Origin of the sequence: Amycolatopsis sp. NPDC051372 (genome assembly GCF_040682095.1) — a bacterium.
Lineage (GTDB): Bacteria > Actinomycetota > Actinomycetes > Mycobacteriales > Pseudonocardiaceae > Amycolatopsis.
In genome coordinates, this window is sequence record NZ_JBFBAF010000049.1 from 1 (window position 1) to 56,608 (window position 56,608).

At 70.9% G+C, this 56,608-nt stretch carries 54 protein-coding genes, 3 pseudogenes and 1 riboswitch (1 of these 58 cut by a window edge); of the genes and pseudogenes, 17 read left to right on the plus strand and 40 right to left on the minus strand.

The genetic code is table 11. The annotated features are described in order from the left end of the window. The 10 genes and pseudogenes from AB0M56_RS45875 to AB0M56_RS45920 all read right to left on the minus strand — a co-directional run. Positions 1-113, minus strand: a pseudogene (locus AB0M56_RS45875) (lipoyl synthase); the annotation flags it as partial. Further along, entirely contained in the window at positions 110-1,384 is a 1,275-nt protein-coding gene (gene glyA / locus AB0M56_RS45880) for a serine hydroxymethyltransferase (RefSeq protein WP_364188569.1), read from the minus strand. The pseudogene AB0M56_RS45875 and the gene glyA, both read right to left, overlap by 4 nt. After that, a complete protein-coding gene (gene gcvH / locus AB0M56_RS45885; protein ID WP_220237686.1) occupies positions 1,385-1,762 on the minus strand; it encodes a glycine cleavage system protein GcvH in 378 nt (125 codons plus the stop codon). A 14-nt stretch (positions 1,763-1,776) separates the two neighbouring features. Then, the gene (gene gcvT / locus AB0M56_RS45890) at positions 1,777-2,883 is read right to left on the minus strand and encodes a glycine cleavage system aminomethyltransferase GcvT (protein WP_364188572.1); all 1,107 of its coding nucleotides are present in this window, start codon (positions 2,881-2,883) and stop codon (positions 1,777-1,779) included. Positions 2,884-2,889: 6 nt separating this feature from the next. Next, positions 2,890-5,781, minus strand: coding sequence for an aminomethyl-transferring glycine dehydrogenase (gene gcvP / locus AB0M56_RS45895; RefSeq protein WP_364188575.1), 2,892 nt, complete (start codon positions 5,779-5,781; stop codon positions 2,890-2,892). A gap of 78 nt (positions 5,782-5,859) precedes the next feature. Continuing rightward, a riboswitch (glycine riboswitch) is annotated at positions 5,860-5,953 on the minus strand. A gap of 76 nt (positions 5,954-6,029) precedes the next feature. Continuing rightward, on the minus strand, positions 6,030-6,491 hold the full coding sequence (locus AB0M56_RS45900; protein ID WP_364188578.1) for a hypothetical protein: 462 nt from the start codon (positions 6,489-6,491) through the stop codon (positions 6,030-6,032). 136 nt (positions 6,492-6,627) lie between these two features. Next, positions 6,628-7,395, minus strand: a complete 768-nt coding sequence (locus tag AB0M56_RS45905) for a 3-oxoacyl-ACP reductase (RefSeq protein WP_364188581.1) — start codon at positions 7,393-7,395, stop codon at positions 6,628-6,630. Positions 7,396-7,400: 5 nt separating this feature from the next. Continuing rightward, positions 7,401-8,759 (minus strand): aldehyde dehydrogenase family protein, encoded by a 1,359-nt coding sequence (locus AB0M56_RS45910; protein WP_364188711.1) that lies wholly within the window; start codon positions 8,757-8,759, stop codon positions 7,401-7,403. Positions 8,760-8,764: 5 nt separating this feature from the next. Further along, positions 8,765-9,517 (minus strand): gamma-glutamyl-gamma-aminobutyrate hydrolase family protein, encoded by a 753-nt coding sequence (locus AB0M56_RS45915; protein WP_364188584.1) that lies wholly within the window; start codon positions 9,515-9,517, stop codon positions 8,765-8,767. Further along, positions 9,498-10,865, minus strand: coding sequence for a glutamine synthetase family protein (locus AB0M56_RS45920; RefSeq protein ID WP_364188587.1), 1,368 nt, complete (start codon positions 10,863-10,865; stop codon positions 9,498-9,500). Before AB0M56_RS45920 ends, AB0M56_RS45915 begins: the two co-directional genes overlap by 20 nt. A gap of 213 nt (positions 10,866-11,078) precedes the next feature. On the opposite strand from AB0M56_RS45920, the gene AB0M56_RS45925 reads away from it, so the two are divergent. Continuing rightward, positions 11,079-11,600 (plus strand): general stress protein, encoded by a 522-nt coding sequence (locus tag AB0M56_RS45925; RefSeq protein WP_364188590.1) that lies wholly within the window; start codon positions 11,079-11,081, stop codon positions 11,598-11,600. A 307-nt stretch (positions 11,601-11,907) separates the two neighbouring features. Here the strand turns inward: AB0M56_RS45925 and AB0M56_RS45930 are convergent, their stop codons facing one another. The 13 genes from AB0M56_RS45930 to rsmD all read right to left on the minus strand — a co-directional run bounded on the left by AB0M56_RS45930 (position 11,908) and on the right by rsmD (position 21,377). Next, positions 11,908-13,176 (minus strand): hypothetical protein, encoded by a 1,269-nt coding sequence (locus tag AB0M56_RS45930; RefSeq protein ID WP_364188593.1) that lies wholly within the window; start codon positions 13,174-13,176, stop codon positions 11,908-11,910. After that, entirely contained in the window at positions 13,173-13,496 is a 324-nt protein-coding gene (locus AB0M56_RS45935) for a PadR family transcriptional regulator (protein WP_220237677.1), read from the minus strand. Before AB0M56_RS45935 ends, AB0M56_RS45930 begins: the two co-directional genes overlap by 4 nt. A 102-nt stretch (positions 13,497-13,598) precedes the next feature. Continuing rightward, positions 13,599-14,795, minus strand: a complete 1,197-nt coding sequence (locus tag AB0M56_RS45940; RefSeq protein WP_364188596.1) for an MAB_1171c family putative transporter — start codon at positions 14,793-14,795, stop codon at positions 13,599-13,601. After that, on the minus strand, positions 14,792-15,334 hold the full coding sequence (locus AB0M56_RS45945; protein ID WP_364188599.1) for a hypothetical protein: 543 nt from the start codon (positions 15,332-15,334) through the stop codon (positions 14,792-14,794). The genes AB0M56_RS45940 and AB0M56_RS45945 overlap by 4 nt, the downstream gene beginning before the upstream one ends. Before the next feature lie 3 nt (positions 15,335-15,337). After that, positions 15,338-15,769, minus strand: a complete 432-nt coding sequence (locus AB0M56_RS45950) for a helix-turn-helix domain-containing protein (protein ID WP_220237674.1) — start codon at positions 15,767-15,769, stop codon at positions 15,338-15,340. A gap of 51 nt (positions 15,770-15,820) precedes the next feature. Then, positions 15,821-16,684, minus strand: a complete 864-nt coding sequence (mutM, locus tag AB0M56_RS45955) for a bifunctional DNA-formamidopyrimidine glycosylase/DNA-(apurinic or apyrimidinic site) lyase (RefSeq protein ID WP_364188602.1) — start codon at positions 16,682-16,684, stop codon at positions 15,821-15,823. Between the two features lie 47 nt (positions 16,685-16,731). Continuing rightward, positions 16,732-17,487 (minus strand): ribonuclease III, encoded by a 756-nt coding sequence (gene rnc / locus AB0M56_RS45960; RefSeq protein ID WP_354882244.1) that lies wholly within the window; start codon positions 17,485-17,487, stop codon positions 16,732-16,734. A 14-nt stretch (positions 17,488-17,501) separates the two neighbouring features. After that, complete coding sequence (rpmF, locus tag AB0M56_RS45965) at positions 17,502-17,684, minus strand: 50S ribosomal protein L32 (protein WP_220237671.1); 183 nt, start codon at positions 17,682-17,684, stop codon at positions 17,502-17,504. A 75-nt stretch (positions 17,685-17,759) separates the two neighbouring features. Continuing rightward, entirely contained in the window at positions 17,760-18,377 is a 618-nt protein-coding gene (locus tag AB0M56_RS45970) for a YceD family protein (RefSeq protein ID WP_364188605.1), read from the minus strand. Positions 18,378-18,445: 68 nt separating this feature from the next. Next, complete coding sequence (locus AB0M56_RS45975) at positions 18,446-19,174, minus strand: DivIVA domain-containing protein (RefSeq protein WP_220237669.1); 729 nt, start codon at positions 19,172-19,174, stop codon at positions 18,446-18,448. A gap of 171 nt (positions 19,175-19,345) precedes the next feature. Further along, complete coding sequence (locus tag AB0M56_RS45980; protein ID WP_364188608.1) at positions 19,346-20,059, minus strand: ribonuclease domain-containing protein; 714 nt, start codon at positions 20,057-20,059, stop codon at positions 19,346-19,348. A gap of 216 nt (positions 20,060-20,275) precedes the next feature. Further along, on the minus strand, positions 20,276-20,758 hold the full coding sequence (gene coaD, locus AB0M56_RS45985; protein WP_364188611.1) for a pantetheine-phosphate adenylyltransferase: 483 nt from the start codon (positions 20,756-20,758) through the stop codon (positions 20,276-20,278). A 52-nt stretch (positions 20,759-20,810) separates the two neighbouring features. Continuing rightward, complete coding sequence (gene rsmD, locus AB0M56_RS45990) at positions 20,811-21,377, minus strand: 16S rRNA (guanine(966)-N(2))-methyltransferase RsmD (protein WP_364188614.1); 567 nt, start codon at positions 21,375-21,377, stop codon at positions 20,811-20,813. 121 nt (positions 21,378-21,498) lie between these two features. Between rsmD and AB0M56_RS45995 the strand changes: the two genes are divergently transcribed. The 5 genes from AB0M56_RS45995 to AB0M56_RS46015 all read left to right on the plus strand — a co-directional run bounded on the left by AB0M56_RS45995 (position 21,499) and on the right by AB0M56_RS46015 (position 26,740). Continuing rightward, positions 21,499-23,622, plus strand: coding sequence for an ATP-binding domain-containing protein (locus AB0M56_RS45995; protein ID WP_364188616.1), 2,124 nt, complete (start codon positions 21,499-21,501; stop codon positions 23,620-23,622). Between the two features lie 716 nt (positions 23,623-24,338). Then, positions 24,339-25,334, plus strand: a complete 996-nt coding sequence (locus tag AB0M56_RS46000) for an LLM class flavin-dependent oxidoreductase (RefSeq protein WP_364188619.1) — start codon at positions 24,339-24,341, stop codon at positions 25,332-25,334. Positions 25,335-25,631: 297 nt separating this feature from the next. Continuing rightward, positions 25,632-26,210, plus strand: a complete 579-nt coding sequence (locus AB0M56_RS46005; protein WP_364188622.1) for a hypothetical protein — start codon at positions 25,632-25,634, stop codon at positions 26,208-26,210. 14 nt (positions 26,211-26,224) lie between these two features. Continuing rightward, positions 26,225-26,353 (plus strand): hypothetical protein, encoded by a 129-nt coding sequence (locus tag AB0M56_RS46010; RefSeq protein ID WP_364188625.1) that lies wholly within the window; start codon positions 26,225-26,227, stop codon positions 26,351-26,353. Further along, the gene (locus tag AB0M56_RS46015; protein ID WP_364188628.1) at positions 26,354-26,740 is read left to right on the plus strand and encodes a GntR family transcriptional regulator; all 387 of its coding nucleotides are present in this window, start codon (positions 26,354-26,356) and stop codon (positions 26,738-26,740) included. Between the two features lie 153 nt (positions 26,741-26,893). Here the strand turns inward: AB0M56_RS46015 and AB0M56_RS46020 are convergent, their stop codons facing one another. The 3 genes from AB0M56_RS46020 to AB0M56_RS46030 form a co-directional block, all read right to left on the minus strand. Further along, positions 26,894-27,691 carry an arginase family protein gene (locus AB0M56_RS46020; protein WP_364188631.1) on the minus strand — a complete coding sequence of 266 codons (798 nt, stop codon included), beginning with the start codon at positions 27,689-27,691 and terminating at the stop codon, positions 26,894-26,896. Between the two features lie 121 nt (positions 27,692-27,812). Beyond that, a complete protein-coding gene (locus AB0M56_RS46025; protein ID WP_364188634.1) occupies positions 27,813-31,190 on the minus strand; it encodes a pyruvate carboxylase in 3,378 nt (1,125 codons plus the stop codon). Positions 31,191-31,332: 142 nt separating this feature from the next. Beyond that, complete coding sequence (locus AB0M56_RS46030) at positions 31,333-32,265, minus strand: S8 family peptidase (protein WP_364188636.1); 933 nt, start codon at positions 32,263-32,265, stop codon at positions 31,333-31,335. A gap of 137 nt (positions 32,266-32,402) precedes the next feature. Between AB0M56_RS46030 and AB0M56_RS46035 the strand changes: the two genes are divergently transcribed. Continuing rightward, a complete protein-coding gene (locus tag AB0M56_RS46035; RefSeq protein ID WP_364188639.1) occupies positions 32,403-32,726 on the plus strand; it encodes a DUF4288 domain-containing protein in 324 nt (107 codons plus the stop codon). Here the strand turns inward: AB0M56_RS46035 and AB0M56_RS46040 are convergent. Further along, a complete protein-coding gene (locus tag AB0M56_RS46040; RefSeq protein ID WP_364188642.1) occupies positions 32,723-33,940 on the minus strand; it encodes an erythromycin esterase family protein in 1,218 nt (405 codons plus the stop codon). The genes AB0M56_RS46035 and AB0M56_RS46040 overlap by 4 nt on opposite strands. Positions 33,941-33,971: 31 nt before the next feature. On the opposite strand from AB0M56_RS46040, the gene AB0M56_RS46045 reads away from it, so the two are divergent. After that, positions 33,972-34,610, plus strand: coding sequence for a TetR/AcrR family transcriptional regulator (locus AB0M56_RS46045; RefSeq protein WP_364188645.1), 639 nt, complete (start codon positions 33,972-33,974; stop codon positions 34,608-34,610). A 276-nt stretch (positions 34,611-34,886) separates the two neighbouring features. On the opposite strand, the gene AB0M56_RS46050 is transcribed toward AB0M56_RS46045, so the two are convergent. The 3 genes from AB0M56_RS46050 to AB0M56_RS46060 all read right to left on the minus strand — a co-directional run bounded on the left by AB0M56_RS46050 (position 34,887) and on the right by AB0M56_RS46060 (position 39,528). Continuing rightward, positions 34,887-35,516 carry a GNAT family N-acetyltransferase gene (locus tag AB0M56_RS46050; RefSeq protein ID WP_364188647.1) on the minus strand — a complete coding sequence of 210 codons (630 nt, stop codon included), beginning with the start codon at positions 35,514-35,516 and terminating at the stop codon, positions 34,887-34,889. A gap of 260 nt (positions 35,517-35,776) precedes the next feature. Then, positions 35,777-37,930: an ATP-dependent DNA helicase RecG gene (recG, locus tag AB0M56_RS46055; RefSeq protein ID WP_364188650.1), complete on the minus strand. Its 2,154-nt coding sequence runs from the start codon at positions 37,928-37,930 to the stop codon at positions 35,777-35,779. A gap of 2 nt (positions 37,931-37,932) precedes the next feature. Further along, positions 37,933-39,528: a DAK2 domain-containing protein gene (locus AB0M56_RS46060; RefSeq protein ID WP_364188714.1), complete on the minus strand. Its 1,596-nt coding sequence runs from the start codon at positions 39,526-39,528 to the stop codon at positions 37,933-37,935. Between the two features lie 222 nt (positions 39,529-39,750). On the opposite strand from AB0M56_RS46060, the gene rpmB reads away from it, so the two are divergent. Beyond that, a complete protein-coding gene (rpmB, locus tag AB0M56_RS46065) occupies positions 39,751-39,942 on the plus strand; it encodes a 50S ribosomal protein L28 (protein ID WP_091623274.1) in 192 nt (63 codons plus the stop codon). Positions 39,943-40,015: 73 nt separating this feature from the next. On the opposite strand, the gene AB0M56_RS46070 is transcribed toward rpmB, so the two are convergent. The 5 genes from AB0M56_RS46070 to AB0M56_RS46090 form a co-directional block, all read right to left on the minus strand. Beyond that, the gene (locus AB0M56_RS46070; RefSeq protein WP_364188653.1) at positions 40,016-40,807 is read right to left on the minus strand and encodes an alpha/beta hydrolase; all 792 of its coding nucleotides are present in this window, start codon (positions 40,805-40,807) and stop codon (positions 40,016-40,018) included. A gap of 64 nt (positions 40,808-40,871) precedes the next feature. Beyond that, positions 40,872-41,549 carry a uracil-DNA glycosylase gene (locus AB0M56_RS46075; RefSeq protein WP_364188656.1) on the minus strand — a complete coding sequence of 226 codons (678 nt, stop codon included), beginning with the start codon at positions 41,547-41,549 and terminating at the stop codon, positions 40,872-40,874. Between the two features lie 31 nt (positions 41,550-41,580). Then, positions 41,581-42,111 (minus strand): gamma carbonic anhydrase family protein, encoded by a 531-nt coding sequence (locus tag AB0M56_RS46080; protein WP_364188659.1) that lies wholly within the window; start codon positions 42,109-42,111, stop codon positions 41,581-41,583. Between the two features lie 16 nt (positions 42,112-42,127). Beyond that, the gene (locus tag AB0M56_RS46085) at positions 42,128-42,601 is read right to left on the minus strand and encodes a GNAT family N-acetyltransferase (RefSeq protein WP_364188662.1); all 474 of its coding nucleotides are present in this window, start codon (positions 42,599-42,601) and stop codon (positions 42,128-42,130) included. 10 nt (positions 42,602-42,611) lie between these two features. Then, positions 42,612-43,574, minus strand: a complete 963-nt coding sequence (locus tag AB0M56_RS46090) for a thiamine-phosphate kinase (protein WP_364188664.1) — start codon at positions 43,572-43,574, stop codon at positions 42,612-42,614. 138 nt (positions 43,575-43,712) lie between these two features. Here AB0M56_RS46090 and AB0M56_RS46095 point away from each other — a divergent pair, with 138 nt between their 5' ends. After that, on the plus strand, positions 43,713-43,946 hold the full coding sequence (locus tag AB0M56_RS46095) for an Lrp/AsnC ligand binding domain-containing protein (RefSeq protein WP_285969653.1): 234 nt from the start codon (positions 43,713-43,715) through the stop codon (positions 43,944-43,946). A 19-nt stretch (positions 43,947-43,965) separates the two neighbouring features. After that, a complete protein-coding gene (locus AB0M56_RS46100; RefSeq protein ID WP_364188666.1) occupies positions 43,966-44,511 on the plus strand; it encodes a DUF3515 domain-containing protein in 546 nt (181 codons plus the stop codon). Here AB0M56_RS46100 and AB0M56_RS46105 read toward each other — a convergent pair. Continuing rightward, positions 44,492-45,841, minus strand: a complete 1,350-nt coding sequence (locus tag AB0M56_RS46105; RefSeq protein ID WP_364188667.1) for an MFS transporter — start codon at positions 45,839-45,841, stop codon at positions 44,492-44,494. The two genes, AB0M56_RS46100 and AB0M56_RS46105, sit on opposite strands and share 20 nt — an antisense overlap. Positions 45,842-46,235: 394 nt before the next feature. Between AB0M56_RS46105 and AB0M56_RS46110 the strand changes: the two genes are divergently transcribed. Beyond that, the gene (locus AB0M56_RS46110) at positions 46,236-46,760 is read left to right on the plus strand and encodes a hypothetical protein (RefSeq protein ID WP_364188669.1); all 525 of its coding nucleotides are present in this window, start codon (positions 46,236-46,238) and stop codon (positions 46,758-46,760) included. A 46-nt stretch (positions 46,761-46,806) separates the two neighbouring features. On the opposite strand, the gene AB0M56_RS46115 is transcribed toward AB0M56_RS46110, so the two are convergent. After that, positions 46,807-47,904 (minus strand): D-alanine--D-alanine ligase family protein, encoded by a 1,098-nt coding sequence (locus AB0M56_RS46115; protein WP_364188671.1) that lies wholly within the window; start codon positions 47,902-47,904, stop codon positions 46,807-46,809. Positions 47,905-49,072: 1,168 nt separating this feature from the next. Beyond that, the gene (locus AB0M56_RS46120; protein ID WP_364188673.1) at positions 49,073-50,443 is read right to left on the minus strand and encodes a PLP-dependent aminotransferase family protein; all 1,371 of its coding nucleotides are present in this window, start codon (positions 50,441-50,443) and stop codon (positions 49,073-49,075) included. A gap of 93 nt (positions 50,444-50,536) precedes the next feature. Here AB0M56_RS46120 and AB0M56_RS46125 point away from each other — a divergent pair, with 93 nt between their 5' ends. Further along, positions 50,537-51,211 carry a pyridoxamine 5'-phosphate oxidase family protein gene (locus AB0M56_RS46125; RefSeq protein ID WP_364188675.1) on the plus strand — a complete coding sequence of 225 codons (675 nt, stop codon included), beginning with the start codon at positions 50,537-50,539 and terminating at the stop codon, positions 51,209-51,211. Here the strand turns inward: AB0M56_RS46125 and AB0M56_RS46130 are convergent. Then, a pseudogene (locus AB0M56_RS46130) lies at positions 51,183-52,620 on the minus strand (HAMP domain-containing sensor histidine kinase). The gene AB0M56_RS46125 and the pseudogene AB0M56_RS46130 sit on opposite strands and share 29 nt — an antisense overlap. A 5-nt stretch (positions 52,621-52,625) precedes the next feature. After that, entirely contained in the window at positions 52,626-53,327 is a 702-nt protein-coding gene (locus AB0M56_RS46135) for a response regulator transcription factor (protein WP_364188677.1), read from the minus strand. A gap of 139 nt (positions 53,328-53,466) precedes the next feature. Between AB0M56_RS46135 and AB0M56_RS46140 the strand changes: the two are divergent. The 4 genes and pseudogenes from AB0M56_RS46140 to AB0M56_RS46155 form a co-directional block, all read left to right on the plus strand. After that, positions 53,467-54,822: pseudogene (locus AB0M56_RS46140) on the plus strand (ferredoxin reductase family protein). Positions 54,823-54,832: 10 nt separating this feature from the next. After that, positions 54,833-55,243, plus strand: coding sequence for an FMN-binding protein (locus AB0M56_RS46145; protein WP_364188679.1), 411 nt, complete (start codon positions 54,833-54,835; stop codon positions 55,241-55,243). Continuing rightward, positions 55,243-55,974: an FAD:protein FMN transferase gene (locus AB0M56_RS46150; RefSeq protein ID WP_364188682.1), complete on the plus strand. Its 732-nt coding sequence runs from the start codon at positions 55,243-55,245 to the stop codon at positions 55,972-55,974. Before AB0M56_RS46145 ends, AB0M56_RS46150 begins: the two co-directional genes overlap by 1 nt. 80 nt (positions 55,975-56,054) lie before the next feature. Further along, on the plus strand, positions 56,055-56,608 hold the 5' portion of the coding sequence (locus AB0M56_RS46155) for a PQQ-binding-like beta-propeller repeat protein (protein ID WP_364188684.1). It continues 1,009 nt past the right edge of the window; only the first 554 of its 1,563 coding nucleotides appear in the window; its start codon is at positions 56,055-56,057; its stop codon lies beyond the right edge, outside the window.

The following is a 56,608-nucleotide window of genomic DNA, read 5'->3' on the forward strand; positions in this document are numbered from 1 at the left end:
TCCGGCCCCATCCGCACCTTCGTCCTGATCCACGACGGCTTCTTCTCAATCGGCGTCTCGCTGTTGCGGACCTCCAGCCGCAGCAACTTCCGCCCCTCGGGCTGCGCGCTCATCGCGACAGGTCCGAGTACAGCGGGTGCTTCTTCGCCAACAGCTCCACACGCCCGCGGAGCGTCTGCGCCACGGAGTCGTCGAAGTCCGGCTTCAGCGCCTCGGCGATCACGTCGGCGACCTCGGCGAAGTCCTCCGCGCCGAACCCGCGCGTGGCCAGCGCCGGCGTGCCGATGCGCAGGCCGGAGGTGACCATCGGCGGCCGCGGGTCGAACGGCACCGCGTTGCGGTTCACCGTGATGCCCACGGAGTGCAGCCGGTCCTCGGCTTGCTGGCCGTCCAAAGCGGACTGGACGAGGTCCACGAGCACGAGGTGGACGTCGGTGCCACCGGTGAGCACGCGCACGCCCGCCTCGGCGCAGTCCGAACGCGACAGCCGGTCGGCCAGGATCCGCGCGCCCTCGAGCGTGTGCTCCTGCCGCTCGCGGAACTCGTCGCTCGCCGCGATCTTCAGCGCCACGGCCTTGGCCGCGATCACGTGCTCCAGCGGCCCACCCTGCTGACCGGGGAACACCGCCGAGTTGATCTTCTTCGCCAGCTCCTCACGGCACAGGATCAGGCCGCCGCGCGGGCCGCCCAGTGTCTTGTGCGTGGTCGTGGTGACGATGTCCGCGTGCGGTACCGGCGACGGGTGCAGCCCCGCGGCCACGAGGCCCGCGAAGTGCGCCATGTCCACCATCAGGCGCGCGTCGACCAGGTCCGCGATCCGGCGGAACTGCGCGAAGTCGAGCTGACGAGGGTAGGCCGACCAGCCCGCGATGATCAGCTTCGGCTTGTGCTCCACGGCCAGCCGCTCGATCTCGGCGACGTCGACAATCCCGGTCTCTTTGTCGACGTGGTAGGCCACGACGTTGTAGAGCTTGCCCGAGAAGTTGATCTTCATCCCGTGCGTCAGGTGGCCGCCGTGCGCCAGGTCGAGTCCGAGGATCGTGTCGCCCGGCTTCAGCACGGCGAACATCGCCGCCGCGTTGGCCTGCGCGCCCGAGTGGGGCTGCACGTTCGCGTGCTCGGCGCCGAACAGCGCCTTCGCCCGGTCGATGGCCAGCTGCTCGACCACGTCGACGTACTCGCAGCCACCGTAGTAGCGGCGGCCGGGGTAGCCCTCCGCGTACTTGTTGGTCAGCACCGAACCCTGCGCCTCGAGCACGCCCACGGGCGCGAAGTTCTCCGACGCGATCATCTCCAGCGTCGACTGCTGGCGGTCCAGCTCCGCCGCCACGGCCGCGGCGACCTCCGGGTCCACATCGGACAGGTGGGCGTCGAACGTCGTCATTCAGTTCTCCTGGGTGAGCGCGGCGTACGCGGTCGCGTCGAGCAGCTCCGGGACGTCGCCCGTGAGCCGCACCTTCAGGAGCCATCCTTCGGTGTAGGGGTCGGAGTTCACGATCTCGGGGGTGTCCGATGTGGTCTCGTTCACCTCCACGACCTCGCCGCTCACGGGCGAGTACAGCTCGCTCACGGACTTCGTCGACTCGACCTCGCCGAACACCTCACCCGCGGTCACCGTGCCGCCCACGGCGGGCAGCTGCACGAACACGATGTCGCCCAGCGACTCGGCGGCGAAGGCGGTGATGCCCACGGTCGCGACGCCGTCCACGACGGACAGCCACTCGTGTTCCTTGGTGTAGGACAGGTTCTGGGGAATGCTCACGGTGAATAATTCCTTCAGGCTCGGGAGTAGAACGGCAGGGCGACGACCTCGACGGGCTCGATCCTGCCCCTGATGTCGACGGAAAGCTTCGTACCAGGCTCGGCGTACGCCCGATCGACGTACGCCATCGCGATCGGGTAACCCAGCGTCGGCGAAAGCGCACCACTGGTCACTTCGCCCACCGAAGCGTCGCCGGAAAGCACGGCGTAACCGTGCCGAGGTGCCCGGCGACCGGTGGCCCGCAGCCCCACCCGCACCCGCGGAACGTCCGCCTTCGCCAGCTCCTCCAGCGCGGCCCGGCCCACGAAGTCACCCGGCTTCTCGAACTTCACCACGCGGCCCAAACCGGCCGCGAACGGATTCAGCTCACGCGAGAGCTCGTTGCCGTACAGCGGCATCCCGGCTTCGAGCCGCAGCGTGTCACGGCACGCCAGCCCGCACGGTACGAGCCCGAATGCCTCACCGGCGTCGGTCAGCGCCCGCCACAACGCCGACGCCTCGGCTGCCGGCACGTACAGCTCGAAACCGTCTTCACCCGTGTATCCGGTGCGGGCCAGGAGCACGTCGTGCCCCTTCACCACGGCGGGCACACTCGCGTAGTACTTCAGCGCGCCCAGGTCCGCGTCGGTCACCGCGGCCAGCACGTCGACCGCACGCGGGCCCTGCACGGCGATCAAGGCCGTGTCCGCCGACCGGTTCTCCACCACGGCGTCGAACCCGGCCACGCGCTCGGCCAGCGCCTCGGCGACCACGTCGGCGTTGCCGGCGTTGGCCACCACCAGGTACTCCTCGTCGGCGAGCCGGTAGACGACCAGGTCGTCGAGCACGCCGCCGTCGGCGTCGCAGATCATCGTGTAGCGGGCGCGGCCCGGCTTCACCCCGGTGAGATTGCCGACCAGCGCGTAGTCGAGCACGTCGGCGGCCTGCGCGCCGCGGACGTGGATCTCGGCCATGTGCGACAGGTCGAACAGCCCGGCCGCCTCGCGCACGGCCTTGTGCTCGGCCAGCTCACTGGCGTAGCGGACCGGCATCGACCAGCCCGCGAAGTCGGTGAACAGCGCACCCAGTCCCTTGTGGACGGCGTGCAGGGAAGTCTCTCGAGCTGCGTTTGATTCAAGCACGGAAACTCAGCCTTCGTACGCGTTGAGGGGCGGGCAGGAGCAGACGAGGTTGCGGTCACCGCGCGCCCCGTCGATCCGGCGCACCGGCGGCCAGTACTTGTTCTTGCGCGACACACCCGCCGGGTACACCGCGAGCTCACGGTCGTAGTCGGCGGTCCACTCACCCACCAGCGTCTCCGCCGTGTGCGGGGCGGCGCGCAGCGGACTCGTCTCCGCGGTCCAGTGCCCGGCCGCGACCTGGTCGATCTCGTGGCGGATGGCGATCATCGCGGCGCAGAAGCGGTCGATCTCGCCGAGGTCCTCGCTCTCGGTCGGCTCCACCATGAGCGTGCCCGCGACCGGGAACGACATCGTCGGCGCGTGGAAGCCGTAGTCGATGAGCCGCTTCGCGACGTCGTCGACCGTCACGCCGGTGTCCTTGGTGATGCCGCGCAGGTCGAGGATGCACTCGTGCGCGACCAGGCCGTCCTGCCCGGTGTAGAGCACCGGGTAGTGCGGCGACAAGCGGGCGGCGACGTAGTTGGCGGCGAGCACCGCGACCTTCGTGGCCGCCGTGAGGCCGGGCGCGCCCATCATGCGCACGTACGCCCACGAGATCGGCAGGATCGACGCCGAGCCGTAGGGCGCGCCGCTGATCGGGCCGACGCCGGTGGCCGGGCCCGCGGCGTCGAGCAGCGGGTGGTTCGGCAGGTACGGCGCGAGGTGCGCGCGCACCGCGACCGGGCCGACGCCGGGGCCGCCACCGCCGTGGGGAATGCAGAACGTCTTGTGCAGGTTCAGGTGCGACACGTCGCCGCCGAACTCGCCCGGCTTCGCCAGGCCCAGCAACGCGTTGAGGTTCGCGCCGTCCACATACACCTGGCCGCCGCCGTCGTGCACGATCTTCGCGAGCCGCTCGATGCCGTGCTCGTACACGCCGTGGGTGGACGGGTAGGTGACCATGATCGCCGCGAGCGTCTCGCGGTTCGCGTCCACCTTGGCCTGCAGGTCTTCGAGATCGACGTTGCCCTCGTCCGTGCACTTCACCACGACCACGCGCATGCCCGCGAGCACCGCCGAAGCCGCGTTGGTTCCGTGCGCGGACGACGGGATCAGGCAGACCTCGCGCTCCGGCTGGCCGTTCGCGTGGTGGTAGCCGCGGATGGCGAGCAGGCCCGCGAGCTCACCCTGGCTGCCGGCGTTGGGCTGCAGGGAAACTTCGTCGTAGCCGGTCACCTCGGCGAGCCAGCCCGACAGCTGCGCCACGAGCCGGTGGTAGCCCTCGGCGTCCTCGGCCGGCGCGAACGGGTGGATGCCCGCGAACTCGCGCCAGCTGATCGGCTCCATCTCGGTGGTGGCGTTGAGCTTCATCGTGCACGAGCCCAGCGGGATCATGCCGCGGTCGAGCGCGTAGTCCAGGTCGGCGAGCTTGCGCAGGTAGCGCAGCATCGAGGTCTCGGAGCGGTGCGTGCTGAACACCTCGTGGGCCATGAAGCCGCTCTCGCGCACGATGCCGCTCGGCAGCGCGGTGGCGGTGGCCCCTTCGGCGTCCACACCGAACGCGCGCAGCACCTGCGCGAGGATGTCCGGCCGGGTGACCTCGTCGCAGGCCACGCGGACGTGGTCGGCGTCGACGTGCCCGAGGTTGATGCCCGCCTCGCGCGCGGCCGCGTGGATCTCGGCGGCGCGGCCCGGAACGTGCGCGACGACCGTGTCGAAGAACGATTCGTGCACGACCTTCACGCCACCGTCGCGCAGGGCCGCGGCGAAGCCCGCCGCCAGCTCGTGCACGCGGGTCGCGATGGCCTTCAGGCCGTCCGGGCCGTGGTACACGCCGTACATCGCGGCCAGCACGGCCGGCAGCACCTGCGCGGTGCAGATGTTCGACGTCGCCTTCTCGCGGCGGATGTGCTGCTCGCGCGTCTGCAGCGCGAGCCGGTACGCCATGTTCCCGTCGGCGTCCACGGACACGCCCACCAGCCGGCCCGGCAGCGAACGCTCGAGCCCGGCGCGCACGGCCAGGTAGCCCGCGTGCGGGCCGCCGTAGCCCAGCGGCACGCCGAAGCGCTGCGTCGAACCCGCGGCAACGTCGGCGCCGAACTCGCCCGGCGAGGTGATCAACGTGAGCGCGAGCAGGTCGGCAGCCACCGTGTACAGGGCGCCCGCGGCCTTCGCAGCTTCGGAAATGGCGTGGTAGAAGCCGCGGCCGCGCAGCACGCCCGAAGCGCCCGGGTACTGCACGACGACGCCGAAGAACTCTTCCGGAAGCCCGGTGAGCAGGTCACACACCTGCACGTCGATGCCGAGCGCGGCGGCGCGCGTGCGCACGACCGCGATCGTCTGCGGCAGACATTCGGCGTCGAGGACGATCACATTGGACTTCGATTTCGACGAGCGCCTCATCAGCGTCATGGCCTCGGCGACGGCGGTCGACTCGTCGAGCATCGACGCGTTGGCGGTGGTCAGGCCCGTGAGGTCGGCGACCATCGTCTGGAAGTTCAGCAGCGCTTCGAGCCGGCCCTGGGAGATCTCCGGCTGGTACGGCGTGTAGGCGGTGTACCACGCGGGGTTCTCGAGCACGTTGCGGCGGATCACGCCCGGTGTGACGGTGTCGGAGTAGCCGAGGCCGATCATCTGCGTCATCGGGCGGTTGAGCGCCGCGAGCGCGCGCAGCTCCGCGGTGGCTTCCTCTTCGGACGCCGCGGCGGGAAGGTCCAGGTCACGGGTGGTACGGATGGCGGACGGGACGGCCGACTCCACGAGGGCGTCCAGGCTTCCGTAACCGCATTCGGCGAGCATCTTGGCCCGCTCGGCCTCGGCGGGGCCGATGTGGCGGGCGTCGAACGGTGTGGAGGTGATGGGAGCTCCTCTTGCCGGGCACCGGGCGCAGCGGTGCGCTGGGAACTCCCCCTCTGTCATGGGCACCTGAGAGTTTCACCGCGCAGTGCGGCTTTCACCTTGGGTGAGGCGCGGGTGCGCCTGCTTTCCAGAGTGGCCTCGCGCGAAGCGGTAGTGGGTACCTGAGAGATTCCGGGGAGTTTGCTCCTTCGGTGCCCCACCGGTCTCATGGGGGCTCTCCCGCTCCTGCTCGAACGGCCCGGTGTTGAGTTTTGTGTGCTCGCGGCAACCGTACCTGCCGCTTTGCGCGCCAGTCTACCTCGGACGGTTCACGCCACACCCGCCGAGCCGCGGCTGAAGGCGCGCAGGTGACGGGTCTGCGCGGGGAACGTCACGGGGACCTTCGTGATCTTCGGCGGACCGGCCAGCAGCGCGCACAGGTCGGCACAGCGCGTGAGCAGTACGGCGAGGTCGCGCAGCTCCTCGTCGTCGGTCCCGAGGCAGGACTGGGCGCACAGCGACAGCAGCCGCGCGGCCTCGCCGCACATCGCCTTCACGGACATGCGCACCATCGCGACGTCGGCGGCCATGCCGGAGCAACGGTCGAGTGTGTCGGCGCACAGGCGCGACATCGACGCCGCCGCGAGCATGACCGGTCCCATCGTGGCCAGCTCGTTGCCGGGCTCGGCCGCCTCGGCGCGCCGCGCGAATGCCCGCTCGCACCGCACCCGGCACAGTTCGCAGAGGTCGGCGACCTCCTGCAGCATCGGAGACGCTTCGCGGATCGGCATGGCACCCTCCCGGACCGGGCGACCGGGCCGGTCGCCACGGTTCCGGTCTACCCACCGCGAAATCGGACAGGGGGCGTCGCCACCGGAACAGGCGGAAGATCAACCCGTCCCGGTGACGTCTGTCCGAAACCTCTGTCTAAAGCGGAGTGACGTACGCGCCCGAAATGCCACCGTCCACGAGGAACTGCGAAGCCGTGATGAAGCTGGCATCGTCGCTGGCCAGGAAGGCCACCGCGGCCGCGATCTCCTCCGGCTCGGCGAACCGGCCGACGGGTACGTGCACCAGCCGCCGCGCGGCGCGTTCCGGGTCCTTCGCGAAGAGCTCCTTCAGCAGCGGCGTGTTCACCGGTCCCGGGCACAACGCGTTGACCCGGATGTTCTCCCGCGCGAACTGCACACCCAGCTCACGGCTCATCGCGAGCACGCCGCCCTTCGACGCGGTGTAGGAGATCTGCGAAGTCGCCGCACCCATCACGGCCACGAACGACGCCGTGTTGATGATCGAGCCCTTGCCCTGGCGCTGCATGTGCGGCAGCGCGGCCTTGCAGCACAAGTACACCGAGGTCAGGTTCACGCGCTGCACGCGCTCCCACGTCTCGAAGTCCGTGGTGAGGATCGAGTCGTCCTCAGGGGGCGAAATGCCGGCGTTGTTGAACGCCACGTCGACCGCGCCGAACTGGTCGACGGCCGTCTGGAACAGGGCCTGGACCTGCTCGGGATCGGTCACGTCGGCCTGCACGAACAGGCCACCGACCTCGTCGGCCGCGGCCTTGCCCTGCTCGGGCGTGAGGTCTCCGATCACGACCTTCGCGCCCTCGCTCGCCAGCCGGCGCGCCGACGCGAGGCCGATGCCGCTGGCCCCGCCCGTGATCACGGCGACGCGGCCCTCGAAACGCTGCACCATCTCTCTCATTCCTCCGTGCTCAGGAAAACGTTCTTCGTCTCGGTGAAGGCCGTCGGCGCGTCGGGGCCCAGCTCACGGCCGAGGCCTGACTGCTTGAACCCGCCGAACGGCGTCCAGTACCGCACCGACGAGTGCGAGTTCACCGAAAGGTTCCCCGACTCCACCCCGCGCGCGACGCGGAAGGCCCGCCCGACGTCGCGCGTCCATATCGACCCGGAGAGGCCGTAGTCGGTGTGGTTGGCCATGCGGATGGCGTCGGCCTCGTCGTCGAACGGCACCACGGCCACGACCGGGCCGAAGATCTCGTCGGCGGCCAGCGGGTCGGCCAGGCTCGCCGGCGTGACGACGGTGGGCGCGAACCAGTAACCCGGCCCTGCGGGCGCGCTACCGCGAAACGCAACAGGTGTCGCGTCAGTGACGTACGACGACACCTTCGCGTGGTGCGCCGCGGAGATCAACGGACCCATCTCCGTGCCGTCGTCGCCGGGATCGCCGACGACCACGCCCTGCACGGCGGGCTCCAGCAGCTCCATGAACCGCTCGTGGACGCTGCGCTGCACGAGGATCAGCGAGCGCGAGCAACAGTCCTGGCCGGCGTTGTCGAACACGCCGTACGGCGCCGTCGCGGCGGCCTTCGCCAGGTCGGCGTCGGCGAACACGACGTTGGCGTTCTTGCCGCCCAGCTCCAGCGTCACGCGCTTCACCTGCGCCGCGCAGCCGGCCATGATCTGCTTGCCGACCTCGGTGGAGCCGGTGAAGACGACCTTGCGGACCAGCGCGTGGTCCACGAACCGCTGCCCCACCACCGAACCCTTGCCCGGCAGGACCTGGAACACGTCCTCGGGGATGCCGGCCTCCCGCGCGAGTTCGCCGAGGCGGATCGCGGTGAGCGGCGTGAGCTCCGCGGGCTTGAGCACCACGGTGTTGCCGGCCGTCAGCGCCGGCGCGAAACCCCAGCCCGCGATGGGCATCGGGAAGTTCCACGGCACGATCACGCCGACCACGCCGAGCGGCTCGTGGAAGGTCACGTTCACCCCGCCGGGCACCGGGATCTGTTGCCCGATCAGGCGTTCCGGAGCCGCTGAGTAGTAGTTCAGGACGTCGCGGACGTTGCCCGCCTCCCACCGCGCGTTGCCGATGGTGTGGCCGGAGTTGGTCACCTCGAGGCGCGCGAGGTTCTCGAGGTCGGCCTCGACGGCGTCGGCGAATCGGCGCAGCAGCCGCGCACGATCACCAGGGGCGACAGCTCGCCAGGCGGGGAAAGCGGCGTGCGCGCGGGCGATCGCCGCGTCGGTCTCTTCGGCGCTCGTGAGCGCGATCGACCGCACCACCTGTTCGGTGGCGGGGTTGATCACCTCGAACATCCTCGTCACTTGCGCTCCTCTGCTGCTTCGGCTGCTGCTTGGGCTGCTGCTTCGACCAGGGCCCGGAACAGGCGGACGTCGCCGGTGTCCTGCTCGGGGTGCCACTGCACGCCGAGCACGAACTCGTCGCCGGGCAGCTCCGCGGCCTCGACGGTGCCGTCGGCGGCGTGCCCGGACGCGACGAGGTCGGCGCCGAGCCGGTCGATGGCCTGGTGGTGGTAGCAGTGGCCCTTCGTCTCGGGCCCGAGCAACGCGGCGGCGCGCGTGCCGTCGACGAGGGTGATGCTGCTGGTGCCGAACGTCGCGGGCGCCGGCTGGTGCGCGGTGTCGCCGAGGGATTCGGGCAGGTGCTGCGTGAGCGTGCCGCCGAGGGCGACGCTGATCACCTGCAGGCCGCGGCACACGCCGAGCACGGGCTTGCGCGCCTCGCGTGCCGCCTCGAACAGGCCGAACTCGAAGGCGTCGCGGTCCGGGCGCGTGTACGTGGCCGGGTGTGGCTCGGCGCCGTACCTTTCCGGCTCGACGTCCGCGCCACCGGTGAGCACGAGCCCGTTCACGCGGTCGACGAGGCTCGCGTACGCGTCCGTCAACGGCGGCAGCAGCACCGGAATCCCACCGGCGGCCACCACGCAGTCGGCGTAAACCCGGTGCAGCAGCGTGGCTTCCGTGTCCCAGGCGAGGAACTTGGCCTGCTCGACGTAGGTGGTCAGCCCGATGACGGGTTTCCGGGCGGCGTGCTCAGAGACGTTCGAAGCCACGGATGAGCTCCCAATCGGTCACGGCCTTCTCGAACGCCTCCCGCTCCACGCGGGCGGCGTTGAGGTAGTGGTCCACCACATCGTCGCCGAAGGCCTCGCGCGCGATGCGGCTGCCCGCCAGCACGTCCGCGGCTTCACCCAAAGTGGTCGGCACGGTCGGCTTGTCGGAGCCGTACGCGTTGCCCGTGAACTCGGGCTCCAGCGGCAGCTCGTTCTCGATGCCGTGCAGGCCGGCGGCGATCAGCGCGGCGACGGCGAGGTATGGGTTCACGTCCCCGCCCGGCACGCGGTTCTCGACCCGCAGTGAATCGCCGTGGCCCACCACGCGCAGCGCGCAGGTGCGGTTGTCGGTGCCCCACGCCACGGCCGTCGGCGCGAAACTTCCGCGTACGAACCGTTTGTAGGAGTTGATGTTCGGCGCGAAGAAGTAGGTCAGCTCGCGCAGCGCGGCCAGCTGTCCGGCGAGGAAGTGCTCCATGAGCTTCGAGAAGCCGTGGTCGCCGTCGCCGGGCAGGACCGCTGACCCGTCCGTGCCGCGCAGGCTGAGGTGGATGTGGCAGGAGTTGCCTTCGCGTTCGTTGTACTTCGCCATGAACGTGAGGCTCTTGCCCTCCTGCGCGGCGATCTCCTTGGCGCCGTTCTTGTAGACGCTGTGGTTGTCGCACGTGGTGAGCGCCTCGGCGTAGCGGAACGCGATCTCCTGCTGCCCGGGGTTGCACTCGCCCTTGGCCGACTCTGGGTACAGGCCGGCGCCCGCCATCTCGTTGCGGATGCGGCGCAGCAGCGGTTCGACGCGCGCGGTGCCGAGCATCGAGTAGTCCACGTTGTACTGGTTCGACGGCTTGATGCCCTGGTAGCGCTTGTCCCACGCGGTTTCGTAGCTGTCGTCGAACACGATGAACTCGAGTTCCGTGCCGACGAACGCCTGCAGTTTCTTGTCGGCCAGCCGATCCAGCTGCCGCCTCAGCACCTGCCGCGGCGACACCGCGACGGGCCCGCCGCCGTCGACGCGCTCGACGTCCGCGAGCACCAGCGCCGTGCCCTCCTGCCACGGGACGAGGCGAAGGGTGGTGAAGTCGGGTCGCAGCACGAAGTCGCCGTAGCCCGCGTCCCACGAGGAGATCGCGTAGCCGTCCACGGTGTTCATGTCGACGTCGACGGCCAGCAGGTAATTGCACGCCTCGGTGGCGTGGCCCACGACCTCTTCCAGGAAGTACTCCGCCGAGCAGCGTTTGCCCTGGAGCCGGCCCTGCATGTCGGTGATCGCGACCAGCACCGTGTCGATCGTTCCGGCCGCCACCTGCTCACGGAGCGCGTCGAGCGTGAGCAACCCTCGCCTGCCAGCCATGGCACCGCCCCAAAGGTTTGGATGGGATCCTTTGCGGGTTCTTCCTACCGGCCGGTGCTCGTGGGGTCAATCCGGTCAAAGGTACTGTTGGATTCCATTGCGTAAGAGCCTCGTATGTCCGGCTTGCCCGGCTGAGAAGAATCTGTGAATCGTGGGGGTGCGGGACCAAACGCGCCGTCTCGGGCGTTGGACGGGACAAGAGAGGTGAGAGGGATGACAGAAGCATTCACGCAGTCCACGATCAGCCGGCAGCAGGCGCGGCCGCAGCTCCCGACCATGCCCACAGGCTGGCCGATCGGCTCCTACGAGTCCTACGAGCAGGCACAGAAGGCGGTCGACCACCTCGCGGGCACCGACTTCCCGATCAGCGACGTCACCATCGTCGGCATCCAGCCGATGCTCGTCGAGCGCATCGCGGGCCGCATGAGCTGGGGCAAGATGCTCAGCAGCGCCGCCATGTCGGGTGCGGTGTTCGGCCTGTTCCTCGGCCTGGTGCTCAGCCTGCTCAACCCCGCCGCGGGCCTGCTGTCCATCATCATCGGCCTCGTCGCGGGCGTCGCCTTCAACCTGCTGTTCGGCGCCCTGGGCTACGCGGCCAACCGCAACAAGCGCGGCTTCGTCTCGCAAAGCCAGCTCGTCGCCCAGCGCTACGACGTCCTGTCGCAGCCCCGCAACGCCGAAAAGGGCCGCGCCCTCCTCGCGGACCTCGCCGCCCGCTCGGCCTTCGGCCACTGACGTAGCTCCCGAAGCTCGGGCGCCTGAGTCTCGAACCCGGGCGCCCGAGTTCTTTTTTTGCCCTGTGTTCCCCAGGTCCGGCGGGGACTGCCCAGGACGCGGACCGCGCGCCTCGCCCGCGCACCGCCTCTTACGCCCACCGGTTCGGCCCACACGAGCCTCAGACACCCCGGGCACCGTTTGTCGGGATCAGCCGATCTTCACACCCCGGCGGCACTGCGCACCCCGGTTCGCGGAACCGGGCCCGGACACGAAACGGAACCGGGGGAGCAGCCCCGACCTCTGCTCCCCCGGCCCCTCGCGCGCTCTACCTCGTCGGCGGAGCAGGACTGGTCGGCGACGTCGTCTTCGCCGGGGCCGACGACGTCGGCTTGGCAGGTGCGCTGGAAGGAGCACTCGGCGCCGAAGTCACCGGCTTCGGGATCGCCGCGGCAAACGGCACGCCCGTCTCCTCGTGGCAATACCCGAGGTAGCCGTTGTAGCCGTCGCGGTTGCCGTTGGCGTCCTGGACACCCTGGACGAGCTGCGGGCGCGGGAAGCGGTTGTCCTCGCCGACCTTCGAGCGGGTGCCGGTGTCCTGCTCGCAGCCGTAGCGGGTGACGGTCAGCGGCCGGCCCTGGTCGTCGTAGAGGTAGACGTCCGTGAGCGGCTTGCCGGCGGCGTCGAAGGCGTAGACGTTGTCGACGTCCTCGTTGCCGTACCGCAGCTGCTGGTTGCCGTAGGTGTCCGTGGACGGCGACGAGTACGACGTCGTGTCCGGGTAGTACGTGCGGTGCGTGATCAGGTCGATCGCCGCGCCGAAGCCGCCGAACGCGCCGCCGATCACGAAGGCCGACACCGGCACCGCGATCCACAGCAGCCGCCGGTCGCTGCCGGTCTTCGGCCCGGCCCAGACCACCGCCGCGGCGGCCGCGATGAGGAACGGCAGCAGCAGCACCGCGTACGAGTGCCGCACCATGAGCAGCAGGCCGAACCCGATCAGGGCCACCGCGCACACCACCCACCACGCGGGCTTCAGCGTACGCAGGTACGCCACAGCCTTGTCGCCCTCACGGTTCGAGCGCCACGACCGCACCGACTCCCGCGTCCGCACGACCTCGGGCAGCTCCAGCACGGCCGAAACCCCGCGGTGAAACAGGAAAATCAGGCTCAACGCGAACACCGGCGCCAGGAGCAGCAGACCCAGCAACCTGTCCGGGTCGAGGCTCACCGCCGCCGCGAACGCGAACAACGCGAGCCCAGCGGCGCAGAACACCAAGCCCCACAAGGCAAATCGCGCCGCGAACAGGCTCGGGGCCTTCGCCGGAGCCAGCACGGCCGTGGCCGCTTCGGCACCCGCGGGCGCCGGCGGATAACCCCCGGACGCACGCAGCTCGGCCGCATAGCTCTCCGGCGAGCCGAGCCGTTCGATGAGCTGCTCGACGCGCGCGTGGGCCCCCAGCTCAGTTTCCATCTCGGCCAGGTGCGGCCGGACGTCCTCCAGGATCTCCTCGATCTCCCCCGCGGGCAGATCGCCGAGCGCGGTGCGGACCCTCGCCAGGTACACGCGCACCGCGGTGGGCTTCTCCGTACTCATGCTGCCTCTCCCAGTAACCCGTTCATCGTCGACGCGAAACTCGCCCACGTCTTCCCCGACTCCTGCAGCCGCGCTCTCCCCGGCTCGTTCAGGCTGTAGTACTTGCGGTGCGGGCCCTCTTCGCTCGGCACGACGTACGACGTCAGCAACCCGGCCTTGTACAGCCGGCGCAACGTGCCGTAGACGGAAGCGTCCCCCACTTCCTCCAGGCCGGCCACGCGAAGTCTTCGGAGCACGTCGTAGCCGTACCCGTCGTCTTCGCGAAGCACGGCCAGCACCGCCAGGTCCAGCACTCCCTTGAGCAGCTGACTGATCTCCACGGCACCCTCCAGTCTTGCGCTTGGAACGGTACCACGCATTGCGCAGTAGTGCGCACGGCGGACGGCCATTCGGCGGAAACCATCCGCGCACAGAGGTGAAGATCAGGGCGGAACGCCCAGCTCACGCCGGGTTTCGCGCCGCACGTCGGCCACCAGAGCCGAGCGCCGCCACGCGCGCGTCACCTCGATGAGCCACGCGGCCTCGGCACTCACGTCGGCAGCCACGGCCCGGCTCACGGGCGCGTCGGCATCGTCGGGCTGGAACCGGTGGTCCGCTTCGCGCGCGACGAGGGCCGCCGCGAGCGTGGCGGCGTCGACGGTCGCGGCCACCCGGCGCGTCGGCACGCCGTCACGCCGCGCGCGGTCCACCACGCGCGCGGGCAGGTCCGGGTCGAAGTACGGCCGCAGCGCGAGATGCCCGTCGCGGATCTCGATCACGCGCCGGTAGAGCGCGAACTCCGCACCGCGCCCGAGCCCGCTCGCCGGATCCAGGGCGATGCCCGGCACGGCGTCGCGCAGCACCGTCCACAGTGGCTCGATCCGGCGGTAGCCGCGGTACGCGCGCGCCCAGCGGAACGGCGCGGCGAGCGACGGCCCCCACACCGACAACGTCGACCCCGCCACCGCGAGCACCACACAAGTGGCCCCCAGCACCGCGGCCGGCAGATCCTCCGTCGCCCCGACGCGGCCATCCGAGATGAGCGCGGCCACGTCGTCGAGATCCCACAACGTCCACGCCACCGCCGCCACCACGCCGGCGAAGATCAACCACAGTCCGGTGCGAAGCGAACCCGCGCGGGCGCGCGTTGCGAAGCGCGCGAAGAACACGGCGACGAGCGTCAGGCTGAGCACGCCGTACACGACGAACACCAGCTCGTACGCGATCAGGAACGGTCGCCCCTCAGCGGCGACGACCGTCTCGTCGCCCGAGCAGTCCGGGCCCGCAAGCGTGAACAGCACGATCTCCACCACGATCACGAACCACGACAGCACCGCGTGCCAGCCCAGGCGCGCGTCGGCGCCGAAGCGCATCGAGCGCGTGAACGCGACCGTGAACCCGATCGCGCCGAACTTGGCGAGGTCGCCGGCGAGCGGCGCGTACTCGGCGTACCAGCGGTGGTGGCCGGCCAGCTGGTCCATCGCCGGCATGCCGTCGGTGATGCCGAGCGCGATGCAGATGCCGAAGCCGGCGAGGAACCACAGCGTGCGCGCCGGCTGGTCGCGCCCGGCCTCGAGCAGCTTCACGCCGAAGCCGGCGAACCCGAGCACGCAGGCCAGGTACGCCAGCGTCTCGATCACGGGTTCCGGCGGCGCGGGCGGCCACCGAACATGTCGTCCATGCGGGCCATGCCGCTGTCCGGTTCCGGCCGCGGCGCCTGCACCTTCGCCACGCGCTGGGCGAGCAACGACGCCACGAGCTCGGCTTCCTGCTCCTCCACGGCCGAATACGTGGTCCGTCCCAGCACGCGGCGGACCAGCTCGGGCGAGAGGTTCGGCATCAACGCGCGGCTCACGGCCGTGTCGATCGCCGCGCCTTCAGCGCCGGCGTCGGACCCGACGTGCCCGCACAGCAGGTGGCCCACCTCGTGCAGCAGGATGTGGCGCCGGTGCAGGGCCGTGGTGTTGGTGGGATAGAGGATGTAGTCGGCGCGCGCGGTGCTCATCAGCAAGCCGCACGGCCCGCCGGACGGCGCGTTCACCGGCATCAGCTCGATGGGCCGGCCGCGACCGGCGGCGATGCCCGCCACGAACTCGGCGGGGTCGAAGGGCTCGGGCAGCGCCGGCGCCTCGGCCAGGCGACGGCACCGTCGCCAGAGCTCGCGCTGCCGGTCCGCCACCGCTCAGTCCTCCTTCTTCACACCGCTTCGCGCGGCCTCCCTCCGGGCGATCGCGTCGATCATGTCGCTGATCGTGTCGAGCCCGTCCGGCGAGAGCGTGATGGCCCGCAGCGCCACGTCGCGGACACCGGCGTCGCGCAAGGCGCCGAGCAACGCCAGCTCTTCCGCGATCTTCACGCTCTGCTCGTCGTCGAAGAAGTATGCCGGAGGAACGCCGAAAAACTGCGCGAGCGCCTCGAGATGACGCTTCGTGGGGTTGTCACGACGCCCGGTGCGCAGCTGCCAGAGGTACGTGGTGGAGAAGCTCTCCCCCGTCGCCTCACGGCACGCGCGGGCGACCTCCTCGTGGCTGTATTGCTCGCGGTCGGGCCGGCGCACGACGTGGAACAGCTGGTCGATCTTGTCGGCCAGCGACGATCTGTCCGGCTCCGTCATGCTGCTCCTCTTCCGCCGCGTTCATTCTAGTTGATCGCCCCGACAGGCGCATCAACGCGAGCTGCGGGGCCGCGGCTGGCACTTCGGGCAGGAGTAGGACGAGCGGTTCATGAACGGTTCCCGCCGGATCGCCGTTCCGCACCGGCGGCACGGTAGTCCCTCCTGGCCGTACGCGTCGAGGGAACGCGAAAAGTACCCGGATTGCCCGTTCACGTTGACGTACAAGGCATCGAAGGACGTGCCGCCCACGGCGAGCGCGGCGTTCATCACCTCGCCGGCGGCGGCCAGCAGTGCGCTCCCCTGGGCGTTGGTGAGCTTGTCGGTGGGCCGGGCGCCGTGCAACTTGGTGCGCCACAAGGCTTCGTCGGCGTAGATGTTGCCGACGCCGGAGACGAGGGTCTGGTCCAGCAGTGCGCGTTTGACCTCGGTGCGCCGCGAGCGCAACGCCTTCACCGCAGCGGCCGGGTCGAACCGCGCGTCCATCGGGTCGCGCGCGATGTGGGCGATGGTGGCGGGCAGCAGGTCGCCTTCGACGTCGGCGAGATCGTCGAGCGCGAGGCCGCCGAACGTGCGCTGGTCCACGAACCGCAGCTCCGGACCGTCGTCGTCGAAGCGGACGCGCACGCGCAGGTGCTTCTCGTCGGGCGTGCCCTCTGGCTGCACCAGCATCTGGCCGCTCATGCCGAGGTGCGCGAGCACGGCCTCACCGTGCGACAGCTCGAGCCACAGGTACTTGCCCCGCCGGCGCGCGGCCTCGACCACGACACCGGCCAGCCGGCCGGTGAAGTCTTCGGCGCCGAGGGCATGCCTGCGGATCGCGCGCGGGTGCAGGACCTCGACCTTGCTGACGGTGCGACCGGCCACGTGGGCCTCAAGGCCGGCGCGCACGACCTCGACCTCGGGAAGTTCGGGCATGGCGTCCATTCTGCCCGTCCGGTACGACAGTTCCGGACCGGCGGGCGTCAGCCTTCGGACTTGGCCGAACCGTCGGAGCCGTGGCCCAGCTCTTCGGAGAGGGCGCGCCACGCCGTTTCGGCGGCCTTCTGCTCGGCTTCCTTCTTCGTGGTGCCGGAACCGTCGCCCAGCGGACGACCCGCGACGAGCACCGTGGCGGTGAACTCCTTGCGGTGGTCCGGACCGGTGTCCTCCACGCGGTACTCGGGCACGCCGAGACCGGAGGAAGCGGTGAGCTCCTGCAAGCTGGTCTTCCAGTCGAGACCGGCCCCGCGCAGGGGCGCCTCGGCCAGCAGGCCGTCGAAGAGGTGGTGCACGAGCTTGCGCGCGACCTCGATGCCGTGAGCCAGGTAGGTGGCACCGATCACGGCTTCGAGACCGTCGGCGAGGATGCTCGCCTTGTCCCGGCCGCCGGTGAGCTCTTCGCCCTTGCCCAGCAACAGGTGCGCCCCGAGCCCGCCCTCACCCAGCCCACGGGCGACACCCGCCAGCGCGTGCATGTTGACGACGCTGGCGCGCAGCTTCGCGAGCTGGCCTTCCGGCAGGTCCGGGTGCGTGGTGTACAGGTGGTCCGTGACGACCAGGCCGAGCACCGCGTCGCCGAGGAACTCCAGCCTCTCGTTGGGCGGGAGCCCACCGTTCTCGTACGCGTACGAACGGTGGGTCAGCGAAAGCCGAAGGAGCTCGGGGTCGAATTCGACCCCGAGCGCCTCGAGCAGTGTGATGGGATCGGCCGCGGGTCCCCCGGCGGACTTACCCCCCATGGTCGGCTGCCCGATCAGGCGGGCTCGACGACCTGGCGGCCGTTGTGCTGGCCGCACGTCGGGCACGCGATGTGCTGGAGCTTCGGCTGACGGCAGGCGCGGTTGGAGCAGGGCACCAGCTGAACCGGAGCCGCCTTCCACTGGCTGCGGCGCGCGCGCGTGTTGGATCGCGACATCTTCCGCTTCGGGACGGCCACGAGTAGATCTCCTTCAGACTGTCTGCCCGCGTTCACGAGCCGAACTGACTTCTCCCGGATCGAGCTGGACGCTCGTCAGGCTTGCTCTCCGGAGCCGTGCGCAGGCTTTTCGCCCGCGTTCTCGTCGAATCGCTCGACCAGCGCGGCCCACCGAGGATCTATCTTCTCATGCCCGTGTCCGGGCTCGAGATCGGCCCACTTGACGCCGCATTCGGTGCACAGCCCGGCGCAGTCCTCCTCGCACAGCGGCACGAGGGGAAGGGCCAGGACCAGGGCGTCGCGGACGATCGGTTCGAGGTCGATCCGGTCGTCGACCAGCCGCGGGATCTCGTCCTCGTCGGTGGTCTCCTCCGTGGCCGTACCGGGGTAGGCGAACAGCTCCGTGAGGTCGACCTCGATCTCCTCGGTGAGGGGGTCGAGACAGCGCGAGCACGTGCCGGTGGCGGTGGCGCTCGCCGTGCCGCTGACCAGCACACCCTCGACCACGGATTCGAGGAGCAGGTCGAGCTCGAGGACGGAGCCGGCCTCGAGCGAGATGACGTCGGGCACACCGAGGGCGGCGTCGAGCGGCACGCTCCGGCGCACCTCGCGGCTCAGGCCGGCGCGGCGGCCGAGCTCACGGGTGTCGACCACCCACGGGCTCTTGTCATCCAGCTGTGCGGGGCGGGTGTTCTGGGCAGGGTTCTCTGACATCGCATACCAGGGTACGCAGGGTGCGCCAGTGGTTTCGCGCTGGTGCCGAGCGTCACTCCCGCAGGGGGTCAGACCTGGTAGTCGTACAGCGTCGGACGGCCGCCGCTGCCGCCCAGGTTCACCGGCGAACGCAGGTGGTTGCGGCCCGAGTCGACGGTCCGCAGCGTGGTCGCGAGCAGCTCCGAGAACTCGGCGAGCTTGCCGTCCACGTACGCGTCGCAGTCGGCGCGCTGGCGGTCGGCCTCGGCGTGGGCCTCGTCGACGATGCGGGCCGACTCGGCGTGCGCGGCCTGGACCACCTCGGTCTGCGAGACCAGCCGCGTCTGCTCGGCGCGGGCGTCCTCGATGGCGCGCTCGTAGGCGTCGCGGCCGGCCTGGATCATGCGCTCGGACTCGGCGCGGGAGCGGTCGGTGAGGTTCTGGTACTCGGCCTGCCCGGCGGCGACCATGCGCTCGGCCTCGTTGTGGGCGTCGCCCATCATCTGCTCGGCGCGGGCGCGCGCGTCGGCGAGGATCCGCTCGGCCTCCGACGCGGCGTCGGACACCGTGCGCTCGGCCTCTTCGTTGGCGCCGGCCACCGTCTCGCCGGCTTCCTTGCGGGCGGCGTGCAGGAGGTCGTCGCGCTTGTCGAGCACGTCCTGAGCGTCGTCGACCTCGCCGGGCAGCGCGTCGCGGACGTCGTCGAGCAGCTCGAGGACGTCGCCGCGCGGCACGACGCAGCTGGACGTCATGGGCACCCCGCGGGCCTCTTCGACGATCGTGACGAGCTCGTCGAGTGCCTCGAAAACCCGGTACACGGCCACTCCCTCAAGCAGTAATCCCCGTTCGCTACCGATCAGTCTGCCCGCTTGCCGGCCTGAAGCGGTGAACGCGCGCCGGACTGGGCGTGTCCTCTTGCGAACGACTCATGACGCAGCGTGCCGCCCCACCCGGCGCGGGTGGGGCGGCACGCAGGCGCGTCGGGGGTTTCAGGAGTTGAGGTCGATGCGCTTGAAAGTGGAGTAACGGTCCGGCGTGTAGGCCAGCTCGCCGCCCTTGCCCTTGATCACGCGGTCGTTGGTGCCCACCGGGAACAGCTGGTAGTAGCCCGCGGCGCAGGCCGGCAGCACGCCCTCGCGGTTCTCGTAGGTCTGGCCGGTCGCGCCGCTGCGCACCTGGTTCACGACCGACTTCGCGGCCGAGGACAGGGTGGAGTAGCCGATCTTCGCCAGGCCCGAGAGGTCGCCGCAGGAGCCGGTGTCGCCGCCACCACCACCGTTGACGTCGATGACCTTGAAGGTCTCGTAGTGGTCGCCGGTGTAGAAGTACTCGCCGCCCTGGCCGGTGATGATCCGGCGCGTGCCGCGGTTGCTCGCACCGGGCGTGGGCACGGTGTACTCGTGGTAGTAGCCGGAGGAGCAGGACGGCAGGATGCCTTCACGGTTGTCGAAGACGACGCCGTCGTTCTTCGGGTACGGGAAGGGCCCGCCCTTCTGGATCAGGTTGTAGGTCGTCGTCGCCTCCGCGGGGAGCGAGGACAGCGACGTGTGCGAGAAGCCCGACAGGTTGCCGCAGGAGTTCTGCAGCACGGACGCCGGCGCCGCCGGGGCAGCGGGCGCCGCGACCGCGGCGGTGCCCAGCCCGAGGAATCCGACCAGCAGCGCGAACAGGACGGTCGCTAAACGCGAACGGTGGTTGGCCATTTTCGGACCGTAACCCGATCGGATGGTCGCGAGGCTGCCGTCAAGTGAACAGCTTCGAGCGTTCCCCGAAGTCCCGACGATGGTCGCAACCCGTTCGGGCGAATGCGCCGGGTGAACGTGCGAAACCGCTCGGCTCTTGTTTGCGAGCAAGCGGATCGTGTTCGGGTACGAAACGGGTCTTGTTCGCGAACGAGCGCTTTTCGTCCGGGACCGCGCTCAGCCCTGGTGCGGGAACACCTTGCGGAGCCGTTCGAACACCACCGGCGGCACGAGCCGCTCGACATCGCCGCCGAGCGCCGCGACCTCCTTCACCAGCGAGCTGGAGACGAAGCCGTAGGCCGGGTTGTTGGCCATCAGCAGCGTCTCGAGGCCGGTGAGCTCGCGGTTCATCTGGGCCATCTGCAGCTCGTAGTCGAAGTCGCTGACCGAGCGCAGGCCCTTGGCGACGGCCGCGATGTCGTTCTCGCGGCAGTAGTCCACGAGCAGGCCATGCCACGAGTCCACGCGCACGTTGGGGAGGCTCGCGGTGATCTCACGCAGCATCTCCAGCCGTTCCTCGACGGTGAAGAGGCCCTTCTTGCTCTTGTTCACCCCCACCGCGACCACTACCTCGTCGAAGAGGACGGAGGCCCGCTCGATGATGTCGAGGTGTCCGTTGGTGGCCGGATCGTAGGAACCGGGACAGACCGCACGCCGCATGCGCGGACGCTACCAAGCCGCGACGCTGCGCGCGCACTTCGTGACTGCTGCGTCACATCTGTGATCGACGCGTGTACTCCGCCCAGTGCAGGGCGGTGTCGCCGTACTTCTTGTCGCGCGTGGGCGTGTAGGCGCCAGGCCAGTCCGGCGCGCCGTCGCGAGCGGCACGTTCGATCACCACCAGGGCGCCGTCGGCGAGCCAGCCGCCCTCGTCGAGCGCAGCCAGCACGGAGCCGAGCGCGGCGGCGTCCACGGCGTACGGCGGATCGGCCAGCACCACGCCGAACCGCGCGGGCGCGGGGGCGGCGACCACGGCCTCCACGGGGGCGGCACGGACGGTGCCGCCCAGGCCCAGGGCGCCGACGTTGCCGCGCAGCACGTCGGCCGCGCGGCGGTCGGCCTCCACGAACCAGGCGTCGGCGGCGCCGCGGGAGAGGGCTTCGAGGCCGAGGGCGCCGGAGCCGGCGTAGAGGTCGAGCACGCGGGTGCCGTCGAGTTCACCGGCCACTTCGAGCGCGTTGAACAGCGCTTCGCGTACGCGTTCGGACGTCGGGCGGGTCCCCTTGGGCGGCACCTTGAGCCGCCGGCCGCCCGCCTTCCCCGCCACGATCCTCGTCACCCCGCCATCTTCGCCGAACGTCGCGGTGTGGCGTTGGGCAGGACTTGCTGAATCTCGCGCGCGCGGGCGCGTACAGTCGTTCTTCGCCCTCGTGAGGCATCGAGTCGTTTAGGAGCGTTGCGTGTCGGAACCCCGGGTGAGACGGGCGGAGATCGCCGTCGAGCAGGCCCACGTGGATCGGGTCTACACCCGGCTCGCAGAGCTGCGGGTACAGGCCGAGGCGATGCGCACGAAGGGATACGAGCTGGGGCAAGGCGCCCAGCGCGAGGCGATTTTCGAACAAGCCTCGATGCTTTTCGAACGCGACATGATGGTCTTCCACGCCAATCAGACCCTCCAGACGCTCGACGCCGAGTACGAGGGCCTCGTGTTCGGCCGGCTCGACCACCTCGACCGCGACCACATCTACGTCGGCCGCCTCGGCATCCGCGACAACGAGTTCGACAACCTCGTCACCGACTGGCGCGCGCCCGCCGCCGCGGCGTTCTACCAGGCCACGGCCGAGGAGCCGATGGACGTGGTGCGCCGCCGCGTCATCCGTTGCTCCGGTCAGAACGTGCTCGATGTCGACGACGACGTGCTGATCCCCGACGCCGTGCCCGAGGACATGCAGGTCGTCGGCGAGGGCGCGCTGATGGCCGCGCTCGGCCGTTCCCGCGGCGAGAAGATGCGCGACATCGTCGCCACGATCCAGAAGGAACAGGACGAGGTCATCCGCGCGCCGTGGCGCGGTGTCACCGAGATCACGGGCGGTCCGGGCACGGGCAAGACGGCCGTCGCCCTGCACCGCGCCGCGTATCTGCTCTACCGCCACCGCCGCCAGCTCGGGGGCGCCGGCGTGCTCGTGATCGGGCCGTCCGGGGTGTTCACGACGTACATCTCGCGGGTGTTGCCGTCGATGGGCGAGACGAACGTGGAGCTGCGCGCCCTCGGCGAGGTGCTCGACGGCCTCGCCGCTACCCGCCAGGACACCTCCGAGCTCGCCGCGATCAAGGGTTCGCTGCGCATGCGGAAGGTGCTGCTGCGCGCGTTGCGCGACACACCGCCGGAATCGCCGCAGGAGATGCGCATCGTCTACCGCGGCGAGGTGCTCAAGCTCTCGGCGCGCGAGCTGGAGAAGGTCCGTCGGAAGGCCCACACCCAGGGCGCACCGCCCAATCGCGCGCGCGTGCGCACGGCCGAGCTGCTGCTGGGCGCGCTCGCCGACAAGGCCGAGGAGTACGCGAAGGCCGACGGCAAGCAGCTCGACCGCGCAGAGCTAATCAGCGACCTCGGCGAGCGCATCGAGTTCCACCGCTTCCTCGTCGTCTGGTGGCCAGTCCTGTACCCGGCGCAGATCCTCAAGTGGCTCGGCGACGAGAAGCGCCTCGCCGCGGCCGCGAAGGGCGTGCTCAACCGCCACGAGATCTCCCTCCTGGCCGCCGACTTCGCCGACCGTTCGCGCGGCTGGTCCGTCGCCGACGTCGCCCTGCTCGACGAGGTGCGCGTCCTCGTCGGCCCCGAGCCCAAGCGACGCCGGCGCCAGACCGTCCTCGAGGCTGAGCCCGAGCGCGGCACCACCGGCGGCGGCACCCACCGGCCCGAGCACTACGACGAGTACTCCCACGTCGTCGTCGACGAATCCCAGGACCTGTCCCCCATGCAGTGGCGCATGGTCGGCCGCCGCGGCAAGTACGCCAGCTGGACCGTCGTCGGCGACCCGGTGCAAAGCTCCTGGCCCGACCCCGACGAGGCCGCCGCCGCACGCGACCAGGCCTTCGGCGTGAAGACCACGCGCCGCCGCTTCACGCTGCGCACCAACTACCGCAACTCCGCGGAGATCTTCGACCTCGCCGCGAAGGTCGTCACCGGCCACGCCCAGGCCGACGAGCTTCCCCGCGCCGTCCGCACCACCGGCATCGAGCCCGAGGTCCGCCCCGTCGAGGCCGGCGCCCTGGAAGGCGCGACGCAGGCCGCGGTCAAGGAACTCCTCGGCTCCGTCGAAGGCACCGTGGGCGTCATCACGGCCATGGACCGCGTCCCCGAGGTCACCGCCTGGTTCACCGACGAGACCGACGAACGCCTCAAGGTCGTCGGCAGCCTCGACTCCAAGGGCCTCGAGTACGACGCCGTCGTCCTCGTCGAGCCCATGGACCTCGTCACCGAGTCCTCCACCGGCCGCCGCGTCCTCTACGTCGCTCTCACCCGGGCGACGCAGCACCTGATCGTCCTGGCCTCGAACCCGGACTGGCTGCCCACCACCTGACCCTCCGCCCGCTCACCTTCAGCCGTTCGCCTCTCAGCGGCGACGCCCCGTCTCGTTCGGCATCTCCGGTCTTGGCCGGGTGATCGGGTCGACCGGACTTCTCGGGCCCTGCGCCCGCCGCGCGCCCAGGCCCCGCGCCCGCCGAGCTCCCAGGCCCCGCAGCCGCCGCGCTCCCAGGCCCGCAAGCGCTGGCCGGCCGCGCGCCTCGGCCGGCCGCGCCGCCGTGGCCGGGGCGGGCCGGGCGCCGGTTCGCCGCTGATCGGCGACAGCCGCGCGACCCAGACGCCGAATGACCTCACGCCCGCCAGGGCACGCTGCAAGTGCAAGAGACCCGCGCCCCATCGCCCGACCGTGAGGCTGGCCACAAGCAGGCCCCGCCGCCGCCCTCTCCGACTCGTCCGCGTCCGCGCCCCGTCGCCGGATTCGCGGCCCCGACGACACGGCGCAACCCGGATTCGCCACTGATCGGCGATGGCCTCGCCCGCCGCGGCGACCAAGACACGCACCACCGAACCCGGCACTCCGGCTGAGGCCACACACCCGAGTTGACCGTGGCCGCAAGCCGGGCCCCGGCCCGACCACGGATTCGCCGCCGAGTGGCGAAACTCTCGCCATCCGGCGGGGAACCGTCGGTGTGTCCGATCTCGACCGAACGCCGGCCACCCGACCCTGACTCGCCGGGAAGGGAACAGCCGTCGTATGCGTTACTGCTCAGCGTGAGTTCTCTGCCTGACGTCCCGCTGTCCGTGCTCGACCTCTCCCCCGTCTCGGACGGGCACGGGGTCGGCGAAGCGCTGCGCAACACCATCGACCTAGCCCGGCACGCCGAGCGGCTGGGGTACCGCCGCTACTGGCTCGCCGAGCACCACAACATGCCGGGCATCGCCAGCTCGGCCACGGTGGTGCTGATCGGGACCGTCGCCGACGCCACGGAGTCGATCCGGGTGGGGTCGGGCGGCATCATGCTGCCCAACCACGCGCCGCTCGTCGTGGCCGAGCAGTTCGGCACGCTGGAGGCGCTGCACCCGAACCGCATCGACCTCGGCATCGGGCGCGCGCCCGGCACCGACCAGCGCACGGCACTCGCGCTGCGCGGCCCCGGCGGGCTGTCCGCCGAGAACTTCCCCGAGCAGCTGATGGAGCTGCTCGAGTACTTCGAGACCGACCCGGCGCGCGGCGTCAATGCCGTGACCGCCGAGGGCAACAAGCCGCCGCTGTGGCTGCTGGGCTCGTCCGGCTTCAGCGCGCAGCTGGCCGGCCGCCTCGGTGTGCCGTTCTCCTTCGCGCACCACTTCGCGGCCGAGAACACGCTGCCGGCCGTGCAGCTCTACCGGGAGAACTTCCGCCCGTCCGAGACGCTGGCCGAGCCGTACGTGATGCTCGGCGTGTCCGTGGTCGCCGCGGAGACCGACGAGCGCGCGCAGTTCCTGGCCGGCCCCAGCGGGCTGACGTTCCTCAGCCTTCGCCGCGGCCGTCCCATCGCGCTGCCGACGCCCGAGGAAGCCGCCGAGTACCCGTACACGGAGATGGACCGCGCGTTCCTCGCCGACCGGTTCGGCTCGAGCATCATCGGCTCGCCCGAGACCGTCCGAAAGGGACTCGACCAGCTCCTCGCCGACACGGGCGCCGACGAGCTCATGGTCACCACCATGGTCCACGGGCACGAAGACCGTCTGCGCTCCTACGAGATCTTGGCGGACCTCAAGAACTGACGACACGCAGAAGAGAGATCCCGGCCCGGGTGGCCGGGATTTTCTTTTCCGCTCTCCGGCCGCCACGTCGCGGACAGACCCGGCAACCACCGCCGGCCATTCAGTGGCCAATCCGCGGCAACAGCGGACACGATCGACCGGAGACGAGATCCGCCCGTCGGCAGAAGACTCGTGGGTCTTTCGCCACCGGGACGACCAGGTCAACAACGCCCACGGAGCTAAGGGCGCGACCGATCTGCGCAACACCCTCTTGGTCTTGTACCATGTGGTTGGCACAAAACAAGGGGGGCTCACGCCATGCACGTCGACAATGTGGTCCCAGTCGCGATCGTTTGCGGCTTGTTCGGCCTGGCCATCCTGTTCGTGCTCTGGCCAGGCCGGCGCCAGGGCGCGCGCCTGCTCGCCAAATGGGGCTTGCCGGACGCGACCCCGGACCAGGTGTCCGTGGCCGTGCGCTACTTGCGCCGCCGCAGGCTCTGGTATCCGTGGCTGTTCGTGGGCCTCCCGTTGATCCCTGGCGCGGCGGATTTCGCCAACGCCAACGACGTCAGCGCGATCATGACCGTGCTCCTCTTCGGCGGGCTGATCGCCGAGGTACTCGCGCAACGCCCGGCTCCGAGCGCACGCCGCGAAGCCGTGCTGGCCCCGCGCGGCATTCTCGACTACGCCCCGAAATGGGCGATCGTCGTGACCTCGCTGGCCGCGCTCGCCGCCACGGTGCACCTCGCCGCGACCGGGCAGTGGACGTTGTTCGGCGTGACCGCCGCGGCCACCGTCGTCGCGTGGGGCGTGGTGCTTCTCGCCGTCCGCCGGCCGGCGGCAGGTGACCCCGACATCGACCTGGCGCTGCGGGCCGCAGCGCGCGTGTCGCGCTGACGCTCGCCACCGGCATGTGCGCCACGACCGGCTGGTCCGGCAGCAACCTGGCGTCGTTCCTGGCGTTCGTCGTGACACTGGCCGCGTTCATCGCGATCGCCACGCCGCCGCGGAGACTGCCCGCGACCGCGACGGCGAAGTAGATGCCGTTGCGAGTGACCGTCGACGCCGACAACGGCGTCGCGCCCTGGCGTCAGGTCCGCGACCAGATCGTCCGCGCGATCGGCACCGGCGCGCTGCCGATCGACGCCCGGCTGCCGCCGATCCGTCAGCTCGCCCGAGACCTCGGGCTCGCCTCCGGCACGATCGCCCGCGTCTACCGCGAACTCGAGGCCGCCGGCTGGGTGACCACGGCTCGCGCCAAGGGAACCGTCGTCACCGGCTCGGCCGAGCGGCCGGACCGCGCGTCACTGCTCCGCGACGCTGCCACCGAGTACGCCCAGCGCGTTCGAGAGCTGGGCGTCGATCCCAGGGAAGCGGTCGACGCCGCGCGTGCAGCCCTCAGCGACTTTCCGCAGGGCCAACAGTGATCCCCTAGACCCCGGCCGGCGAGCTTTTCGCCACTTCGCAGACCATCTCCGGTACGGCTCGGGCACACCTCCTTCTGGCCGTACTCACTCGTGGTCGCGCACCGGGGCGAAGAGATCACCGCCGAAGCGGAATCCGCCCGTGGGCAAACGGGTTCAGTCTTGCAGCAGCACCCTCCCCACCGCGGCGATCACGGGCTCGAGAACCTCGAGCTCCGTGCCCACGCATTCCGTGATCCCCGCGCCGATGACGTCCATTTCGGACAGTTCATCGATCGCCCGGACAAGCTCGCTGACTGTCAGCCCACCGGGCTCCGGGTAGTTCACGCCACCAAAGGACGCCGGGTCCAAGACGTCGAGGTCAAGGTGCAAGTACACCTGCTCGACGCCGGACTCGCGCAGCGTCACGACGGCATTGTCGGTGTGTACAGCCAAACCTCGGCCGATGGCCTCTTCCTCCGGGGCGTCGAAAGCCCGCGTTCCGAACAGGGCCACCCGGCCGGCTTCGACAGCCGGGCTCGCCGCGAACTGCTCGTCGCCTTCGCCGAGCAGCGACCGCAGCACCATGCCGTGGAACGCGCCGGACAGCGATGACGAGGCCGTGTTCAGGTCCGGGTGCGCGTCGAACCAGGCGACGCCGAGCGCCGGGCCGTAGCGGTACCGCGCGACGCCGATCGGCACGAGCTCGACTCCGCAGTCGCCGCCGATCGTCAGGACCGGGCCGCCAGGTGCTTCGAGCGCGGCGAGTTGCGCCCCTCGGTTCGTGCCCGTGAGCACGGCCCGGTTGGCGACGCCCGACACCGCGTCGGATGTTCCGGGGTCCTGGTGGATGTGGTGCACCGGCAGGCCGAGGACGTGCCCGGCCAGCTCGGAAAGCGCGAGGCAGCCCTCGACCAGTCCCCGTGCCCGGGGGCCGATCGCGCCCTGCCACTGCGGCACCGCGTTGATCAGCATGCGCCCGACGTTAGCGCGGCGACGCCGGTCGAGACGAGCCCGAGACGGCGCGAACGGTCCATTCGCGCCGTGATGGCACGAATGGACCGTTCGCGACGGTCGAAACTGGCGCCGCGGCGCGCTACTCGAGCACGATGAGGAGGTCCCCGCCCTCGACCTGCTGAACGGAGGTGATCGCCAACCGACCGACCTTGCCCGCCGCCGACGCGGTGATCGAAGCTTCCATCTTCATGGCCTCGATCGTCGCCACGGTCGCGCCGGCCTCGATCTGATCGCCTTCCGCCACCTGCAGCGTCACCACACCGGCGAAGGGAGCAGCGATCTGCTTCGGGTTGCCCTTCTCGGCCTTTTCGGTCGCGGGGACGTCCGAGGCGATGGAACGGTCGCGGATCTGGATCGGCCGGAGCTGGCCGTTGAGCGTCGACATCACCGTGCGCACACCGCGCTCGTCGGCCTCGCCGATGGCTTCGAGCTCGATGAGCAGCCGGACGCCGGGCTCCAGGTCGACCGCGTACTCCTCACCCGGGCGCAGACCGTAGAAGAAGTCCTTGCTGGACAGCACACTCGTGTCGCCGTAGGCCTCGCGGTGGGCTTCGAACTCCTTCGTCGGGCCGGGGAAGAGCAGCCGGTTCAGGGCTGCGCGTCGGTTGTCGGTGAGGTCCTTGCGGTCCTCTTCGGACAGTTCTGCCACAGGCTTGGCCGCCGAACGGCCCTCCAGAGCCTTGGTGCGGAACGGCTCCGGCCAGCCTCCCGGCGGGTCGCCGAGCTCGCCGCGCAGGAAGCCGATCACGGAGTCCGGTATGTCGAACTTGTTGGGCTCGGCCTCGAAGTCCGCGGGTGAGACGCCGGCGCCCACGAGGTGCAGCGCGAGGTCGCCGACCACCTTGGACGAAGGCGTGACCTTCACGAGGTGGCCGAGGATCTTGTCGGCCGCGGCATACATGGCCTCGATGTCCTCGAAGCGGTCGCCGAGGCCCAGCGCGATGGCCTGCGTGCGCAGGTTGGACAGCTGGCCGCCCGGGATTTCGTGGTGGTACACGCGCCCGGTGGGCGACGCGAGGCCGGCCTCGAACGGCGCGTAGATCTTGCGCACGCTCTCCCAGTAGGGCTCGAGGTCGCCGATCGCCTGCAGGTCGAGGCCCGTGGTGCGGTCGGAGTGGTCGGTCGCCGCGACGATCGAGCCGAGCGACGGCTGCGAGGTGGTGCCGGCCATGGAGGACACAGCGCCGTCGACCGCGTCCGCGCCCGCCTGGATCGCGGCGAGGTAGGTGGCCAGCTGGCCGCCCGCGGTGTCGTGCGTGTGGATGTGCACCGGGAGGTCGAACTCCTTGCGCAGCGCCGTCACGAGCTTGGCGGCGGCCGGTGCGCGGAGCAGGCCGGCCATGTCCTTGATGGCCAGGATGTGCGCCCCGGCGCCCACGATCTGCTCGGCCAGCTTGAGGTAGTAGTCGAGCGTGTAGATGTTTTCGTGTGGATCGGAGAGATCGGAGGTGTAGCAGAGCGCCACTTCGGCGACGGCGGTACCCGTTTCGCGCACGGCTTCGATGGCCGGCCGCATCTGCTCGACGTCGTTGAGGGCGTCGAAGATGCGGAAGATGTCGATGCCGGTGGCGGCCGCCTCCTCGACGAAGGCGTGCGTCACCTCGGTGGGATACGGCGTGTAGCCCACGGTGTTGCGGCCGCGCAGCAGCATCTGCAGGCAGATGTTGGGCACGGCCTCGCGCAGCTGCTCGAGGCGTTCCCAGGGGTCCTCGGCCAGGAAGCGCAGGGCGACGTCGTAGGTGGCGCCGCCCCAGCACTCGAGGGACAGCAGCTGTGGCACAGTCGCGGCGACGACCGGGGCCACGGCCAGCAGATCCTTCGTGCGCACGCGCGTGGCGAGCAGCGACTGGTGGGCGTCGCGGAAGGTCGTGTCGGTGACACCGAGCATCGGCGACTCCCGCAGCCAGCGGGCGAAGCCGGCCGGGCCCAGCTCGGTGAGCTTCTGCTTCGAGCCGTCCGGCGGAGTCACGTCGGCGGGCAGCTTCGGCAGCTTCGCCGTCGCGTCGAGCGTTCGCGGGCGCTCGCCGTGGGGGCGATTCACCGTCTGGTCGGCCAGGTAGGTGAGCAGGCGCGTGCCGCGGTCCGCCGAGTGGCGGGCGGTGAGCAGATGCGGGCGTTCCTCGATGAACGACGTGGTGACGCGGCCTTCGCGGAAGTCCGGGTCGTCGAGCACTGCCTGCAGGAACGGAATGTTCGTGGAGACACCGCGGATGCGGAACTCCGCGACCGCGCGGCGGGCGCGGCCCACGGCGGTCTTGAAGTCGCGGCCGCGGCAGGTGAGCTTCACGAGCAGCGAGTCGAAGTGGGCGCTGATCTCCGTGCCGGAGAACGCGGTGCCGCCGTCGAGCCGGATGCCGGAGCCGCCCGGGGAGCGGTAGGCGCTGATCATGCCGGTGTCGGGGCGGAAGCCGTTGGCCGGGTCTTCCGTGGTGATGCGGCACTGCAGCGCGGCGCCGCGCAGGTAGATCTTGTCCTGCGAGAGGCCGAGGTCGGCCAGCGTCTCGCCGGAGGCGATGCGCAGCTGCGACTGCACGAGGTCGACGTCGGTGACCTCCTCGGTCACCGTGTGCTCGACCTGGATCCGCGGGTTCATCTCGATGAACACGTGGTTGCCCTGGCGGTCGAGCAGGAACTCGACGGTGCCGGCGTTGCGGTAGCCGATCTTGCGCGCGAAGCGCACGGCGTCGGCGCAGATGCGGTCGCGCAGCTCGGGGTCGAGGTTCGGCGCGGGCGCGAGCTCGACCACCTTCTGGTGGCGGCGCTGCACGGAGCAGTCGCGCTCGTAGAGGTGGATGACGTTGCCCTCGCCGTCGGCGAGGATCTGCACCTCGATGTGCCGCGGTTCGACCACGGCCTTCTCGAGGAACACCGTCGGGTCGCCGAAGGCCGACTCGGCCTCGCGGGCCGCGGCTTCGATGGACTCGCGCAGCATCGCCGGGTCCTCGACGCGCCGCATGCCGCGGCCACCGCCCCCGGCGACGGCCTTGACGAACACCGGGAAACCGAGGTCGTCGGCCGCGGCCACCAGGGCGTCGACGTCGCTGGAGGGCTCCGACGAACCCAGCACCGGCACGCCGGCCTCGCGCGCGGCCTTCACGGCACGCGCCTTGTTGCCCGTGAGCTCGAGAATTTCGGCGCTCGGGCCGACGAAAGTGATCCCCGCCTGCGCACAGGCGAGCGCCAAGTCCGGATTCTCCGACAGGAAGCCGTAACCCGGGTAAACCGCGTCGGCACCCGCCTTCTTGGCGGCCTTGACGATCTCCTCGACGGAGAGATAGGCGCGCACCGGGTGTCCGGGCTCCCCGATCTCGTAGGCCTCGTCGGCCTTCAGCCGATGGAGCGAGTTGCGGTCTTCGTGCGGGAACACGGCAACCGTGCCCGCCCCCAGTTCGTAGCCTGCGCGGAACGCTCGGATCGCGATCTCGCCGCGGTTGGCCACCAGCACCTTGCGGAACATGCCCGGTCCTTCCGGTTTCGGATCGGTAGTGAAGGCACGTTACCCGGTTCTTCTCGCCCTCCGGGAGCTGAAGTCCAAGTGATGGACATCATTCGCGCCGACCTGCGTGCATGATGCGGGGATCTCAGGCTCGTCGCAACAGTCAGGACGTCGGTGCGGCCAGGGTGCAGAGCAGGCGGTTGGCTGTGCCGGACGGCACGTTTTTCACCACGTCCGGCGTCGCTGCCTGCACCAACGCCTTGGCGACGTCGGCCGGCGCGGCATCCGGGTGCAGGGATCGGTAGACGGCGGCGGCGCCTGCGACGACGGCCGCGGCCATCGAGGTGCCCGATAACGTGCCGACGTCCGACGATCCCGCGATCGGCGCCGGGATGTCGACGCCGGGCGCGTAGAGGTCGACGGGCGTCCCAAAATCCGAGAAAGTCGCCACCTGGTCTTGCACGTCGCTCGCCGCGACAGTGAGTGCGGCCGGGACCCTCGCCGGCGAAACTTGGCTGTCGTCTTCGCCGCCTTCGCCCGCGGGAACGACGGTGGGCATCACCGCGGCGAGGCCGGCCACTGCGTTGTCCAGCTGCTCGTTGGCGACGCCGCCGATGCCGAGGACGGCGACGGCCGGCTGGTGGGCGTTCTGGGCGACCCAGTTGATGCCCGCGATGATGTTGTCGGTGGACCCGCCGCCGTCCTTGTCGAGCACGCGGACCGGGAAGATCTGCGCGGCCTTGGCGACGCCGTAGCTGCGGCCGGCGACGATGCCGGCGACGCGGGTGCCGTGGCCGTTGGTATCGGAGGTGTCGGCGCCGGCCGTCAGGAAGTCCTTGCCCGGCTGGACCCGGCCCTGGAAGTCGGGGTGTTTGGCGTCGACGCCGCTGTCGATCACGTAGACCGTGACGTCGGCGGCGTCGGATTCGTAGCGGTATTTCTGGTCGAGGCCCGTCCGTTGATCGATCCGGTCGAGCGCCCAGCTCGGGGGGTTGACCTGCGTGCCGCCGGCCGCGAGCGCGGGCGAGTTTCCCGCCGCCACCAGCAGGAACGCCATTGTCGCCGAAGAAAGACCACGAGCCGTTCGGTTCCGCATTCCTGCGTCGTATCCCGGGCGCGCGTCGACGGCAACTCGACGTCACACGATGGGCTGGTCCGTGTTTGGGCTCGAAATCCGGTTGCCCGCTCGTCGGCGCGCGGCGAAAGTGATCATGGACCGAACCAGGGGGGACGATGCCCGCCAACGCGTACGTCGCCGTTGTCCTCTACGAGGCAACGAGCGATTCGCCCACGTACGAACCGCTATACCGCGAAGACTTCGTGCTCGTGTACGCCGAAAGCGAAGAAGCAGCGGGCGAAGCCGTGGCCCGGCGCGTCGAAGGCGAGACGGGCAGCCATCGCAACGAGCAGGGCGAGCTGATCACGTTGCGCTGCAAGCGGGTGGTCGACGTCGCGCGGGCCCTCGAGGACGACCTCACGCGCGACGCCGACCTGTACGCCCGGCACTTCCGCGATTTCGCCGCCTATCGGCGATTCGAACCGCTGACGGCGGACTAGCTCCGGGGCACGTGGTCGCTGACGGACATCGTCGGCAGGTAGACCAGGGCGTCGAACGCCTGGACGACGTCGACCTGGGTGAACATGTGGGCGTGGCGCATGCTCGTCGGGCCCGCCACGCCTTTCGCGCGGTTGGCACGCAGGTCGACGAGGCAGGCGTCGGAGCCTGCGAGGGTGGCTTCGACGCTGTCGTCGGCCAGCGGCGGGAGCTCTTCGGTGTGGACGCGAAAGCCGAGGCGTTCGCCCTCGTCCGGGGTGAGGCCGCTGGTGGTCCCGGTGCCGGCGGTGACGCCGAGGGTGAAGTAGTCGTCGCCGAACTCGGCGGCCAGGTGCGTGCCGGCCGAGGGGAAGACCATGCCGGGCGCCGCGGCGAAGGGGACGCGCTGGAGGTGTCCGTTGTGGACCATCACGACGATCTTCGTCCCTTCGCCGTATAGGCGGCGAAGCAGCTTCACGGTCGACGCCATGTACGTGTCGCGCGACGAACTCAGCATCGGCGGCGCGACGCCCGCCATCATCGCCGCCAGCTCGCGCAGGTACATGTCGATGCGCAGGGCACCGAGGGCGTGGTGCTCGGCGGTGGCGTGAGCGTCCCGGTCGCGCCACTGCGAGTAGACGGGTGCCAGCGATTTCAGGTGGGACAGGAGAGCGGTGAAGGCAGCCGTTGCGGCGTCGCGCGCGGGGGCGGCCATCGCCGCGTAACGGCCAGGGGCGACGGCACTGCTGACGGACGCGTACGGCTCCGAAGCGGTGAGGCCGGCCTCGACCAGCGGGACGACGTCCGGGGCGACGTCCTCGAGGTAGCGCTGCACGGCCTTCAGCGCGGGCACCGGTGAGCCGCCGGAGCTCGGGACGTCGAGGCCGGCGTAGCGGACGCCGCCGTGGCCGCGGAGCCAGGTGAGCATGTCGTGCGCCTCGGGTGAGTCGCCGAGGGAGAAGGTGAAGCCGTCTCGCCCGATTTCGGCGACGTCACCGGGAGCGCCTCGCAGCCAGCCATCGACAAGCTCGCCCTCGGCGAATCCCGACTCGAACCCGAGCACGGTGAAGCCGTGTTCCTCGACGAGGTGGCGCAGCAGCCGGTTGCGGAGCTCGCCGAACTCGCGGATGTGGTGATTGTTCTCCCCGATCGCGACGATGCGCGCGTCTCCGATCAGGTCGGCGATCGGTGAGACGTCGTCGGGTGAGAAAGGCGTACGGAAGTCGAGGTCTGGCATACTGGGCACACTAACGCAACTGGAGTCGCACTTGGCAAGCGAATCGGCCGGAACCCGCCGACCGGGTGGGCGCACGGAACGCACGCGCCTCGCCGTGCTGCAGGCGACGCTCGACCTGCTCGCGGAGCGCGGCTTCACGAACTTGACGGTGGACGCGGTCGCCGACCGTTCGGGGGTGCACAAGACCACGATCTACCGCCGCTGGGAGTCGACGGACGGGCTCGTGGCCGCCGCGCTCCGCTTAGGCACCGAACAGCCGTGGACGGCGCCCGACACCGGCTCCCTGGCCGGCGACCTGACGGAGACGCTGCTGGAACTCGTGCAGTACTTCACCGAGCCCGGCCTGCGCGAGCTCCCAACGGCGTCAGTGCTGGCGGCCTTCCACTCCCCGCGTGCGGCGGAGGCGCTGCACGGGTTCTACGAGGACCGGCACGGCCGCTCGGCGGTGATGGTCACGCGGGCGATCGCGCGGGGCGAGGTGCCGGACGGGACCGACGCGGCGGAGGTGGTGCGGGTGGCGAGCGGGCCGATCTTCTACCGGCTGTTCATCTCCCGGGAGTCACTGACGGCGGCTGACGCGCGGGTGGCGGCGGAGGCTGCTGCTGCGGCGGCGCGGGCTGGTGTTTTCGTGCGGGATACAGCGGGTGGGGGCGCGGAATCAGGGGCTTGACCTCGGCGTCGCCGTTGGGGGGCGACGAGTTGTGAGCGCGGTGATTGTCTCTTCATCGCGGATGGCAACGCAGGCCATGCGGCGATGGGAAGCCAAGATCTCTGAACGTGCGCTGATGACCACGACCGAGATTGGCTGCCGACGGCACCCAGCGGGTGCGATCAGGCAACCAGGTGGCTGCACCAAGCGGATCACGGCGACCCGTGGCTACTGTTCGTACGGGCGTTGAGGTCCTGACCAGGTAAAACCGGTGATCGCCGTTGAACGGCGAAAGGGTCAGCCGCGAGGAGAGGTGCGGTAGCGGACTTCCTCGAGGGTGACCGTGCCGTTGGCGACGGATTCGACCTTGGTGCGGCCGTCGAGAGTCCAGCCGGTGCGTTCGTAGAAGGTGCGGGCGCGAGTGTTGCCGGCGAGGACCCACAGGGTGGCGGTGGCGAAGTCGGTGGCCAGGGCGGTGAGGGCGCGGGCGTGGAGGGCGCGGCCGAAGCCCTGGCTCCAGAACTCGGGCAGCAGGTAGATCGACGCGAGTTCGCCGGTGTCGGGGGTGGCGTCCTCGTCGCGGCTGGGGGTGGAGGCGGCGAAGCCGGCGATGGTGCCGTCGGGGGTTTCGGCGACGAGGACGGTGTGGCGGGGCGCCAGCGCGGCCAGGCTTTCCGCCCAGAAGGCTTCGCGGCGGGACGCTGAGAGGCCGGCGAGGAAGTCGGCCGGGAGGAGGCCGGCGTAGGCGGCTCGCCAGGAGCCGACGTGGACGCGGGCGATGCCGGCAGCGTCCGCGACGACGGCCGGGCGGACGGTGGCGGCCGAGCCAGACGTGGTTGCCAGGCCGGAAACGGCAGAGCCCGACGAAGCCGCAGAGCCAGAGCCGTAGGGCGACGACGGTACCGCCGCGGAACCAACGGCAGACACCGAGGCAGACGCCGCACCGGAGCCCGAAGCAGACGCTTCGCCAGGGAGAGAGCCGGAGGCAGGCAGAGCACCAGAGCCAGAGGTCGAAGCAGGAACAGCATCGGAGCCGGAAGCAGCCGCCGCGCCGGAGCCAGACACAGAGGAAGCCACCGCACCAGATCCGGAGCCGGAGGCAGGCAGAGCGCCAGAACCAGGGCCCGAACCAGAGCCCCTCGTGTCAGCGCCGGAACCAGCCGAACGGCCCAGAGGCTCCGAACCAGTCAACTCTTCTCCAAGTACTCCGCGCGCTCCATGTCCACCACATCGGACACCATTTGGGCCAGGCCAGGGTACGAAGAGAGCGTCGGGTCGCGCAGCACGATTTCCTGGGACTGGGCGCGCGCCTCGGTGATCACGTCTTCGTCGCGCAGGAGCGAGAGGAGCTTCAGGCCCGAGCGTTTCCCGGACTGGGCCGCGCCGAGGATGTCGCCCTCGCGGCGGAGCTCGAGGTCCAGGCGGGAGAGTTCGAAGCCGTCGGTGGTGGACTCGACGGCGGCGAGGCGTTCGCGGGTGGCGGTTCCGTCCAACGTCTCCGTCACCAGCAGGCACAGGCCCGGCACGCTGCCCCGGCCGACGCGGCCGCGCAACTGGTGCAGCTGGCTCACGCCGAAGCGGTCGGCGTCGAGGATGACCATGGCGGTGGCGTTGGGGACGTTCACGCCGACCTCGACGACGGTCGTCGCCACGAGGACGTCGATCTGGCCGGCGCCGAAGGCCCGCATGACTGCGTCCTTCTCGTCGGCGGGCATGCGGCCGTGCAATGCCGCGACGCGAAGGCCCTTCAACGGCCCGCCCGCCAGCTCCGGCGCCACGTCCAGCACGGCGAGCGGCGGGCGCTTGTCGCTCTTGTCCGACGGGGGCTCGTCGCCGATGCGTGGGCACACGACGTACGCCTGGTGCCCCTTCGAGACCTCCTCGCGCACCCGCTCCCACGCCCGGTCGAGCCACGCGGGCTTCTCCGCCACCGGCACCACGGTCGTCTTGATCGGCGAGCGCCCGACGGGCATCTCGCGCAGCGCGGACGTCTCCAGGTCGCCGTACACGGTCATCGCGACCGTGCGCGGGATCGGAGTCGCGGTCATCACCAGCACGTGCGGTGACGTGGAGTCCGAACCGCGCGAACGCAGGGCGTCGCGCTGCTCCACGCCGAAGCGGTGCTGCTCGTCGACCACGACGAACCCGAGGTCGGCGAACTGCACGGTGTCCTGGATCAGCGCGTGCGTGCCGACGACGATGCCCGCCTCGCCGCTCACCGTCTCCAGCAGCGACTTCTTGCGTTCCTTCGCGCCCATCGACCCGGTGAGCAACGTCACGCGCGTGGCCTTCTCCGCGGCCCCCAGCTCCCCCGCCATGCCGAGCTCGCCCAGCATCTCCCGCAGCGAACGCGCGTGCTGCGCCGCCAGCACCTCCGTGGGCGCGAGCATCGCCGACTGCCGCCCCGAATCGACGATCTGCAGCATCGCCCGCAGCGCGACCACGGTCTTACCCGAACCCACCTCGCCCTGCAGCAGGCGGTTCATCGGGTGCTCGGTCGCGAGGTCCGCGGCGATCTCGTCGCCGATCGCGCGCTGGCCGGCGGTCAGATCGAACGGCAAGCGCTTGTCGAACAGGTCGAGCAACCCGCCGTCGGTGTGCGGGCTGGCCTTGGCCGGGCGCGACACCGCGGAATGGCGCCGCTGGGCGAAAATCAGCTGCACGGCCATCGCCTCGTCCCACTTGAGGCGGTGGCGCGAGGTCTCCAGGTGCGCCCAGTCCTCGGGCCGGTGGATGCCACGCAACGCCCGTTCGAGACCGGGCAGCCCGTGCTGCTTCAGCACTTCGGCCGGCATCGGGTCGGCGTCGACCTCCAGCACGTCGAGCACCTGCCGCACGCACTTCGCGATCGACCACGTCGGCATGCCCTGCGCCGCCGGATACACGGGGATGATCTCGGCGAGGAAGTTGTCGACGGCCTCGGCTTCGCGTTCGGCGTCGAGCAGCTCGTACTCCGGGTTGGCCAGCTGCAGGGTGTCGCGGAACGCCGTGACCTTGCCCGCGAACAGGCCGGTTTTGCCCGGCGCCAGTTCCTTCTCACGCCACGCCTGGTTGAAGAACGCGCAGGCCAGCCGGCGTTTCCCGTCGGTGATGACCATGTCGAGGATCGTGCCGCTACGCGACTTCATGCGCCGCTTGCTGATCTTCTCGATCCGCGCCAGCACGGTCGCGTGTTCGCCCAGCTCAAGGCCGGCGATGTCGGTGAGCTCGCCGCGCTCGGCGTAGCGGCGCGGGTAGTGGCGCAACAGGTCGGAGACGGTTTCGATGTCGAGCGCACCCGACAGCGCTTTCGCCGTCTTCGCGCCCAGTAGCAGCGGCAGCTTTTCGCGCAGCCCGGCCATTTCTATTCGACCCCCATCAGCAGCACGGCTCCGGCCTGGCCACTGGCATAACTCGTCAACTCCACTTCGGGGTGCTCCAGCCGCAGCTGCTCGGCGAGCTCCGCGGTCACGCCCGGCGGGGCGGCGGCCCCGCTCAGCACGGTGACCAGCTCGCCGCCGAGCGTCAGCATCCGGTTGAGCACGCTCATCGCGGCCGCGACGAGGTTCGTCTCCGAGGCCGGCGCCGGTTCGATCAGCACCACCTCGTCGTCGACCAGGCCGATCACATCGCCGGACTGGGCCCGGCCCACCCAGGTTAGCGACTCCTCGCCCGCGATCCGCACCTCGCCACGCCTGGTCGCCGCGGCGGCCTCGGCCATGGCGACGACGTCGTCGTTGACCCGCCGGCCTTCGTCGTGCACCGCGAGCGCGGCCAGCACCTGCACGGGCGACGTGCAGGGGATCACCACGACGTCGCGGTCGCCCGCCATCGCGTGGCCCGCCGCCGCGTCGGCCGCGGCAGTGAGGTCGAGGCCGCCCGGCAGCACGGTCACGTGCCGGCCCGCGGCCTCGTTGAACAGCCCGATCATGTCCTCGACGCCGGGTTTCCCACCGTCGGGCACGGCCAGCACGGCGACGCCCTCGGCCCGCAGCAGCTCGGCCAGCGCACCGCCGTGGACGACGGCCACCACCGACCGGTCGAGCCCGCCGCCCGGCTCGATCGGCGTGGGCGTGAGCAGCGGCTCGACGCGGATCCGGCGCGGGCGGCCCAGCTCCAGCCCCGCCTCGATGGCCGCGCCGATGTCGGCACAGTGGACGTGGACGGCGTGGCTGCCCGAACCGTCACCCGCGACCGTGACGCTGTCGCCGAACCCGCTCAGCTCCTTGCGCAACGCCGGCAGCCGCGCCTCCTCGACGCCGTCCAGCAGGTACATGACCTCCCACGCGTACGGCGCGGGCTCGGTGACGGCAGGCATCTCGACGGTGGCCGTGAGCTCGTGCTCGGGCTGCGCCGCGGTGCCGCTGATCACGCCGGCCAGCGCGTCGAGCACGGCGACCAGCCCTCGCCCTCCAGCGTCGACGACCCCCGCTTTCGCAAGGGCCGGCAGCTGCTTCGGCGTCTCCTCCAACGCGGCCGCGGCGGCCGCGGCGACGGTGGCGGCGACCTCACCCAGCGACCGCGTGTCCTCCTGGACGGCTGCGGCCACGACGTGCAGCACGGTCAGCATCGTCCCGGCGACGGGCCGGCTCACCGCGCCCGTGGCGATCCGATCGGCGTGCGCCAGCGCGGCCGCGAGACCGGCGCCGTCGAGATCCTCGCCCTCGGCCGCCCAGTCGGCGATCCCGCGAACGACCTGAGAGATGATCACGCCGGAGTTGCCGCGCGCGCTGGCGACGGCACCCTTCGCCAGCACGGTCAGCGCCTCGGCCACGTCCGACGGCTCCGCAGCGGCCAACGCGTCGCGCGCGCCCATCATCGTGTGCAGCAGGTTCGAACCCGTGTCGGAGTCCGCGACGGGGTACACGTTGATGCCGTTGATCGCCGGGCGCAGCACCTCCAGGCTGCGCACGCACGCCGCCGACCAGGCCGACACCGCCACCACGTCCAGCACCCGCACCCCGTAACCTCCTCGCTGGTTCACGCGAGGGTATCGACTTCGCGAGTGTCGATCCCGGAGGACTCGACCTCGCAGGTGTCGATCCTGCCGGAGTCGATCTCGCCGGTACCGATCCTGCAGGTACGACCCCGTGCGGACCCTACCCAGACGAGTAGTTACTATGGTCGAGTTGCCCAGCTGGACTGGGCGCCATTCTTTGTCCCATATCCAGAGGAGTTCGACGTGGCTGCCGTGTGCGACGTCTGTGGCAAGGGACCCGGCTTCGGCAAGTCGGTCTCGCACTCCCACCGGCGTACCAACCGCCGGTGGAACCCGAACATCCAGACTGTGCACGCCAAGATCGGCGTGTCCCAGCGCAAGCGCCTCAACGTGTGCACCTCGTGCATCAAGGCGGGCAAGGTCGTCCGAGGTTGAGGTTGCCGGTGCTCGTGTAGGGCACCTGGAACGACGAAATGGCGAGTGCTCACCGAGCACTCGCCATTTTTTGTCACCTCAGGAAATCGGTCAGCACGGCGCGCAACGATTCGGGCGCGTTGAGGACGCCGTGGTCCTGCCCGGGAATCGACTCGTAACGGGCGTGCGGCACGGCCTCGGCGACGGCTCGAGCCGCGGCGCCCATCCAGGCCTCGCCGGCGCCACCCGACAGCGCGAGCACCGGGACGGTGATGGCGGCCAGCCGGTCGGCGGGCAGGCGACTGCCGGGCCCGGTGACCGTCGCGTCGTACGGCAGCGTGTGCGCGTAGCCGGCGAACCAGTCCCACACGGGCCGGCCCTTCATGGCCGCCACGCCCTCGGGCGGGATGGCGACGCCTTCGGTCAGGAAGAGCTCCACCGCGCCGTCGCGGTCGTCAGCGGCGATCAAAGCGCTGAGCCGATCCGCGAGGTCCTCACCAGGGCGTGGCCGCTGAGAGTCCACGATGAACGGCGGCTCGTACACGGCCAGCTTCGTGATCGGCAGCCCCCGGGCCGCCGCTTCGAGAGCCAGGATCGCGCCCGAGGAGTGGCCGAACACGGCCGCGGCGCCCCCGACCGCGTCGATCACGGCCGCCAGGTCGTCGAGCTCGCGCTCCACCGAGTACAGGGGCGCGTCCCCGCTCTCACCACGGCCTCGCCGATCAATGGCAACGCCCTGGAACCCGGCCTCGGCCAGCACGACGGCGAGCGCGGCCACGGTCGTCCGGTCGTTCACGGCACCGCCGACGAGCAGCACCGGCGACCCCGCGCCGTAAGTGTCGAACGCGATCGGCGTGCCGTCGGCGGAAGTGACGGTGGTGGTCATGGCTGTCCTCCTGGGTGTCGTTCTCACCTTGGAGGTCGGAGCGACGACCCGCGACCGGACAGGCTCAGGGAAGTTTCCACTCCACCGGCGCCGCGCCCTGGTCGGCCAGGAGCTGGTTCGCGCGGCTGAACGGGCGCGAGCCGAAGAAGCCGTTGTGCGCCGAAAGCGGGCTCGGGTGCGCCGACTCGATGCACGGGATCTCACCCAGCATCGGCCGGAGGTTGCGGGCGTTGCGGCCCCAGAGGATCGCCACCATCGGCTCGTCGCGGGCCGCGAGCGCCTTGATCGCCTGCTCGGTCACCTGCTCCCAGCCCTTGCCCTGGTGGGAGTTCGACTTGCCGGGCTGCACCGTCAGCGCGCGGTTGAGCAGCAGGATGCCCTGCTCGGCCCACGGGGTGAGGTCGCCGTTGGTCGGCAACGGGTGCCCGAGGTCCTCGGCGTACTCCTTGTAGATGTTGACGAGGCTCTTCGGCAGCGGCCGCACCTCGGGCGCCACCGAGAAGCTCAACCCGACCGCGTGGCCCGGCGTCGGGTACGGGTCCTGGCCGACGATCAGCACCCGCACGTCGTGGAAGGGCTGCTTGAACGCCCGCAGCACGTGTTCACCCGCCGGCAGGTAGGTGCGGCCCGCCGCGATCTCCGCGCGGAGGAACTCCCCCATCGCGCTGACCTGCGGGGCCACGGGCTCGAGGGCCTGCGCCCAGCCGGCTTCGACGATCTCGTGCAGCGGTCGTGCGGTCACGGCCCGCGAGCCTAGCGCGGTGCGGGCGGGGTCAACGTGGCGGGTCGATCCGGCGCAGCTCTTCGCGGAACCGCGCCCCGCGGCGCACGTACGAGTCGACCACCGTGGCGATCTGCTCGGCGGAGAACGACTTGTTCGGCCGCACCTTCGCCGGCACCCCGAGCGCGATCTCGCCCGGGCCCACGTGCGAGTTGTACGACAGCACCGCGCCCGCGCCGACCATTCCGCTGTCCTCGATCACGGTTCCGTTCAGCACCACAGAACCCGACGCGATGAGGCAGCCGGTGCCGATCACCGCGCCCTCGACGTGCACGGCGTGGCCGATCGCCGACGACGGCCCCAGGATCGTCGGGTGCTTCTTGGTGCAGTGGAGCACGCACCCGTCCTGCACGTTGGAGCGCTCGCCGATCTCGATGTAGCCGTGGTCGCCGCGCAGCACCGTCTGCGGCCACACGGAAGCGCGTGGGCCGATGCGGACGTCGCCGATCACGGTGGCGTCGGGGTGGACGTAGGCGTCCGGGTGGATCGAGGGTTCGAGGTCGCCGAGCGCGTAGATCGCCAAAGCCGTCTCCCGTTGGTCACACGAGGTTCTTGCCGAAGCACCGGTTGTCGGCTTCGTCCTTGTACACGCCGAAACCCGGGATCCGGGTGTAGCCCGACGAACCGTAGAGGGCGATCGCCTCAGGCTGTTCGGTACCCGTCTCCAGCACGGCCCGCAGCCGCCCCGCCGCGACCGCCGTGCGTTCCAGCTCCGCCAGCATCGCGCGCGCGAAACCCTTGCCCCGCGCGGATTCCACGACGTACATCCGCTTCAGCTCCACGTCGCCGGGGCTGAACGCGGGCGCCGGCCCGTCGTGCGCGCGCCATGCGCCGGAGGCCACGGGCACGCCTTCGAGGTAGCCGACGAGGAACAGTCCACGCGGGGGCGCGAACTGCGAAGGGTCCATCGGCGTCGAGTCCTCGCTGCCGTAGCGGCGCACGTACTCGAGCTGCACTTCCGCCATCAGCTTGGTCGCGTCGGGATGGTCGTACGCGACCGCTCGGATCTCCACGACGACGAGACTAGTGCTGCTGCCAGTGCTCCCAACCGCCTTCGTGACCATAATCCTTGCCGTCCACGGTCACCCCGGATCCCGGCATCGTCACGGCGCCGATCTTGCGCCAGCCCTCGGGCAGCTCGCCGAACGGCGGGAACGTGGCCGCCAGCGCGTGGTCTTCACCACCCGTGAGCACCCAGCGCAGCGGGTCGGCGCCGAGCGCGGTGCCCACTTCCTGCAGCCGCGTGGAGATCTCGAGCTCCGCGGTGCTCACGTCGAGCCCGACGTCCGACGCCGCGGCGATGTGCCCCAGATCGGCCAGCAGCCCGTCGGAGATGTCGATCATCGACGTCGCGCCGGCCAGCGCGGCCTGCGGCCCGGCCGGGTACGGCGGTTCTGGGCAGCGCTGCGCGTTCACGACCCCGACCGGCGAACGGAACCCTCGCCGCAGCACGGCCAATCCCGCCGCCGCCCAGCCGAGTCGCCCGCAGACGGCGAGGACGTCGCCGGGCCGGGCGCCCGAGCGCGTCACGGGTTCGCGGTCTTCGAGGTCACCCAACGCGGTGACACTGATCACGATCTGGTCGGCGCTCACCATGTCGCCGCCGGACACCCCGACGCCGCCGCGGGTCGCCTCGGCCCACATGCCGTTCATGATCTCGGTCACGAGCTGGGCGGGAGTGTCCGGTGGACACGCGAAGCCCACGAGGACCGTGGTCGGTTTCGCGCCCATGGCCGCGACGTCCGACAGGTTCACCGCCACGGCCTTGCGCCCCACTTGCTCGGGGCTCGACCAGTCGAGGCGGAAGTGCACGCCCTGGACCAGCACGTCCGTGGTCGCCACCACGCGGCCGTCGGGCGCTGCCACCACGGCCGCGTCGTCGCCGGGGCCGAGCAGCGTGGCCGCCGGCTGGCGACGCCCGTTGGTGACCGCCTGGATCAGCGCGAACTCGCCCGTCCCGGCCACCGAGCCATCGTCCGGTGACACCGGTCACCTCCTGTTTCTCTCCGTGTACGAAGCCTCGACCACCGACAGTCGGATCCCCTAGGTTTTTCCCGGGGCTGGCGATACCTTGCCTACACCGTTCCTACCTCGACTCCATCGTTACCGACGAAAGGGCACGCCGTGGTCCACGCATACATCCTCATCCAGACCGAGGTCGGCAAGGCGGCCGCGGTGGCGGCGGAGATCTCCGGTGTACCGGGCGTCACCAGCTCGGAGGATGTCACCGGTCCCTACGACGTGATCGTGCGCGCGACCGCGGACACCGTGGACCAGCTGGGCCAGCTCGTGGTCGCGAAGGTGCAGAACGTGGAAGGCATCACGCGGACCCTGACCTGCCCGGTGGTCCACCTCTGAGACGTGGTGCACTTCGGGGGTGGCAGATTCCGACACCGGCGCACCCCCGCGGGTGGTCCTCGTGGTCGCGGCCGTGCTCGTGGTCGCGCTGGCCGTGGTGGTCGCCGTCTTCGCGGTGACGAAGAAATCGGCGCTCAGCGACGAGGGCGTCGCGAGTGGACCGCTCCCCCTCGTCGCTGTTCCCGCCCCGCAGGCAACCACGCAGGCGTGCACGACGGTCGTCGACGCGCTGCCCGCGACCTTGAAGTCCAACGGCCAGGACCTCGCCCGGCGCACGCTCGCCCAGCCCGCGCCGAAGTCCACCGTCGCCTGGGGTGACGGCGACGCGATCGTGCTGCGGTGCGGGCTCGACCGGCCGCCGGAGCTCACCCCGACCGCGCAGCTGCGTGTGGTCAACGGCGTGCAGTGGCTGCAGGTCACCGAAGACGCCGCGGCCACCTGGTACGTGGTGGACCGCGACGTCTACATCGCGTTGACCGTCCCCGACTCGGCCGGGACCGGGCCGCTGCAGACGGTGTCGGACACCGTCAACGCGAAGCTGCCGGTCAAACCCTTGAAGTTCTGACCGTCCGGGCGGCGATTTCCTCCAGCGAGTCGCCCGTGGTGCGTGGCCCCAAAACGGCGACGTCGACGATCAGCACCACCATCGCGGCGGCAACGACGGCGAACATCCTGGTGGCGCCCTGCGCCTGCAGCACCGGCAGCAGGATGAACGGCATCGCCGCGGTGGCCAGGCGCGAGAGCGCGTACGCCGAACCGGCGGCCGTGCCGCGCAGCGACGTCGGGAACAGCTCGCCCTGGTAGGTGTGGAAGGCGTTGGAGAACACGTTGCTGGCGGCGGTGTAGCAGAAGCCGAACACCGCGATCGCCACACCGGCTGTCGAGTAGCCGAACGCGAGCCCGAACACCGCCATCGCCGCGGCACTCGCGACGATCAGCCACTTGCGCTCGATCCGTTCGATGACGGGGATCGAAAGCGCGGAACCAATCGGGTAGCCGAGGAACGTGATCGCGCTGAACGTCAGCGAGTTCACGAGGCTGAACCCCTTGGCAGCCAGCACGATCGGCACGAGCGAGCCGAAGCCGTAGTAGCCGAACGCTTGCAGCAGCTGGAAGATGTAGAGCATCGACGTGCGCCGCGCCCACGGCTTGCGCAGGAGCGCGGAAAACCGCACGGGTTCCGGCGCGGGCAGATCGGGCGCGGGTTCCGGGAGCGGTTGCGGTGCCGAGGCTTCGAGCTTGCGCACGATCTCGTCGGCTTCCGCCTCTCGCCCGCGAGCGGCGAGCCAGCGCGGCGACTCCGGCAGCGTGAACCGCAAACCCCAGACGACGGCGGCGCCGAGCGCGCCGATCACGAACAGCCAGCGCCAGCCGTCGACGCCGAGCGGCGAATGGCCGGCCAGCGCCCGCGCGAGGAACCCGGCGGCGGGCACGCCGCAGAAGCCGAGCGTGTACGCCCAGGCTGTCGCGCGGCCGCGGGCGCGCGCGGGCAGCAGGTCGGCGAGGTAGGCGTCGGCGACGGGGAGCTCGGCGCCGATGCCGATCCCGGCGACGAAGCGGCAGACCACGAGCATCCAGACGTCCGTGCTGAACGCGCCGAGCAGCGTGAACACCGAGTACAGGCCGAGCGTCAGCAAGAACGCGCGGCGCCGGCCGAGCTGGTCGGCGAGCTTGCCGAGGCACACCGCGCCCACGAACGCCCCGACGAACGCCGACGCGAGCACGTACTTCAGCGCGTCGGCCGTGACGCCGAACTCGTGCGTGAGCACGGTGCTGATCGTGGACGCGAGGAACAGGTCGTAGAGGTCGAAGAACGTCGCCACCCCCACCACGGCGACGAAGTACCGGTGCCGGCGGGTGACCGGGAGCCGGTCGAGCCGGGATGCGATCTGCACGCGTTGTCTCCTGCCCTGGCCTGGGCGTGCCGCGCGCGGGCCACGTCGGCGTCACCCGGTGCCACCGGATGATCACTGTAGTGGGTGATGCCGTTCGTCGGTTCGGCGGTTGTGGCGCTGCCCTTTCCTGCAGCTGTTCATTATTTCGAAACAACGGAAACACCAAGTTGTTCCGGGCGACATCATCGGGAAATGCCGCGCCGGTGAAATTCTCCGTGATATCGGGCCGGGAATGTCAGGAGGTTTCTTTTCTTCACCGTTTGCAGTTTCGCTCGACCCCGATCGTCGCAGCTCCGGGTCGACCGTTTCTCGTTGTACCCCTTGGTCTTTCGACTCCACGGTGCGCCGAGTGAACCTGTCGCGCGCCGAATTCCACCTCGGAAAGGAATCACCAGTGCCGCCGATAACCGTGATCTTCGTCGTCTCGGGACTCGCCGTTTGGCTCAACGGCTTGGCATTTCTCGGGATCGGCGCCAAACCCGCCGAGGACGGCCCGAATCCACTGACCACGGTCGGCTGGGTGACCCTGCTCGCCGGCGTGGTGGACCTCCTGCAAGCCGCCGTGATCATCGCGACGGCGCCGCCCGCGACGGGCGTCCCGTTGGCCGGAATCGTCACGTTCTACGGCACGTTCTTCACCACGCTGGGCGTGACTCTCGTGCGAGGCCTGGACCTCCGGCCGGTCGGCAACCTGGCCGTGGCGGTGGCCGTGGTGCCGCTGCTGTGGTGGAAGTTTTTCGCCGGCAGCTGGATGCTGCACTCGATCCTCGTGGTGTGGCTGGTCGCGTTCCTCGCGGTGGCGGCCACGACCTACGGCAAGCTGCCCGGCAAGGTGCTCGGCGGGATCCTGACCGTCACGTCGCTCTACACGTTCCTGACGCCGGCGGCGTTGCTCGCGCTGGGTAAGTCGATCCCCTGATCACGTGACCACACAGGGTCACCCGAGTGGGTGACCCTGTGTGGCGTCAGCGGAGGCCGGTGCCGCGGGCGATGGCGGTGTCGATGAGGGTCGACAGGAGCGTGCTGTAGTCGACGCCCGTGACCTCCCACATCTTCGGGTAGGCGGACTTCGTGGTGAAGCCGGGCATGGTGTTGACCTCGTTGATCACGAGGTCGCCGGCTTCGGTGACGAAGAAGTCGACGCGGGCCAGGCCCTGGCAGTCGAGCGCGCGGAACGCCTCGACGGCCATGGCGCGGAGGCGGTCGGTGAGGGCGTCGTCGAGCTTGGCCGGGATGTCCAGCTCGGCGTCTTCGCCGAGGTACTTGGTCTCGAAGTCGTACCAGGCGTCCTCGCCCTCGGCGAGCACGCGGATCTCCGCCGGCAGCGAGGCTTCCACGCGGCCGTCGGGGAACTCCAGCACGCCGCACTCGACCTCACGCCCGGCCACAGCAGCTTCCACGAGCACCTTCGGGTCGGTGCGGCGGGCCAGCTCGATGGCGGCATCCACATCGGACCAGTCGGTGACGCGCGAGATCCCGACGGACGAGCCCGCGCGCGAGGGCTTCACGAAAAGGGGCAGCCCCAAGCGTTCCCGGTCACCCTGGGCCAAAGTGGACTGTCCACGGCGGAGCGCCGCGTACGTGCCCACCGGCAGCCCTTCCGCGGCGAGCAGCTTCTTCGCGTACTCCTTGTCCATGGCGGCGGCGCTGGCCAGCACGCCCGGGCCGACGTAGGGGATGTCGGCCATCTCGAGCAGGCCCTGGATGGTGCCGTCCTCGCCGAACGCGCCGTGCAGCACGGGGAAGACCACGTCGACGGTGCCGAGCACCTCGGTCGCCTGCCCGGGGTCGACGGTGCGCAGCTCGCGGCTGGTCGGGTCGCCCGCCAGCACGAGCGCGCGGCCGGACTCCACGGTCGGCAGCTCGCGGCCCTGGATGCTCAGCTCCTTCGGGTCGCCGGTGCCGAGCACCCAGCCACCCTGCGGGGTGATGCCCACGGGAAGCACCTCGTAGCGCTCCGGATCCAGGTTCGCGATCACGCTGCCCGCCGACAGGCACGAGATGGTGTGCTCGCTGCTGCGACCGCCGAACACGACCGCCACGCGGATCTTCTCAGCACTCATGGTCGCTCACCGTACCGGGTGACCACGCCCAACGGCGCGCACCCGGCGTTGCGACGGTCCCCCGGCCCGTCCACCCGCGGGGGTGGTGGGTGCGGGTTGGGCATGATCAGGTGCTTGTTCGACGCCGGGGTGCCTCCGGGTGCAGGCGCTGTCGGACCAGTGACGGACGCCTCCCGCCGGTTGCCCGAGTGGACCGGTCGCGCTGCACACCGGTCACTCTCCCGAGTCCGCGGGCCCCGACCGCAGCCGAGCACATCGGCAACCGGTGCGGCCCGGGTCGGCCGCACCGTGGCAAAAGCGCCGCGACGAGGAGCGCGCCGTATCGGCGGGGGCGAGTGGTTCTTCGACGCCGCGGCCGAGCGGCTACGGCACCAAAGGACCACTCGCGCTGCACGCCGCTCACCGCCAGCGGCAAAAGCAGCGCCACCTTTGCGGTCGGCGAGCACACCCGCGGCTGGAGGCGGCGCCGGCACGAGAGCCTCGCAAGCGCGCCCCGCGGCACCGCGCGTGACGGCTGAGGTGCCACTGGACCACTCGCGCAGCACGCCCCCTCGTCACCGCAGGCGAAGGCGTCCCGCGCCGGCCGGTCAGCGAGGTGAATCCGCCGCCGGCCCCGGCAGGAGAGCCCCGCGCGAAAAGCCCCCAGCGCCGACAGTGACGACTGAGGTGCCACTGGACCACTCGCGCCGCACGCCACCCGACGCCGCAGGCGAAGCAGCGCCACCCTTGCCGTCAGCCAAGCAAACCCACCGGCGGCGCCGGCACGGGAGCATCGCGAGAAAGGCCCGCAGCGCCGACAGTGACGAGTGAGGTGTGGCTGGACCACTCGCGCCGCACGCCACCTCGTCACTGCAGGCGAAACACCCCGCGGCCTGCCGGCCAGCGAGGCAAACCCGCCAGCGGCGCCGACACGAGCGCCTCGCGATAAAAGCCCCCAGCACCGACAGCAACGAGTGCGGTGTCGCTGGACCGCTCGCGCAGCACGCCAACTCACCGCCGCAGGTGAAGCAGCGCCACCCTTGCCGTCAGCCAAGCAAACCCGCCGGTGGCCGCGCCGGCATGAGCGCCTCGCGAGCGCGCCCCACGGCAGCGAGAGCGACGACTCGGGTGCCACCGGACCGGTCGCGCGGTGCGGCGGCCGCCGCGGAAGGCGCAGTACCTCGGTCGGTCAGCGAAGCAAATCCACCAAAGCCGGCAGCGCACTCACCAACGCCTCCCGCGAACAGCCCGCGTACCCGAGCGCCACCCCGTGCACGGTCGGCGTCCCGGCGAAGTGGCGCGCCAGGCCGTCCAGGCGGATGCCGTGGCGTTCGGCCTCGGTCAAGCAGCGGGCTTCCTGCGCGGCGGACGCGAAGGGGACCACGAGGTGGGCACCGGCGTCGTCGCCGAGGATGGGGATGGCGGCGGAGGTGAGCGCGGCCGACAACAGAGAGCGGCGTTCGGCGAGTTCGCGGCGGAGTTTACGCAGGTGGCGGCCCAGGTCGCCGTGGCGGGCGAGCTCCACCAGCACGCGCTGGCCGGCCGGCGAGGGGCGCGTGCCGGTGAGGTCGCGGTAGGCGAGCACGGCCTCGGTGACCGAGGCGGGCGCGACGAGCCAGCCGGCGCCGAGCGTGGGGGTGAGGATCTTGCTCGTGGTCCCCAGGTGGACGACGACGTCGGGCGCGAGGGCGGCCAGCATGGGCAGTGGGGCGACGTCGAAGCGCAGCTCGCCGTCGTAGTCGTCCTCGATGACGAGCATGCCATCGGCGCGGGCGCGTTCCACGAGCTCCACGCGGCGCGCCGCGCTCATGCGGCTGCCCATCGGGTACTGGTGCGCGGGAGAGCAGTACACCGCCCGCGCGCCGGCGGGGATCGCGTCGGGGCGGAGGCCCTCCTCGTCGACGGGCACGCCCACCACCGTCAGCCCGGCGGACCGGAACGCCTGCACAGCCCGCTGGTAACCCGGCTCCTCGAACGCCACCACCGCGCCGCGCCGCAGCACCGCGGCGGCGAGCTCCACGACGGCGGCCGTGGTCCCGCCCGTCGCCAAGACCGAGCCGGCGGCCAGACCGCGGTGCCGCAACAGGTGTTCCGAAACGGCCGCGCGGTACTCGGGCAGGCCGGCGCGGTGGGCGCGGACCAACGGCTCCGGGTCGGCCGCCGCCCGCCACGCGCGGCGCCAGGCCGCGCGGTCCAGACCGGCCGCCCACGGCGTGCCCGGCGTCAAATCCAGCACGGGCGCCGTCTCGGGTTCCGGCGCGAGCGGTCCCGCCGGGGACACCGATGCGGCCGCGCGCGTCGGCGGTGTCGTCACGTACGTGCCGGAGCCGTGGCGCCCGGCGATCCAGCCTTCGGCGTGCAGCTGCTCGTACGCGGCCGAGGTCACCGTGCGCGAAACCCCGAGCCGCTCGGACAGCGCGCGCGTGGACGGCAGCCGGTCGCCGCCGCGCAGGTGCCCGCTCGCGGCGGCCTCGCGCAGCGCGTCGGCCAGCTGCACGGCCAGCGGCGTGCTCGCCTCGCGATCGAGGCTCACCGGCAGCGCGGTGTCGGCGTACGACACGGAACCTCCCGAACCGAAAAAGGAAAGTGGACTTCCCAAGTGTAGAAGAAGTGGCCGTTCAACACGTCCACTCACCCGCGCGACACTGCGCACATGACGAGCCTCTCGCCGACCCCCCGCACGACCCTCGGCCGCAAGAAGAACCGCGCGGCCACCGACCGCGCGACGCTGCACGCCGTGCTCGACGAGGCCCTGATCTGCCACCTCGGCCTCGTCCGCGACGGCGCGCCGCTCGTGCTGCCCACCGGCTACGGCCGCGACGGCGACACGCTCTACCTGCATGGTTCCACGGGCGCGGCCAGTCTGCGCACCGCCGCGCTGGACGTGGACGTCTGCGTCACCGTCACGCTGCTCGACGGCATCGTCTACGCCCGCTCGGTCAACAACCACTCCATGAACTACCGCAGCGCCGTCGTCCTCGGCCGCGCGCGCCTCATCACCGACCAGGACGAGAAACTCCACGCCCTGCGCGTGCTCACCGACCACCTCTCCCCCGGCTCGTGGGACCACGCACGCGGCGTCAACGCGAAGGAGTTCGCCGCCGTCTCCGTCCTCGCGCTCGACCTCGCCGAAGCCTCGGTGAAGCTGCGCGCCGAAGGCCCCGACGACGAGCCGGAAGACGTCACCGAAAACAGCGCCTGGGCCGGCGTCCTCCCGGTCAAGACCGTCTTCGGCGAGCCAGAACCCTCCGCCGACCTGCCCGCCGGCTGGAGCGTGCCCGGGCACGTGACCGGACGCGTCACCCAGCCAGAGGCAGCCGCACGGTGAACACGGTCTGGCCCGGCCGGCTCGTTACCTCGACCGTGCCACCGTGTTCCACCACCAGCGAGTGCACCACGGACAGGCCCAGACCGGTGCCACCCGCCGACCGCGTGCGCGAGTTGTCGACGCGGAAGAACCGGTCGAAGATCCGCTGCTGATCCTCCGGCGCGATCCCCGGCCCGGCGTCCGCCACCCGGATCACCGCGTGAGAATCCGCGACACCGATCGACACCTCCACCCGCGTCCCCGAAGGTGTGTGCACTGCCGCGTTCGCCAGCAGGTTGTCGAAGATCAGCCGCAGCCGCACCGGATCCGCGTCGACGAAAACCGGCGCGGACGAACCCGGCGCCACCGCGAGCGGATGCGCCGGCCGGCCCACCCGGAACGCGTCCGCCGCGGCCTCGGCAATCGGGACAACGTCCACCCGTTCGGGCCGCACCGGCGGCTCCGCGTCGTGGGCGTCGAGGCGCGCGAGCAGCAGCAGATCGTCGACGAGCACGCTCATCCGCGCCGTCTCCTCGCGGATCTTCGCCAGGTGCGCCTCGCGTTCCTCGGGCTCGTTCGCCGCCGCGTACCGGAAAAGGTCCGCGTAGCCCCGGATCGACGTGAGCGGCGTACGCAGCTCGTGCGACGCGTCGGCCACGAAACGGCGAAGGCGCTCGTTGGCGGCCGTCCGCGCGGCGAGCGAAGACTCGATGTGCGTGAGCATCACGTTGAACGCCGTGCGCAGCTCCGCCACCTCCGCCTTCGCCCGTCGCGCGCACCGGCAGGTTCGCCGTCCCCGCGAGGTCGTGCGACGCGATGTCGTGCGCCGTGCCCGCCATGTCCGACAACGGCTGCAGACCGCGGCGCAGCACGAGCCGTCCCACCACGACGAGGATCGCCAGCGCGATGAGGAACGCGATCACCTCGACCAGAACCAGCTGCCGCACCGTGCTGTCCGGATCCGCCTGCGGCGCCGCGCTCAGCAACACCGTTCCGCTGCCGGCGGAATCCGTCGCGACCGGGCACGCGCGTACGCGATAGGGCCCGTCGCCGTGGAGGTACACCGTGCGGAACACGTCTCCACGCGTGGCGTCGGACGCGACGTCGGCGAGCGGCGTGATGTCGGTCGGCAGGTTGCTCCCGGGCTGCGGCGTCGCCTCTCCACGGTCGACCTCGAACACCGCCGAGAACCACGAGTAGACGACTTCCGGGTTGCCGTGTGAGCTGCGCAGCCCCGGCACCTGCGCGACCTGGCTCGTCTTGAGCTGCTCGTCGAGGCGACGGCCGAGGTAGCCGTGCATGAACCCGACAGTGACCGTCCCCACGATCGCGAACACCACCAGCGCCAGCGCGCCGAGCCCGAACGCCAGCCGCGTGCCGAGCCGCGACGCGCGCCACGCGGCGTACCAGCGGCGAACCCAGCGCCGCAGCCGGTTCACCGCCCCGCCCGCACGACGTAGCCGACGCCGCGCACGGTGTGGATCAGCGGTTCGGCACCGTCGTCGAGCTTGCGGCGCAGGTGCGAGATCACCAGCTCGACGACATTGGACCGGCCGCCGAAGTCGTACTCCCACACGTGGTCGAGGATCTGCGCCTTCGTGAGCACAGCCGGCGAGCGGCGCATGAGGTATCGCAGGAGCTCGTACTCGGTCGGCGTCAGTTCCGCGAGCCGATCTCCGCGACGGACCTCGCGTGTGTCCTCGTCGAGCGTCAGGTCCGCCACGCGCAACACTGCGGTGCGCGGCGCGGGCGGCACGGCCGCGCTCCGGCGAAGCACCGCCCGCAGCCGCGCCATCAACTCCTCGACGGAGAACGGCTTCACGAGGTAGTCGTCGCCACCTCGGGTCAGGCCGGCGATGCGGTCGGCCGTCGCGTCTTTCGCCGTCAGGAAGACCACGGGCACGGCGTTGCCGTGTTCGCGCAGGCGGTCGAGCACGGTGAAGCCGTCGAGGTCGGGCAGCATCAGGTCGAGCACCACGATGTCGGGCCCGAACTCCGCCGCGCGGCTGAGCGCCGCCGCGCCCGAGCCCGCGGTCACGGCCTGCCAGCCCTCGTAGCGGGCGACGGTCGCGACGAGATCGGCGATGTGCGGTTCGTCGTCGACGACGAGCAGCCGCACCGGGTTCGGGTTGTCCACTCCACCATCCTCCGTGACCACCGCGCGGGCGCGCGAGCGGAGCGCGCGGCCGACAGCCAGTCGACAGGTTCCGCCCAGATCCGCCACAGGTTCCGCGGCGACGCTGGCGTTCGTGACACCCGAGCCGAAGGGATTCCCCGTGAGTTTCCTGACCCCGATCGCCGTTCCGCCCCGCCCGGCGGTGGCGCCCCGTGTGGTCGCCAAGGCGTGGATCTTCGTGTTCCTGGCGGCCAACGTGGTGCTCGCCGCGGTGTTCTTCGCCGTCGGCGACCTGTCGGACGACCCGCTGATCAGCGCCGGGCGCCTCGCCGGCATCTACGCGGCGCAGGCCATGGCTGTGCAGCTGCTGCTCGTCGCACGCCTGCCGTGACTCGACCGCCGGCTCGGCATGGACCGGCTCACGTCATGGCACCGCTGGACGGGCTTCAGCCTGCTGTGGCTGCTGGTCGCGCACGTGGTGCTGGTGGTCGTCGGCTACTCCGCCATCGAGGGCACGAACGCGGCCGACGAGCTGGTGCAGCTGGCCAACACAACCGAGGGGATCCTGCGCGCGATCGTCGCGTTCATGCTCATCCTGGTGGTCGGCGCGGCTTCCGCCCGCTTCGCGCGCAAGCGGATGGCCTACGAGACGTGGCACTTCGTGCACCTCTACACCTACGCCGCGGTGGTGCTGGCCTTCACGCACCAGATCGCCGTCGGGCAGTCGTTCGCGAGCCACCCGGCTGCCCGTGCGTACTGGTGGACGCTGTGGCTGGGCGCGGGTCTGGCCGTGCTGGCCGGGCGTGTGCTCCTGCCGTTGCGACGCAACCTGCGGCACCGGTTGCGGGTGGTCGCCGTGGTGCCCGAGTCGCCCGACACCGTGTCCGTCTACATGACCGGCCGCGACCTCGACCGGCTGTCGGCTCGCGCGGGGCAGTTCTTCCTGTGGCGATTCCTCACGCGGGACCGCTGGTGGCAGGCCAACCCGTTCTCCCTCTCGGCCGCGCCCGACGGCCGCACGCTGCGGCTCACCGCCAAAGCGGTCGGCAGCTCCAGCGCGAGCCTTCGGTCGCTGCGCGTCGGCACGCGTGTGTTCGCCGAAGGCCCGTACGGCGCCTTCACCACCATCCACCAGCAACGGCCCGACGCGCTGCTGGTCGCCGGCGGCGTCGGCATCACGCCGATCCGCGCGTTGCTCGAAGACGTGCGCGGCCACGTCGTGCTGCTCTACCGCGTGCGGACATCGGCCGACGCCGTGCTTCTGCCCGAGCTGCACGCGCTGGCCAAGGCCCGCGGCGCGGTCGTGCACGTCCTCAGTGGACCGTCGGATCTGCACGGCCCCCACGGCCCCGTGCTGGGTCCCGCCGCACTTCACGCGTTGGTGCCGGACCTCGGCGACCGCGACGTGTTCGTCTGCGGTCTGCCCGGGATGACGTCGGCCGTGCTGCGCAGCCTGCGGGAGCTGCGCGTGCCCGGCACCCAGGTCCACGCCGAACGCTTCAGCCTGGCCGCGTGAGGAGCTTCCGATGAAGAAGACGATTTTCGTGGTCGCGCTGTCGATCGCCGGGTTCGTGGCCGTCTGGCGGTTCGACCCGATGCCGGCGACGAGCAGCACCACCACGAACGGCTCTGCTCCGACAACCACCACCGCACCGTCCACTTCGGCCGGTTCCGGCGCCCTGACCACTCAGGGCAGCGCCGAGTCGACCGAGTTCGGCACCGTGCAGGTGCAGGTGTCCTTCTCCGGCAGCCGGATCACCGACGTCACCCTCGTGCAGCAGCCGGACAGCGGCCGCGGCGTAGACGCGATCCCGCTGCTGCGCGAGGAAGCCCTGCAGGCGCAGAGCGCGAACATCGACACCGTCTCGGGCGCGACGCAGACCAGCGAGTCGTACATCAAGTCGCTGCAGGCGGCGCTCGACGCGAAGGGCTCGTGATGGCCACGCACGTCGAGCAGGTGATGGGCCTGCCCGTGTCGCTCGACCTGCGCGACGAAGGAGACTTCACCGGCGCGCGCGCCGACGCGTTCCGGTGGCTGCGCGAGGTCGACGCCCGCTTCAGCCCGTTTCGCTCCGGCAGCGAAGTGTGCCGCTACGACCGCGGCGAAACCACCGAACTCAGCGCGGACCTCGACGAGGTCCTCGGCCTCTGCGCGTACTACGAAGGCCTCTCCGGCGGCGCCTTCTCCGCCCGGCTGCCGGGCCGTGGCCTGGACCCGTGCGCCGTCGTCAAAGGCTGGGCGGTGCAGCGTGCGGCCGATCGCCTCCACGCGGCCGGCGCACGCCGGTTCTGCCTCAACGCCGGCGGCGACGTCGTCACCACGGGCGAGCCCGAGCCCGGACGGCCGTGGCGCGTCGGCATCCGCCATCCCGAACAGCCCGAAGCGGTCTGCGCCGTGGTCGCCTCCCGCGACGGCACCGTCGCCACCTCGGCCGCGTACGAACGCGGCGCCCACGTGCTCGACGGCCGCACCGGCCTGCCCGCCACCGGGCTGCTGAGCGTCACCGTCGTCGCCGAAGACCTCACGCACGCCGACGCGCTGGCCACCGCCGCGTTCGCCCTCGGCGCCGACGGCATCACCTGGGTCGCCGGACAACCCGGCTGCGACGTGCTGATCGTCGACGCCCGGCGGCGCGTCCACCGCTCTCCCGGCCTCACGCTCGCCTGACCCGAGTGTCCACAGTGCACTCGGTGGCTTTCCGACCAGCGCCGACGTGATGTCGTTGTCACCGGATGTTCACGGTGGCGGTGAAACGCGAACCGGCGAACTGCGTCGTACTGAGCGTGCTGCGGTTGACGACGGTTGCCGGTGTGGTGTGCGTGGTGGTCGCGCCGTTCTTGTCGGGAGGCGCGACGAGAGCGAGCGGCGTGGGGCTGCTGTGGTTCGTCGCCGGGGCGGTCGTCTCCGCGGTGCTGGGGCTGGCGCGGTCGCGCAAGGCGCGGGTCGCGGCGGCGGTTCTCGGGATCGCCACCGCCGTGGCCGCCGTGGTGCGGCTGGTGCTCGACGTGCAGGGCGGTGTGCCCGGCCTGGACACCCCGGTGCTCGCCGTGGGCGCGGTGGGGGTGGCGGTCGGGTTGCTCGACTCCACGACGTGGCGAATCCGTCCGCTCGGCTTGCTGGTGGCCGTCGTCGTGCCGGCCGTGGGAGTGGCGGCGCCGTTCGCCGCGGACCGAGCCGCCACCGCGAGCACGATCCGCGGCGTGCCGGATCTGACCCCCGAACCGGTGGCCGAAAAGCCCGGCGGCCGGCAGTGGTCCTGGCAGCCGCCGGCCGACGTGAGCGCGATGGTGGCCGCGGGGCA

What these genes read in the sequence shown, in the direction of transcription:
- glyA (WP_364188569.1), bottom strand. Translation starts at nt 1,384, where the DNA reads ATGACGACGTTCGACGCCCACCTGTCCGATGTGGACCCGGAGGTCGCC.
- gcvP (WP_364188575.1), bottom strand. Translation starts at nt 5,781, where the DNA reads ATGACAGAGGGGGAGTTCCCAGCGCACCGCTGCGCCCGGTGCCCGGCA.
- AB0M56_RS45900 (WP_364188578.1), bottom strand. Translation starts at nt 6,491, where the DNA reads ATGCCGATCCGCGAAGCGTCTCCGATGCTGCAGGAGGTCGCCGACCTC.
- AB0M56_RS45905 (WP_364188581.1), bottom strand. Translation starts at nt 7,395, where the DNA reads ATGGTGCAGCGTTTCGAGGGCCGCGTCGCCGTGATCACGGGCGGGGCC.
- AB0M56_RS45910 (WP_364188711.1), bottom strand. Translation starts at nt 8,759, where the DNA reads ATGTTCGAGGTGATCAACCCCGCCACCGAACAGGTGGTGCGGTCGATC.
- AB0M56_RS45920 (WP_364188587.1), bottom strand. Translation starts at nt 10,865, where the DNA reads ATGGCTGGCAGGCGAGGGTTGCTCACGCTCGACGCGCTCCGTGAGCAG.
- AB0M56_RS45925 (WP_364188590.1), top strand. Translation starts at nt 11,079, where the DNA reads ATGACAGAAGCATTCACGCAGTCCACGATCAGCCGGCAGCAGGCGCGG.
- AB0M56_RS45930 (WP_364188593.1), bottom strand. Translation starts at nt 13,176, where the DNA reads ATGAGTACGGAGAAGCCCACCGCGGTGCGCGTGTACCTGGCGAGGGTC.
- AB0M56_RS45950 (WP_220237674.1), bottom strand. Translation starts at nt 15,769, where the DNA reads ATGACGGAGCCGGACAGATCGTCGCTGGCCGACAAGATCGACCAGCTG.
- mutM (WP_364188602.1), bottom strand. Translation starts at nt 16,684, where the DNA reads ATGCCCGAACTTCCCGAGGTCGAGGTCGTGCGCGCCGGCCTTGAGGCC.
- rnc (WP_354882244.1), bottom strand. Translation starts at nt 17,487, where the DNA reads ATGGGGGGTAAGTCCGCCGGGGGACCCGCGGCCGATCCCATCACACTG.
- AB0M56_RS45970 (WP_364188605.1), bottom strand. Translation starts at nt 18,377, where the DNA reads ATGTCAGAGAACCCTGCCCAGAACACCCGCCCCGCACAGCTGGATGAC.
- AB0M56_RS45980 (WP_364188608.1), bottom strand. Translation starts at nt 20,059, where the DNA reads ATGGCCAACCACCGTTCGCGTTTAGCGACCGTCCTGTTCGCGCTGCTG.
- coaD (WP_364188611.1), bottom strand. Translation starts at nt 20,758, where the DNA reads ATGCGGCGTGCGGTCTGTCCCGGTTCCTACGATCCGGCCACCAACGGA.
- AB0M56_RS46005 (WP_364188622.1), top strand. Translation starts at nt 25,632, where the DNA reads ATGCACGTCGACAATGTGGTCCCAGTCGCGATCGTTTGCGGCTTGTTC.
- AB0M56_RS46010 (WP_364188625.1), top strand. Translation starts at nt 26,225, where the DNA reads ATGTGCGCCACGACCGGCTGGTCCGGCAGCAACCTGGCGTCGTTCCTG.
- AB0M56_RS46015 (WP_364188628.1), top strand. Translation starts at nt 26,354, where the DNA reads ATGCCGTTGCGAGTGACCGTCGACGCCGACAACGGCGTCGCGCCCTGG.
- AB0M56_RS46020 (WP_364188631.1), bottom strand. Translation starts at nt 27,691, where the DNA reads ATGCTGATCAACGCGGTGCCGCAGTGGCAGGGCGCGATCGGCCCCCGG.
- AB0M56_RS46025 (WP_364188634.1), bottom strand. Translation starts at nt 31,190, where the DNA reads ATGTTCCGCAAGGTGCTGGTGGCCAACCGCGGCGAGATCGCGATCCGA.
- AB0M56_RS46030 (WP_364188636.1), bottom strand. Translation starts at nt 32,265, where the DNA reads ATGCGGAACCGAACGGCTCGTGGTCTTTCTTCGGCGACAATGGCGTTC.
- AB0M56_RS46035 (WP_364188639.1), top strand. Translation starts at nt 32,403, where the DNA reads ATGCCCGCCAACGCGTACGTCGCCGTTGTCCTCTACGAGGCAACGAGC.
- AB0M56_RS46040 (WP_364188642.1), bottom strand. Translation starts at nt 33,940, where the DNA reads ATGCCAGACCTCGACTTCCGTACGCCTTTCTCACCCGACGACGTCTCA.
- recG (WP_364188650.1), bottom strand. Translation starts at nt 37,930, where the DNA reads ATGGCCGGGCTGCGCGAAAAGCTGCCGCTGCTACTGGGCGCGAAGACG.
- AB0M56_RS46070 (WP_364188653.1), bottom strand. Translation starts at nt 40,807, where the DNA reads ATGACCACCACCGTCACTTCCGCCGACGGCACGCCGATCGCGTTCGAC.
- AB0M56_RS46115 (WP_364188671.1), bottom strand. Translation starts at nt 47,904, where the DNA reads ATGAGTGCTGAGAAGATCCGCGTGGCGGTCGTGTTCGGCGGTCGCAGC.
- AB0M56_RS46125 (WP_364188675.1), top strand. Translation starts at nt 50,537, where the DNA reads ATGACGAGCCTCTCGCCGACCCCCCGCACGACCCTCGGCCGCAAGAAG.
- AB0M56_RS46145 (WP_364188679.1), top strand. Translation starts at nt 54,833, where the DNA reads ATGAAGAAGACGATTTTCGTGGTCGCGCTGTCGATCGCCGGGTTCGTG.
- AB0M56_RS46150 (WP_364188682.1), top strand. Translation starts at nt 55,243, where the DNA reads ATGGCCACGCACGTCGAGCAGGTGATGGGCCTGCCCGTGTCGCTCGAC.